This window comes from Streptomyces sp. NPDC093085 (genome assembly GCF_040683935.1).
Classification (GTDB): domain Bacteria; phylum Actinomycetota; class Actinomycetes; order Streptomycetales; family Streptomycetaceae; genus Streptomyces.
Genome location: NZ_JBFBFB010000015.1, coordinates 170,775 through 213,158, shown reverse-complemented (window position 1 = coordinate 213,158; position 42,384 = coordinate 170,775). Strand labels below are relative to the sequence as shown.

The following is a 42,384-nucleotide window of genomic DNA, read 5'->3' as shown; positions in this document are numbered from 1 at the left end:
ACCTCCTTAGCCCCGGCGCTCGCCCCGGGGTCCCCTCCGCCCGCCCCCCCCGCCCTGGTGCCGGGGCCGCACCCTCCAGGTGGAGGGTGCGCCCCGCTCCCGTCGCCGCACCTGACCGATCAGCCGACGGTACCGATCAGTCGACGGTGCCGATCAGTCGACGGTGCCGTACATCCGGTCGCCCGCGTCGCCGAGCCCCGGGACGATATAGCCGTTCTCGTTGAGGCGTTCGTCGACCGCCGCCGTCACGACCGTCACCGGCGTCCCCGCCAGCTCGCGCTCCATCACCTCGACGCCCTCGGGCGCGGCGAGCAGCACCACGGCGGTGACATCGTCGGCGCCGCGCTTGATCAGCTCCTGGATCGCCGCGACGAGCGTGCCGCCGGTCGCGAGCATCGGGTCCAGGACGTACACCTGCCGCCCGGAGAGGTCCTCGGGCATCCGGGTGGCGTACGTGGAGGCCTGGAGCGTCTCCTCGTTCCGGATCATGCCCAGGAAGCCCACCTCGGCGGTGGGCAGCAGCCGCACCATGCCGTCCAGCATGCCGAGACCGGCCCGGAGGATCGGGACGACCAGCGGACGCGGGTGCGAGAGCTTCACCCCCGTGGTGCCGGTCACCGGGGTCTCGATGTCGACCTGTTCGGTCCGTACGTCCCGGGTGGCCTCGTACGCGAGCAGGGTCACCAGCTCGTCGGCGAGGCGCCGGAAGGTGGGGGAGTCGGTGCGCCGATCGCGCAGCGTGGTGAGTTTGTGCGCGACCAGGGGGTGGTCGACGACATGAATCCGCATGGCGTCCACAGTAACCGGGGGCCAAAGCACTACGCGCCGTCGGGAAAGTACGGAATGCCGGACAGGGCCGGGGGCTGGCATCAACCCTGCGGAGCGAGGGAAGGTAGAAGAACCTGAAAGAACCCGGAGGACCCCGGGAGAGCCCGGCCCACGGCTTGAGGTGGTGAGGCGCCGATGAGTCCCGAGTCCCCCTCGGACCCGGCATCCGAGAACGCGGCGGTCGGCAACGGCACCGGCAAGGGCGTCGGCGACGGTGAAGGCGACGGCGAGGAGGAGGCCGCCCGGCGCCGGCGGCGCGCGCAGTTCCTGCGCGAACTGTACGAGGCGAAGGCGCTCCGCGAGCGCGTGAAGCCCCGGCAGGCGCGGGCGGCGCGAATGCGGCAGCAGATGCGGATGCGTACGTTCCGCTGGTAGCCGTACGACTCCGCCGGCGGCCAGGACCGGCCGCCGGGACCGGCTGCCGGGGCGGCGCCCAGGACCGGCGCCCCGGCGTGTCACGCCCCGTACAGGAAAGGCGCACCCGGAGTCCCCGCCGCGCGTCCCGCGCCCGCTCCGGCACCGATTCCGGAGGTCCTGACCCCTCCCCGGGCCGATTGGGCCACAGGGGCCCAATAAAATGACGGCACGACGCAACGGCGGAAGACCTCTCGCCAAGCGCCGGTTTCTGCCACGATTCCGAGTAGGCGGCGCCGAGCAGCGCACCGCCGGACCGTCACACCTCTGACCAGTGGGAGAGTCACGGTGTACTTCGCCGCACTGCTCGCGCGCACCGAAGACGGGTGGGAAGCGAGCGATACAGAGCTCGACGATGTGGAGACCTTGTCGGACCTCACCGACCTGGCCCGCGAAGCCTCGGTGGACGAGGACACGGTGCTCGTCTTCATCGAGCAGGAGGACGCCTGGTTCGGCATCCTCCGCGTGGAGGGCGAGGAAGATCCTCGTATCTACGTCTCCGACGCGGCCGCGGCCGCACGCTCCTCGTACGGGGAGATCCTCATTGATGAACTGCTCGGCGGGGACGCGGACGATCCGGCCGACGACCTCGACGCGCTGAACCTCGACGGTACGGAGGACGGCGAACCGGACGACGAGCCCGAAGGGACCGATACGGATGGCGACCTCCATTCCGGCCTCCCCGCCCCGGCCGCCGAGGCGGCGCCCACGGGTGCCGTGGGCGACCGCGAGATCCTGAGCGACCTGGGCCTCTCCGAGGCCGATCTGCTGGCGCTGGAGTCCGACGCGATGGCCGAGATCGCGGAGGCGCTGGGCGCGTCGGACGTTCTGGAGACCGTCCGCTGATGCCGGGCCAGGACCCGGCCCCCGACCCGGTACGCGCACCGTGGCCGCCGCTCATGCGCCTCGCCCTGGACGAGGCCGCGCGGGCGGCCGGCTCCGGCGACGTACCGGTCGGCGCCGTCGTCCTGGCCCCGGACGGCACGACGCTGGCGACGGCCCACAACGAACGCGAGGCGACGGGCGACCCGACGGCCCATGCGGAGATCCTGGCGATCCGCAGGGCGGCCGGGAAGCTCGGCGCCTGGCGTCTGACGGGGTGCACGCTGGTGGTGACGCTGGAACCGTGCACCATGTGCGCGGGCGCCATCGTCCAGTCCCGCCTGGACCGGGTGGTCTTCGGCGCCCTGGACGAGAAGGCCGGCGCGGCGGGCTCCCTCTGGGACGTCGTACGCGACCGCCGCCTCAACCACCGCCCCGAAGTGATCCACGGAGTCCTGGCCCAGGAGTGCGCCACGCTCCTGACCGACTTCTTCCGCCCCCTCTGACCCCCTCCGCCACCCTCCTCCATCCCCCTCGGCCCCTCCCCTCCGCCCTCCTCTGCACCCCTCCCCGCCAACCGATTTCAAACCACGGCCTTCTGTGGGCTAAGCTCTCTCTCGGTAGCGTGTCCGAGCGGCCGAAGGAGCTCGCCTCGAAAGCGAGTGTGGGGAAACTCACCGAGGGTTCAAATCCCTCCGCTACCGCCACAGAGAACCGCCTCCGACCTGAATTGACAGGTCGGAGGCGGTTCTTTTCTGCCGCAGCCGCTTCGGAGATCGCGGCGCGGTTGCTCGCGGCGTCCGCACGGCGGGCACGGCTGCCAGGCGGTACGCGGACGGACTGGTGCGCTGACCGCCCCTATGCTGGGAGACGACGAGAAGGAGCGGCTGATGAGCGTTGACGCGATCATGCACACCGAGTTCCCCAAGGGTTACACGGTCTTCTTCGGCGCCGACGGGAAGGTGATCATGACCCCGCAGAGCGAGGAGCACTCCAGCACGATCCGCTCGCTACAGATCGACACGCTCGCTCTGGGGCGCCACGCGAAGGTGACCTCCGACGTATATCTGGACTTCCCGGCCGACGAGAACTCCGCTCCCGATCTCGCGATCCTGCGCGAGGACGCGGAGAAGCAGGGCAAGCGCTACAGCTTCGAGGATGTCCTGCTGATCACGGAGGTGGTATCCGTCTCCTCCGCGCGCAAGGACTACGACGACTGCACGGCCAAATACGGCCGCTACGGCATCCCGGTCTATCTGATCGTGGACCCGTACGCCCAGGAGGTCGTCATCCACACCGAGCCCACCGGGTCCGGTTACATCGCGGCACACACCTACAAGTACGGCACGGGCAAGCTGCCCATCGAGCTGGCCGACGGCCGGATCTTCAACCTCGACCTCGACGAGCTGCCCCGGCCCGAACCGGGAGCCCGTACTCGCTGACCATCCCGCCCTCGCCTCTGGCGATCGAGCTCACCCGGTAATTGAGGTGCCCTCGCCCCGCGCACGGGCTAGGGCCTGTCTGACAATTCCCGTCGTCGCCCGGAGGGCGGCCTCGCGGCGTCAGGTGCGTGCTCTCGGCGTGCCGGGCCCTGACCCACGTACTGGACGTACTTGGGTCAGGGCCCGGTGCGGCGAGAGTGCGTGCATGGCGTCGCGAGGCAGGCGGGAATTGTCAGACAGGCCCTAGGGTCGCGGGCATGTACTTCATGCATCAGATCTACGGCTGACACCACACCCCTTCTGCGCGCCCGCCCCGGGATCCCTCCCGGGCAGCTCCGGGATCCGGAGAGAGCGTCGGCGCGCGGGTTCGTCGTGTCCTCTTGCCGTTGAACTGATCCGAAGTGAGTGATCCGAGTGGTCTCCGTGTCCCGTCGCCGTGCCCATATCGCGATGGTCGGCATTCCCGCCGTCAGTCATGTCCTGCCGAGTCTTGAGGTCATCCGTGAGCTGGTCGCCCGCGGTCATCGGGTGACGTATGCCAATGACCCCGCGGTGGCGCGTCTCATCGCGCCCACCGGGGCCGAACTGGTCGAGTTCTCCTCCCTGTTGCCGGTCGGCGACAACAACTGGCCCGACGATCCCATCGCCGCGGCCGGGCTCTTTCTCGACGACGCCATGCGGGTGCTGCCCCGGCTGCGGGCCGTCTACGACCGCGATCCCGCCGACCTGTATCTGTACGACATCGGCGCGTACGCCGCGCGGGCGCTCGCCGAGGCGCAGGGCCGGCCGCTGCTGCAACTGTCGCCCACGTTCGTGGGGTGGGACGGGTACGCGGAGGAGGTCGGGGTCCATCTGCGGCGGCTCCCGGGGGCCGACGCCTACCGGGAGAGGTTCGCCCGGTGGCTCGGCGAGTGCGGGGCGACGACCACGGACGTGGACGCGTTCTCGGGGCATCCGGCGCGGGCGCTGGCCCTCATCACCCGGGCGATGCAGCCGCACGCCGACCGGGTCGACGGCGATGCGGTGACGTTCGTCGGGCCCTGCTTCGAGCTGAGTGGGGCGGGGGAAGGGTGGGTGCGGCCCTCGTACGCGGAGAAGGTGCTGCTGGTCTCGCTGGGGTCGGCGTACACCCGGCAGCCCGAGTTCTACCGGCAGTGCGTCGCCGCTTTCGGGGCGCTGCCCGGCTGGCATGTCGTCCTCCAGATCGGCAAGTACACCGATCCGGGGGAACTGGGCGCCGTACCGCCCAACGTCGAAGTCCGCTCCTGGGTCCCGCAGCGCGCGATCCTGGAGCAGGCGGACGCCTTCGTCACCCACGCGGGGATGGGCGGCTCCGGCGAAGGGCTGCTCGCGGGGGTCCCGATGATCGCCGTACCGCAGGGCGCCGAGCAGTTCATGAACGCCGACCGGCTGGTGGAGCTGGGCGTGGCCCGCCGTATCGACACCGCGGACGCCACGGCCGAGCGGCTGCGGGCCGCCCTGGAGGAGTTGACGGGCGACGCCGAAGTCGCCCGCCGCTCCGCCCTGTTGCGCGCCGCAGCGCGCGCCGAGGGCGGCACCCGGCGCGCCGCCGATCTGGTGGAGGAGATGGTGGGGGAGGGGGTGCTCGGCTGACCCGTGGGGGGGTGGGTGCGCGGTGCCGGGCGCCGGGTGCTGGGGGCCAGGTGCTGGGTGCTGGGCGCCGGGTGCTGGGAGCCAGGTGCTGGGGGCGGGTCCACCCTGACGGGGTTTCCCCTGACAGGGAGTCCCCGGAGAGCAGGGGTACGGAGCGGACCGACCGGCCCTCCGCTCATCCGGGACCAGCGGCGGCTGACGGTCGCCGGGTCCACGCCCGGCACGGGCGCCAGGTCGCGCCGGCTCACCCGGGGCGGGGCGCCGAGCGCACGGCGTCCACGATGGCGATGCCAGTTCGTCGAAGGACGCACCCCGCACGCCCACGTGACCTCCGTCCCGCCCCACGCGGAACGGAGGTCACCCCCGGCCCGGTGCCGGCCCCGGTTCCGGTCCGGCCGGCCGGCCGGACCGGAGCTTTCAGGTCCGCGCCCGCATCGCCTCCAGCGGATGCGCCCGCAGCACGCGCCCGGCCGGCAGCCGGATCGCCAGCAGGGCCGTCACCACCACCGTCGTCACGATCCCCGCGAAGACCCACGGCGGGCCCGCCGGGAACGGGGCCCCGGTGAGGCGGAAGGAGAGGACCGCCAGCGGGATGGCCGCCGTCGCTGCCCCCAGGACCACCGCCATCGCCGCGAGGAACGCGGTCTCCGCCGTCAGCATGCGGGCGATCTGGGCGCGGGTGCCGCCCGAGAGGCGGAGCAGGGCGAGTTCGCGGGTCCGGGCCGTCGTGGTGGTGACCAGCGTCGTCGCCGACGAGAGCGCCACATAGCCGAGGATCACCGCGAGCAGCATCCGGTTGAGCCAGTCCTGCGAGCGGGTCCCCGCGTCCTGGGCGGCCCGGAGGTCCTCGCGGTCGCCGACCCGGAGCCCCGGATGGTCCTTCGCCAGCGCGCGCAGGGCCGTGGCCACCGCCACCGCGCCGGAGTCCGGGGCCGCCGGGGCGGTGGCGACGAGCACCGTGTCCGCGAGCCGGTCCGTGGTGTGCGGGACGACGGTGGCCGCCGGGAGGAGCACATCGCCGAAGCCCAGGTTGGGGCGGAAGACGGCGACCACCCGGGGGCTCACCCTCGTACCGTCGCCGAGCGCGACGGCGACCCGGTCGCCGACCGACTTGCCCAGGTAGAACGCCTCCGTCTCGCTCAGCGCGACGGTGTCGCCGCGCAGCTCCGCCAGGGTGCCATCGGCGGTCGGCAGGTCCAGCGTGCCCTTCAGGCCCGCCGCGTCGATCCCGTACGCCCGCGACCGCGACAGCGGCTCGTCGAGCCGGGTCCGTTCGACCGCGACCACCTCGGTGGCGACCAGCGGGGTCGCCGCCGTCACCCCGGGGATCCGCCGGGCCCGCTCCGCGACCTCCGGGGAGACGCCGCCCGCGCCCGTCAGCACGTACGGGGCGACGGTCGCCGCCCGTGCCTGCCGCTGGGTCGCGTCCGACAGGGTGGTCTGGCTGTAGAACTGGCTGCTCGCGAACCCGATGGTCAGCGCGAGCGGGGTGACCGCCGCCGCCAGCCGGCGCGAGCCCGCCGCGCTGTTCGCCGCCGCGAGATGGCCGGCCACCCGGAAGCGGCCCAGCACCGCCGTCCCGGCGCCCCGGGCGAGCGCCGCCATCAGCCGGGGGCCGAGGAGCGCGAGGGCGATCAGGGCGAGCAGCGAGCAGAGCACGGTGGGCACGGCGGCCAGGCTCTGCGGTACGAAGGCCACCGCGACCAGCGTCGCCGCCGCCAGGCCGAGCACGGCGTACCCGCCGACGACCCGGGCCGTCCCGGTCTCCGGGCGCTCCACGACGGAGTCGCGCAGGGCGGCCACCGGGGCGACCCGTACCTGCTTGCGCGCCGCCGACCAGACCGCGAGGCGCGCCGTGCCGAGGCAGAGCAGAAGGGCGGCGAGGGCCGGTACCGGGCCGGCCGAGAGCGCGAAGCCGTCCTCGATCACGCCGATACGGGCGAAGCCGTCGCGGAGCGCCTGCGCGGCGAGGTAGCCGGGGCCGACGCCGAGCAGGGCCGCCGCGCCCGCCACGATGCCCGCCTCGGTCGCGAGCATGCGGTGGATCTGCCGGGGCGTCGCCGCCACCGCGCGGAGCAGGGCGACCTCGCGCCGCCGCTGGTGGACGACGAGGGAGAGGGTGTTCGCGACGACGAGGAGCACGATGACCAGGACGAAGCCGCCGAACGAGCCGGAGACGAGGGCGAGTACGGAGCGGGACCGCGCCGCCCCCAGGAACTCGACCTCGCCGCGCGCCGTGCCCGAGCGGACGACGGTACGGTCGGCGCCGTACCCCGCCTCGCCGTATCCCTGCTCCGTGAGGGCGTCCTCGATGCGGTGCGTGAGGGTGTCCTCGCCGCCGAGGAGGCCGGCCACGCCGGGGATGCGGGTGAGCCAGGAGAGCGGGGCGGACGGGGCGATCCGTACGCCGTCCATCGCGAAGACGCCGATCGCGGCGACCTCGCGGGGGTGGCCGGAGAGGGCGCGCGCGGTGTCGTCGGTGAAGAAGAGGGCGGTCTGGCGCAGCCCCCCGTCCCCGCCGGCTTCCTCGGCGGGGGCCGCGATCCCGGCGACCCGGTACCGTACGGCGCCGTCCGCCGTCGCGATCCGTACCGTCGAGCCGACCCGGGCGCCCGCGCGCCGGGCGGTCTCCGCGTCGAGCACGACCTCGTCGGGGTGACGGGGCGCCGCGCCCTCGCGCATCCCGTAGGGGGTGAGCACGGCCGAGCCCCAGCCGTGGCCGAGCGACTCGCCGCCGGCGGGGGCGGGAACGGGGCGGCCCCGGTCCGTCAGCAAGGTGGCCGGGAAGCTGATCTCGCCGACGGCCGCCCGGACGCCGGGGACCGCGGCCACCGTCTCCACCAGTCCGGCCGGCAGCAGCGCGCGCTCGGGCAGCGCCTCCTCCGGATCCGGTCCGCCCTCCTGCGGACCCCGTACGGACTGCGCGGCGCCGACGACGACGGGGGCGGCCGTGTACCGCTGCGGCGCGATCCCGGCGAAGAGCCCGGACTGGAGCAGCACACCGCAGGCCGTGACGAGAACGGAGCCGCCGAGCACGGCGAGGAACGCGGCGAGGTACCCGGCGCGCCGGGCCCGGATCGACTGCCAGGCGAAGGCGGCATCGGCGGTGCCCTTACGGGTACGGGCCATCGCGCCCTTACGGGTACGTTTCACCGCTCCCCCAGGTGGGTCATGCGGGCCGCCACCGTCTCCGCCGTGGGCGCGTCGAGCTCGCCGACGATCCGGCCGTCCGCGAGGAAGAGCACATGGTGCGCGTACGAGGCGGCGACCGGGTCGTGGGTGACCATCACCACCGTCTGGCCGAGGGTGTCGACCAGCCCGCGCAGCAGCCGGAGCACCTGTGCTCCGGTGGTGGTGTCGAGGGCGCCGGTCGGCTCGTCGGCGAAGACGACATCGGGGCCGGTCACCAGCGCGCGGGCGATGGCGACGCGCTGCTGCTGGCCGCCGGAGAGTTCGTGCGGCCGGCGCTCCAGGAGCGCGTCGATCCCGACGGCGGAGGCGATCCGGTCCAGCCGGCCGGGGTCGGCGGTCCGGCCGGCGAAGCGCAGCGGCAGGGTGATGTTGTCGAGGACGTCGAGCGCGGGGATCAGGTTGTACGCCTGGAAGACGAAGCCGATCCGGTCGCGCCGCAGCTCGGTGAGGGCGGTCTCGGTCAGCCCGCTCAGATCGGTGTCACCCAGCAGGACCCGCCCCGCCGCCGGCCGTTCCAGGCCGGCCGCCAGGTGCAGGAAGGTCGACTTGCCGGAGCCCGAGGGGCCCATGACGGCGGTGAACCCGCCGCGCGGGATCCCGGCCGACACCTCGCGGAGCGCGACGACGCCGTCCGCCCCGCCCCGGCCGCCGGGGCCGCCCGCCGGGCCCCCGGTGCCGCTCGGGCCGTACACCGCGGTGACGGTCTCCAGCCGTACGGCGAAGTCGGAGGGCGTACGCGGTGCACGCGTCGCTCCCGGCTCCTTGAGCCACCCCTTCATCGCCATGAACCGGCCCTTCGTCCGCGTGATCGACAGTGAGTCGACCGTAGGGCGGGCCCGGGGCCGGAAAACATCCCGTACATGCCACGACCGGAGGTACAGCAGGCTGCACCATACGCGCCTGACCAGCGGAAACGGCAGGGGATCCGGGGCAGCGCCAGGGGGCGGGGAGCGGGGTGGAGAGGAGGGGAGGTGGAGGGGAGCGGCCTCCGGGGGCCGGGCCGCTCCCCCCGGGGAGCCGGCCCCTGAGCCCGCGGCGCGTCAGGGGGGAGTGCGCGGCGCGGGCTCCGCAGAGGGGGGCCGGTCCGGTGCCCGCGGACTCTTGCCGGATCCGCGGGGCTCCTTCCATCGTGCGGCCCAGGGTGACGTGCGCTACCCGGCAAAAGGCCCGGACTTCCGGGTCCTTGGTCCATAAAAGCCGCATCAAGCGAAAACCGGCCTCGGGTCCGGCCCGTTCGTACGGTTAGACTCTCGCGACGCACGTGGGGAGAGCCGGGCACGTGGGGAACCGGGGAGGAAGCGGGCGATGGGTCAAGCGAAGAAAGTCGTGCTGTACGGGCTCGCCGTCTTCGTCCTGTACACGATCATCACTTCCCCCGACCGGGCCGCGGATCTCGTCCAGGTAGGGTTCGAGGGCATTTCGAGCGCCGCGCAGGGCGTCGGCGCGTTCATGTCCGCGCTGGTGAACTAGTGCCGAGGGGCACTGGGGCGCCACGCCGCCCACCCGTCCCAAGGAGCGTCCCGTGATCCGCCACCTGGTCCTCTTCAAGCTCAACGACGGCGTCTCGCGCGACGAGCCGCGGGTGGCCGCCGGGGCGGCGGCGCTGACGAAGCTGGGCGCCGAGGTGCCGGAGGTGGAGTTCTGGGAGTGCGCCTGGAACATCACCGACCGCCCGATCGCGTACGACTTCGGCGTCAACTCGGCCGTCGCCGACCGCGACGCCCTCCAGCGGTACCTCGACCACCCGGCGCACCAGGCCGTCGTCGCGCAGTGGCGCGAATTCGCCACCTGGGTGATCGCCGACTACGAGTTCTGAGCCGCCCTCACCTTCCCTCTCACACCCCGCCCCACATCGCATGATGTGGGGTTTTCTCCGTCAACACGGTTTTTTCGGGTGCTTGCACACAGTGGACATGTCTTGTGATGCTATGACCGCTTTTGACGGATGAGTTGACGTAGTCGACCACGAAGGGGTGGCGTGACCGTGCCGGCCAGTACTACGCCCCAGGTGCCACCCCAGACCGAAACCGAACCCCGGCCCGACGCCGACCGCGGACCCGAACCCGACCGCCGCGTCAGCCGTGGCGCCGACACCCGGGCCCTCACCCAGGTCCTCTTCGGCGAACTGAAGAACCTGGAGCCGGGCACCCGGGAGCACACCCGCGTGCGCGGGGCGCTCATCGAGGCGAACCTGCCGCTCGTCCGGTACGCGGCGGCCCGCTTCCGGAGCCGTAACGAGCCCATGGAGGACGTCGTCCAGGTCGGCACGATCGGCCTGATCAACGCCATCGACCGGTTCGATCCGGAGCGCGGCGTCCAGTTCCCCACCTTCGCGATGCCGACCGTCGTCGGCGAGATCAAACGTTACTTTCGGGACAATGTGCGGACGGTCCACGTACCGCGCCGGCTCCACGAGCTCTGGGTCCAGGTCACCGGCGCCACCGAGGACCTGACGACCGCTCACGGCCGCTCCCCCACGACCGCCGAGATCGCCGAGCGGCTGAAGATCTCCGAGGAGGAGGTGCTCGCCTGCATCGAGGCCGGACGCTCGTATCACGCCACCTCCCTGGAGGCGGCACAGGAGGGCGACGGGCTCCCCGGGCTGCTCGACCGGCTGGGGTACGAGGACCCCGCGCTGGCCGGTGTGGAGCACCGCGACCTCGTCCGGCATCTGCTCGTGCAACTGCCGGAACGCGAGCAGCGGATCCTGATGCTCCGGTACTACAACAACCTGACGCAGTCGCAGATCAGCCAGGAGCTGGGCGTCTCCCAAATGCATGTGTCAAGGCTTCTCGCGCGCAGCTTCGCCCGGTTGCGATCCGCAAATCGAATCGAGGCTTAACCCTCAGGGGTAGAACCGCCCACCTTCCTGCCCCAGGTCGAATTACCCCATAGCGCATCATTCACGGACATACCCAACAACTAGATGTCGACATGTCACTACAGCGTGTTGCCGACATGTGACATTCTGCTGGAACCGCGTTTGCCGCGGCCTCCGCACCGGTATTCAGGTGGAGGCTGCGTTCCTCCGACGGGAGCGGCCGACGCGACCGTCCGCGACCTCAAGGGGGTGGCATGTCCGCAGAACAGGGCAGCTCGAAGGTGCTCACGCTCACGAAGAGCGCTCCCGTGCCCGAGGCTTCCGTGCCCGGCGCTCTCGACCATGTGAGCGACCACGCGAGCCACGTGACCATGAACGTGGACGGGTTGGACACGGTGGCCACGGTGAACCCGGTGGACACGGTGGACCCGGCGGCGGGCCACCAGGCCCGGGCGGTCCCGCCCCGCGCCCCCCAGCCGGAGGCCATCGACACCCGCACGCTGTCCCGCTCCCTCTTCCTGCGGCTCGCCGTGCTCGAACAGGACAGCCCGGAGCGCGTCTACGTACGCGACACCCTCATCGAGCTCAACCTCCCCCTGGTCCGGTACGCGGCGGCCCGCTTCCGCAGCCGCAACGAGCCGATGGAGGACATCGTCCAGGTCGGCACGATCGGCCTGATCAAGGCGATCGACCGGTTCGACTGCGAACGCGGGGTCGAGTTCCCGACGTTCGCGATGCCGACGGTCGTCGGTGAGATCAAACGGTTCTTCCGGGACACCTCCTGGTCGGTCCGGGTCCCCCGGCGCCTCCAGGAGCTGCGCCTCGCGCTCACCAAGGCCAGCGACGAACTGGCGCAGAAGCTGGACCGTTCCCCGACCGTCCCCGAACTCGCCGCCGTCCTGGGCGTCTCCGAGGAGGACGTGGTCGACGGGCTCGCGGTCGGCAACGCGTACACGGCGTCCTCGCTGGACTCGCCGTCGCCGGAGGACGACGGCGGGGAGGGCTCGCTCGCGGACCGGCTCGGCTACGAGGACATGGCGCTGGAGGGCGTCGAGTACCGGGAGTCGCTCAAGCCGCTGCTGGCCAAACTCCCGCCCCGGGAGCGGCAGATCATCATGCTGCGCTTCTTCGCCAACATGACCCAGTCGCAGATCGGCGAGGAGGTCGGCATCTCGCAGATGCACGTCTCGCGGCTGCTCACCCGCACGCTGGCGCAGTTGCGGGAAGGGCTGATCTCGGACTGAGGCACGCGGACCCCGCCCACCGCCCGGCCCGCCCCCGGAGAACCGGGGACGCCACCGGACGACGACGCGGGCGGGGTTCCGGCAGGACGGCGCGCATCGGGTCGTACCCGCAGGACGGTACGTATCGGGTCGTACCGCAGGACGGCGCGTATCGGGTCATACCGCAGGACGGTACGTGTCCGGCCGTACCGCTGGTGACGGTACGGCGTGCGGGGAACCCGCGACGGTCAGGCGAAGGCCAGCCAGGCGACGACGGCCAGGACCACGACGGCCCCGATCACACCGACGATCACCCCGGCCTTCGGCCCGCTCTGCTGCGGGGCCGCCTGCCGGCGCTGCGGCTCTCCCTCGTCGACGAACGCGCGGAACATCTGGGTGCTGCCCGCCGGGTCAGGAGATCCCTCGGGTCCTTGCGGGGCATGGGGGTTGTGTGCCATACGGCAGGACCCTAGCGAACCCGGCAGCGCCGCCCAACCCCGGACCCCTGGCGGATGGCCTGAGGACGCCGGTCCGCCCCCGGTGATGTCGCTCACACCCCTCCCGCGACACCCGCATGACCCGCCCCGGGCGAAGCCTTTTGGCTTCCTTTACCACGAACGGCCCGTTTTCGTTTGCCTTCAGCAACCAATTGATCCTATGGTCTTATGGTTGCCCTAAGCAACAACATCTCGGGAGGGGCCATGCCGGCCGCACGGAGTCAGTACGCGGAACTTTCCCGGCAGCTCAGCGCGGTGGGGGCGGTCAAACGCAGCCTCGCCCGCGTCCTGCCCGCCGACTGCCCGGGGGGCACCGCCGCCGTACTGACCCTGCTGGAGCGGCACGGCGAGATACGGATGAGCGGACTCTCCGAGCTGCTCGCCGTCAACGCCTCCGTGACCAGCAGACATGTCGCGCACGCGGCGGAGCGTGGCTGGATCGAGCGGTTGCCCGACCCGGGCGACAAGCGCTCGCGGATCCTGCGGCTCACTCCCCCGGGGCGGGAACTCCTCGGGGAGCTGGACCGGCGGGTGACCGAGATGTTCGCACGGACGCTCGACGACTGGACCGACGAGGAGGTCGGCCAGCTCAGCGCCCTGCTCGGACGGTTGCGCAGCAGCTTCGGCGACTGCCGCGACCCGCACAACCCGTACAACCCGTATGCCGCGCAGTACCGGCAGGACACGCACCACACGAACGACGCGCACCACACGCACGACGCGCAGGAACCGTACGCCCGTACACCCGTGCGGCAAGAGAAGTAGGACAAGGAATCCCATGGCTACGACCACACCAGCGGGTGTGCGGGGCGGCCACGCCAGGCACGGCGGCGCCCCCGCCCCCGCGACCGGCGGCGCGCCGATGACACACCGCCAGATCATGGAGGCGCTCTCCGGGCTGCTGCTGGGCATGTTCGTCGCGATCCTCTCGTCGACGATCGTCTCCAACGCCCTCCCGGAGATCATCTCCGACCTCGGAGGCGGCCAGAGCGCGTACACCTGGGTGGTGACGGCCTCGCTGCTGGCGATGACCGCCTCCACCCCGCTGTGGGGCAAGCTCGCCGACATCTTCAGCAAGAAGCTGCTCGTCCAGATATCCCTGGTCATCTATGTCGCGGGCTCGGTGGTCGCCGGGCTCTCGCAGAACGCCGGGATGCTGATCGCCTGCCGGGTCGTCCAGGGGATCGGGGTCGGCGGGCTCTCCGCGCTCGCCCAGATCGTGATGGCCGCGATGATCGCGCCGCGCGAGCGCGGCCGGTACAGCGGCTACCTCGGCGCGACCTTCGCCGTGGCGACCGTCGGCGGCCCGCTGCTCGGCGGGGTCATCACGGACACCTCCTGGCTCGGGTGGCGCTGGTGCTTCTACGTCGGCGTGCCGTTCGCGGTCATCGCGCTGGTCGTGCTCCAGAAGACCCTGAAGCTCCCCGTCGTCAAGCGCGAGGTCAAGGTCGACTGGGGCGGCGCCTTCCTGATCAGCGCGGCCGTCTCGCTGCTCCTCGTGTGGGTGACCTTCGCGGGCGACAAGTACGACTGGGTCTCGTGGCAGACGTACGCCATGGTCGGCGGCTCGCTCGTGCTGGGCGCGCTCTTCGTCCTCGTCGAGACGAGGGCCAAGGAGCCGATCATCCCGCTGCGGCTCTTCCGCAACCGCACCATCACCCTCGCCTCGCTGGCCTCGCTCTTCGTCGGTATCGCGATGTTCGCGGGGACGATCTTCTTCAGCCAGTACTTCCAGCTCGCCCGGGGCAAGTCGCCGACGATGTCCGGGGTCATGACCATCCCGATGATCGGCGGCCTCTTCCTCTCCTCCACGATCTCCGGCCAGGTCATCACCAAGACGGGGCGGTGGAAGGCGTGGCTGGTCACCGGCGGCGCCCTCACCACGGCGGGGCTCGCGCTGCTCGGCACGATCCGGTACGACACCCCGTACTGGCATGTGGCCGGCTACATGGCCGTCATGGGGCTCGGCGTCGGCATGATGATGCAGAACCTGGTGCTCGCCACCCAGAACCAGGTCGCCCCGCAGGACCTCGGCTCGGCCAGCTCCACCGTCACCTTCTTCCGCTCGCTGGGCGGCGCGGTCGGCGTCTCGGCGCTGGGCGCGATCCTCGGCAACCGCATCACGCACTACGTGAAGGAGGGGCTCGCCGACCTCGGGCCGCAGGGCGCGGCGCTGGGCCACGCCGGTACGGGCGGCGGCGGGATCCCGAACCTCGCGCAACTGCCCGCGCCGCTGCGGCCGGTCATCGAGGCGGCGTACGGGCACGGGGTCGCGGACGTCTTCCTGTACGCGGCGCCGATGGCGCTGATCGCCTTCCTGCTGACGCTCTTCATCAAGGAGGTCCCGCTGCGGACCAAGTCGGTGGAGGGGCCCGAGGCCTCCTCGGAGCCGGAGGGGGCTCCGGTGCCGGAGGGTACGGAGGCCGTGGCCGCGGTGACCGCCGTGACCTCCGTGGGCGCGGTGACCGCCGCCGTCCCCGTCGAGGCGGCGGCGCACGCTCCGGTGCTGGAGCCGGTCGCTGTGGGCGCCTCGGCGACGCCGGGTGTCCCGGGGGCCGGCTCGGCCGAGCCGCTGGTGTCCCTGGCCACGGAGCCCGGTCCCCTAGGGGCCGTCGGGGTCTCCGGGGCCGCCGCGACCCCTGAGCCCGCCCCCTACGGGACCACCGTCCACGGCACGGTCCTCGGCACCGAGTCCGCCCCCGTGCCGCGCGCCGCCGTCACCCTGATCTCGCTGGCCGGCCGGCAGCTCGCCCGCGCGGTCGCCCAGCCCGACGGGCGGTACCGGCTCGACGCGCCGGGCCCCGGCTCGTATGTGCTGATCGCCTCCGCCGACGGCTTCCAGCCCCAGGCGTCCACCGTGGTCGTCCGGGACGAGCCGCTGGCGTACGACATCCTCCTCGCCGGTACGAGCGGCCTCGCCGGTACGGTGCGGGCGGCGGACGGCGGCGAGCCCGTCCGGGGCGCGATGGTCATCGTGACCGATGTCCGGGGCGATGTGCTGGCCACCGGGAACTCCGGCGAGCGGGGCGAGTTCGCGTTCGGCGAGCTGATCCCTGGCGCGGTGACCGTCGCGGTGAACGCCGCCGGGTTCCGGCCGCAGGCGCTGCCGGTGGAGATCGGCGGCCAGCGTGTCAGCCGGATCGACATCGCGCTCCGCGCCGGTGCGGTGCTCCAGGGCACGGTACGGGCGGGCGCCGACCGGCGGCCGGCCCAGGACGCCCGGGTGACGCTGGTGGACGCGGCCGGGAACGTGGTCGCCACGGCCACCACCGGGGACGACGGGGCGTACGCCTTCGCCGACCTCGACTCGGGCGAGTACACGGTGATCGCGACCGGATATCCGCCGGTGGCCGGGGCGTTGCGGGTGGACGGGCGCGGGGTCGACGGCCACGACATCGAACTCGCGCACCCCGGGGTGTAGTTGTTTCCTCCCGTGGGGGCGTTGGGCCGTACTCTGCCCAACGCCCCCGCTTCGGGGCCCTGTTGACGGGGAGACGGCAGGAGCGTCCGGAGCGCGGGGGTGACTGGGTGGCAGCGGGATCAGCACGCGGGATCGAGGAGAGTGCGGGGATGGGACTTCGCGGACAGGTACGCACGCGCGACGGCTGGGCGGTCCAGCACGCGATCGTGACCATGACCGATATGACCGGGGCGCAGGTGCTCCGTACCGAGGCGGACGAGGAAGGGGCCGTACGGGACGACTCGCCGCTCGTGCCGGGCCCGTACACCGTGGTCGTCACGGCGGTCGGCTACGCGCCGGTCGCCTCCACCGCGCTGGTGACCCGTACGGGGCGGGCGGATCTGGGGGCGGTGACCCTGACCCGGCAGGGCGGGGTCGAGCTGCCGCCGCCGGGGGTGTGGTCGATCGACCCGGCGCACACCTCGGTGAGCGCGGTGGCGCAGCACCTCGGGATCTCCAGCGTGCGCGGGCGGTTCACCGAGTTCGGCGGCCGGATCGAGATCCTGGACACCGGGGGCGGCCCCGAGCGGGCGCGGGTCGAGGCGGTGATCGCGGCGGCCAGCATCGACACGGGCAACGGGCTGCGCGACAAGCACCTCAGGTCGCCGGACTTCCTGGATGTCGAACGCTTCCCGGAGATCACGTACACGGGTACGGAGGTGACCCCCGCGGGCCCGGACCGGTGGAAGGTGCACGGCCGGCTCACGCTGCACGGGGTCGTCCGCGAGGTCGACCTGGACCTGAGCTACCTGGGGACGGGGCCCGACCCGTGGGGCGGTGTACGGGCGGCGTTCCACGCGACGACGGAGCTGCGGCGGTCGGACTTCGCGATGAACTACAACCAGGTGGTGCAGAAGGGGATCGCGGCGATCGGGACGACGCTGCGGGTGGAGCTGGAGGTCCAGGCGGTGCAGGGGGAGAGCGTGCCGGGGATGTAGGGCCTGTCGGGGACGTGGGGCCTGTCGGGGATGCAGGGGCCTGTCGGGGATGTGCCGGGGCCGGCCGTCGGGCCGGCCGTCGTAGGGTGCGGGGCATGGCACCGAACATCGCAACGAACACGACCGTGGATCTGGCCGGGCTGCTGGAGTTCGTCCGGCCCCGGCACCGCGCGATCCTGCTCACCACCCGCGCCGACGGCCGCCCGCAGGGCTCCCCGCTCTCCTGCGGGGTGGACGACTCGGGGCGGATCGTCGTCTCCACGTATCCCGAACGCGCCAAGACGCGGAACGCCAAGCGGGACGAGCGGGTGAGCGTGATCGTCCTCTCGGACGACTGGAACGGCCCGTGGGTGCAGGTCGACGGCGCGGCCGAGGTCATCGACTCGCCCGACTCCGTCGAGCCGCTGGTGGAGTACTACCGGAACATCGCGGGGGAACACCCGGACTGGGACGAGTACCGCTCCGCGATGGTGCGGCAGGGCAAGTCGATCATCAGGATCACCCCGGTCCGCTGGTCCCCGGTCGCGACCGGCGGCTTCCCGGCGCATCTGGCCCCGTAGGGGACGTGAGGGCCGTGGGGACCGTAGGGGCCCTAGGGGTACGGAGGGGTCGTACGGGCCCTAGGGGTCCTTAGGGGCCGTAGGGGTACGTACGGGCCCTAGGGGTACGGAGGGGATGCGCGGCCCCTGGGGGCCCTATGGCCCGTAGGGCCCGTACGGGAGAGCCGGGGCCGGGAAGGCGGCGCCGGCCTCCGGCCGGGGGCTCAGGCCCCGCCCCCGCTCCCTCCCCCGGGGCGGTCCCGCATGGTTTCGATGCCCGCGACGAGCAGGTCCAGCGCGAAGTCGAAGTCGCGCTGGCGCATCTCCTCGACCGTGTCACCGCCGCGCGCCGCCATGATGCGGCCCGCGTTGTCGAACGTCCCCTCGTACCCGGGCTGTTGCCCGATCGCGCCCATCGCCTGCCGGAAGTACGCGTCCTGGCTCAGCCCCGCGTCGGCGCACCGCTGGACGTAGTGGCCCTCGACGGTGCCGAAGCCGTACACGAACTGGAAGACCGCGCCGATCCCGCCCATCTGGTCCTGCTGGGCCAGTCCGGTACGGCCCAGGACCGCCTGGACGGCGGCGGAGAACTCCATCGAACGCGGGCCGATGTTCAGGTACTTGCCGACCAGCGGCGAGACCCAGTGGTGGCGGACGAGCACCGCCCGGTAGCTGGCGGCGAGTGCGCGGAGCTGGTCGCGCCAGTCGGCGTCCTCGTCCGTCAGGTCGGGGACGGTGACCTCGCCGAAGACGGCGTCCAGGGCGAGTTCGAGGAGGTCGTCCTTGGTGTCCACGTACCAGTAGAGGGACATCGCGGTCACCCCCAGCTCGGCGGCGAGGCGGCGCATGGAGAACTTCGCCGGGCCCTCGGCGTCGAGCAGCGCCACGGAGGCGGCGGTGATCCGGTCCCGGTCGAGCCCGGAGGGGTGCCCGGAAGGGGTTCCGGAAGCGGTCCCGGAAGGGGACCCGGCGGGGGTCCCGGAAGGGGACCCCGAGGAGGACCCTGAAGGGTTCCCCGAGGGGGACTCCGCAGGGGGTGTGGCGCCGCCTCTGCGGGTGCGGGCGGACGGCTTTCCCTTGCCCGCCCCCGCCAGCCATACGCTGGTACGGACGGGGCGCTCGGCGCTCTCGGTCTCCGGTCCCATGGGTGACCCTCCTCCTGGCCTCTTCATGCTATGCCGCCCCCGTAGGGGCCCCTGACGGCGCCTCGGGGACGGACTCCGTACGTTCGGCGCGGCGCAGCAGCAGCGCCGCCAGCAGCCCGCCGGCGAGGACCGCCGCCGCGCCGACGAGCTGGCTGGTCTCCAGCCCCCGGGCGAACGCCTCCGCGATGCGCAGCCGCTCCGCCGCCCCCTCCGCCGCGGCGAGCGCGGCCGGCAGCGAAGCGGCGCCGATCGCCGCCGGTACGAGCGCCGCGAAGCGGGCGTTGAGCACGGCGCCCAGGACGGCGACGCCGAGGCCGTTGCCGAACTCGGCCAGCGTGCCGTTGATCCCGGCCCCGACCCCCGCCTTCTCCGGCGGTATGGCGCTCATGATGGCGTTGGCCATCACCGGATGGGCGATCGCCACCCCCGCGCCCATCACGACCAGGCCGAGCAGCATCCCGCCGTACCCCCGCGCGCCGAGCAGCGCGATCGAGGTGAGCCCGGCGGCCACCAGCGCCATGCCGAGGGCGATCAGCGCCGGGGTGCCGAAGCGCGGCAGCAGCCGGGCGGTCACGCCGAACAGGTTGAGCGCGATGACGGTGAGCGCGAGCGGCGCCGTACGGAGCCCGGCGTCGAGCGGCCCGTACCCCAGGACGAACTGGAGGTGCTGGGTCAGCAGGAAGAGCGACCCGGTCATCCCGAAGGCGACCAGGACGGCGCCGCCGACCGCGCCGACGAAGCGCCTGTCGCGGAAGAAGCGCATGTCGAGCATGGGGTGAGGGATGCGCAGCTCCCAGGCGATGAACGCGCCGAGGACCACGGCCCCGACGGCGGCGGCGAGCAGCACCCGGCCGGAGGCCCAGCCGTGATCGGGGCCGGAGATGATCGCGTACACCACGGCGGTCATACCGACGGTGGAGAGCAGCGCGCCGAGCAGGTCGGGGCGTTCGCCCTCCCCGGACTTCGACTCGGGGACGAGCAGGGCGACCGCGACCAGGCCGAGCACGACGACGGGGATGTTGATCAGGAAGATCGCGCCCCACCAGAAGTGTTCGAGCATGACGCCGCCGAGGAGCGGACCGGCCGCGAAGCCGAGGGAGTTGACGATGGCCCAGAGGCCGATCGCCTTGACCCGCTCGGTGGAGTCGAAGACCTGGACGACGACGGCGAGCGTGGTCGTGATCAGCAGCGCGCCGCCGACGCCCATCCCGGCGCGAGCGGTGATCAACTGCGCGCTGGTCTGGGCGAGTCCGGCGGCGAGGGAGCCGAGGCCGAAGAGGGCGAGCCCGGCGATGAGGAGCTTCTTGCGGCCGTAGCGGTCGGCGGCGTTGCCGGCGGTGAGCAGCAGGCCGGACTGGACCAGGGAGTAGGCGTTGATCATCCACTGGATGTCGGCGGTGGAGGCGTGCAGTTCGCGGGTGAGGGAGGGGATGGCGACGCTGAGGATGGTGTTGTCCAGCAGCACGGTGAGCTGGGCGAGGCAGATGACACCGAGGATGAGCCAGCGCTGGGGGTGCGGGGCCGGGGGCTTCGCCGCGGGAGCGGGGGCGGGATCGGGATCGGGAGCGGGCGCGGCGGAAGGGGGCTGCTCGGCGGGCGGCGTCGGCATGAGGGCTCCTTGAAACGCCTTGTACGGTGCACGGGACTCACGTCGCCATACACCGTACAGGGGTTTTCGGTTTTCCCTTACACCGTATGGCCAGCTATTCGGCCATACGGGTGACACGGCGTCTCAGGACGCCTTCTGCGTGAGGTCGTAGAGGGTCGTGCCGTCCACGGTGACCTTCTTGAAGGTGGCCTCCACCCAGGTGGTGATGGCGGAGCTGCCGCTGCCGCCGGGGCCGCCGCCGCGCCCCTCGCCGCCGCCCATGCCGCCGCCCATGCCGCCGCCCTCGCCGCCGCTGGAGAGGAAGTAGTGGATCTTCCCGTCGGCCACGTACTGCTTGAACTGGGCGAGGGTGGGGGACGGGTCGCTGCCGTTGAAGCCGCCGATGGCCATGACGGGCTTCTCGGTGGCGAGCTGGTAGCTGGCGGCGTTCTGGGAGCCGATGGCGGCGGCGACCCAGGTGTAGTCGGAGGCGTCCTTCTTGAGGGCGGCCTCGACCTTGCTGCTGACGTTCTGGCCGTTGAGGAGGCCGCCCATGCCGCCGCCTCCCATGCCGCCTTCGCCCATGCCGCCGGGCATGCCGCCGCCCATGGCGCCGCCGGGCATACCGCCCTGCTGCTGGCCGTTCTGGCCGGTCTGGCCGTTGCCGGTCTGGCCGTTCTGACTGTTCTGGCCGGTCTGCGTGGGGGGCTGGCCCATGCCCTGGCCGCCCTGGCCGCCCTGGCCGCCGCCGGGGAAGCCGCCGCCGGTCGGGGGCTGCCCCATCCCGTTGCCGTTGCCCTGACCCGTGCCCTGGCCCTGCTGGCCCTGACCCTGGCCCGGCATCCCCGTACCACCGCGACCGCCGCCGCCACCGGGGCCGCCGCCGAAGCCGCCGCGCCCGCCGGGGCCGCCCATCGAGGCCGGGCCCGCCGTGACGATGGAGCCGGTGTGCGCGGAGTTGACGGTGGTGAGGGTGTACGCGAACGGGCCCGCCAGCGAGGCCGCGAGGCCGAGGCCCGCGGCGCCGAGCGCCAGCCGCCGTCCCAGCCGCGCCGCGCAGAGCAGCCCGACCGCCGCCACCAGACCGCCGACCAGCACCGCCCAGCGGAGCCAGGGCAGGTAATCCGAAGTCCGGCCGAGCAGCACGTACGCCCAGACCGCGGTCGCCGCGGCGGTCACCGCGAGCGTCGCCGACGCCAGGATCCGCGCCCGCTCCTCCCACAGCACCGCGACGCCCATGCCGATCAGGGCGGCGAGGTACGGGGCGAGGGCGACCGTGTAGTACTGGTGGAAGATGCCGGCCATGAAGCTGAAGACGCCCATGGTCATCAGCAGCGCGCTGCCCCAGACGAGGAACGCCGAGCGCGCCGTGTCCGTACGAGCCGCCTTACGGGTGACGACCAGCCCGGCGACGAGCAGGATCAGGGCGGCGGGCAGCAGCCAGGAGATCTGGCCGCCGACCTCGGAGTTGAACATCCGGCCGATGCCGGTCTCGCCCCACATGCCACCGCCGCCGTTGCCGCCGGGGCCGCCCGCGCCGCCCCCGCCGACGCTGCCGGTCTCATCGCCGTTGATGCGGCCGAGGCCGTTGTAACCGAAGGTCAGCTCAAGGAAGGAGTTGTTCTGCGAACCGCCGATGTACGGGCGGGAGGAGGCGGGCCAGAGCTCCACGATCGCGACCCACCAGCCGCCTGCCACCACCGCGGCGCCGGCGGAGAGGGCGAGCTGACCGAGCCTGCGCCGGAGCGTGGTCGGCGCGCAGACCGCGTACACCAGCGCCAGCGGCGGCAGGATCAGGAACGCCTGGAGCGTCTTGGTGAGGAAGGCGAAGCCGACCGCGACGCCCGCCCACACCAGCCACTTCGTCCGGCCCCCCTCCAGCGCGCGGAGCACGCAGTAGACGGTGACCGTCATCAGGAGCGCGAGCAGCGCGTCCGGGTTGTTGAAGCGGAACATGAGGGCGGCGACCGGCGTCAATGCCAGGACGACGCCGGCGGTGAGCCCGGCGACCGGGCTGAAGCGGCGCCGTACGGCGGCGTACAGCACGGCGATCGTGCCGACCCCCATCAGCACCTCGGGCACCAGGATCTGCCAGGAGCCGAGGCCGAAGAGGCGTACGGAGAGGGCCATCGGCCAGAGGGCGGCCGGGGGCTTGTCGACGGTGATGGAGTTCGCGGCGTCGGAGGAGCCGAAGAAGAAGGCCTTCCAGCTCTCGCTGCCCGCCTGGACGGCGGCGGAGTAGAAGGAGTTGGCGTATCCGGAGGCGCTCAGGTTCCAGAGCTGGAGGAGCCCGGTGGCGAGCAGGAGGGCGAGCAGGGCGGGGCGCACCCAGGCCGGGTCCTCCGGCCTGCCCCGCCAGAAGCGGGCGACGCGTCCGGCGCCGGTGGCGGAGCCGCTGCCGCTGCCGGTCGCGGTGGCGGTGGCTGTGCCGGTGGCGGCGGTGCCGCTGCCGGAGCCGGGACCGTCGGCCGCCGGCGCGGGCCCGTCGGGCTGAAGGGTCGTGGTCATCGGGCGTCGTTCCTTGAGTAGAGGGCGGCGGGGCCGGTGGGGGCTCCGTAGTGACCGGGGGCGCCGGAACCGGGGTACTCGGAGGCGGGGTACTCGGAGGTGGGGTACTCGGAGGTGGGGTACTCGGAGGCGGGGACTCCGGAACCGGGGTACTCCACGGGGTAGCTCGCGGCGGCGTCGGCGGCGCGCCGCTCCGGGAAGACCCAGGCGCGCAGGAGCAGGAAGCGCAGCACGGTCGCGGCGAGGTTGGCGGCGATCAGGACGGCCAGTTCGGTGGAGTGCGCGGGGTTGCCGGTGGCCGCGTCGAGCGCCGCGAGGGAACCGCTGGTCAGCGCGAGGCCGATGGCGAAGACGACCAGGCCCTGGGCCTGGTGGCGGACCGCGCCGCTCCGGCCGCGTACCCCGAAGGTGAGCCTCCGGTTCGCCGCCGTGTTGCCGATGGCGGAGACCAAGAGCGCGGCGGCGTTGGCGATTTGCGGGCCGGCGAGGGTTCGGAAGAGGGAATACAGGACAAGATAGAAGAGCGTGGACAGAGCGCCCACCACGCAGAAGCCGACCAGTTGCCTGGCGAGACCGCCGGGAACCCCATGGAGCCGGCGGTCCCTCGGGTCGTCCCCGAAGGGCCTCGCGAGCCGGTCCAGAGGCAGCGCCCCCACGGCGAGCGCGCGACCCACGCGCCAGACGCCCTTGAGGTCCTCGGTCGCGGTGCTGATGATGTGCACCGTGCTGTTCGGGTCGTCGACCCAGTCGACCGGCACCTCATGGATACGCAGTCCGGCCCGCTCCGCGAGCACGAGCATCTCCGTGTCGAAGAACCAGCCGGTGTCCTCGACCATCGGAAGCAGCCGCTGAGCCACATCGCGCCGTATCGCCTTGAACCCGCACTGGGCATCACTGAACCGGGCCGACAGAGAGGACTTGAGGATGAGGTTGTAGGCCCGCGAGATGAACTCGCGCTTGGGACCACGCACGACCCGCGACGACCGGGAGAGCCGGGACCCGATCGCCAGATCGGAGTGCCCGGAGATCAGGGGGGCGACCAGCGGCAGCAGCGCGTTCAGATCGGTGGAGAGGTCCACGTCCATATAGGCGAGGACGGGCGAGTCCGAGTCCGACCAGACCGTACGGAGCGCCCTCCCGCGCCCCTTCTGCTCCAGGCGGTACGCCCGTACCTCCGGCAGCTCCGCGTCCAGCCGGGCGGAGACCTCGGGGGTGCGGTCCGTGCTGGCGTTGTCCGCGATGGTGATGCGGAAGCTGTACGGGAACGTACGGGCCAGATGGCCATGGAGGCGCCGCACACATGGTTCGAGGTCCTGCTCCTCGTTGTAGACGGGAATGGTCACGTCGAGTACGGGGGCCTCGGTCACCTCGACCGGGAGATGCTCCCGGGCCGGGAGGGTGCCCCATGAAGTGTCGGTTCGCATGATCAGAGGCTCGCGAAGCGCGCTGTCATGGCCGTGTGGTGAGCCTGTGTCCTGTCTGTGAGTCGCGCCCTGTGCCGGGCGTCTCCTCGGGCAGCGGCTGGGAGAACCGGTGCGCGAGGGCTCCGTACGTCTGCGGGTACGGCGACGCGGGCGGGGCTTGGGGCGCGGGCGGGGCGGCCTGGGGCCGTACCGGGGCCTGGGGCTGGACCGGGGCCTGGGGCTGGACAGGGGCCTGGGGCTGGACCGGGGCCTGGTACGGGGCCTGGGCTTGGTACGGGGCCTGGGTGGGCCATGCCTCGTACGGCTCACCCGGTTCCGGCACCCGCTCCGGCTCCGTACCGTTACCTGTCCCCGTCCCTGCCCCTGCCCCTGCCCCCGTCCCGATCCCCGTCCCCGCCGCCGCGTAGGGCAGCCGTACGGAGAAGACGGTGCGGCCCGGGACACTCTCGACCGTCACGGTCCCGCCGTGCGCGGTGACGACGGCCTGGACGATCGCCAGCCCGAGCCCGGTGGAGCCGGCCGCGCGGGAGCGCGAGGCGTCGCCGCGCGCGAACCGTTCGAAGACATGGGGGAGGAGCGCCGGAGGGATACCGGGACCGTCGTCCCGCACCTCCAGGACGACCGAGGAGAGCCGCCCCGCCTGCCCCGGCAGGACCGGCCGGCCGGGCAGCGCGCCGGCGCTGTGGCGGACGCGGGCGACGACGGTGGTGCCGGGCGGGGTGTGCGTACGGGCGTTGGCGAGCAGGTTGACCAGGACCTGGTGGAGCCGGGAGGCGTCGCCGTGCACGGTGGCGGGCGGCTCCTCGGGCCCCGGCAGCTCCAGCCGCCAGTGGTGGTCCTGCCCGGCGGCGTGCGCGTCGCTGAGCGCGTCCACGACCAGCGGGGAGAGGTCGGTGTTCTCGTACGAGAGCGGCCGGCCGGCGTCGAGGCGGGCCAGCAGCAGCAGGTCCTCGACCAGCCCGGTCATCCGCTCCGCCTCGGCCTCGATCCGGCCGAGCGCGTACCGGGTGTCGGGTCCGGTCTCCTCGCGGCCGCGCCGGGTGAGTTCGGCGTATCCGCGGATGGAGGCGAGCGGGGTGCGCAGCTCATGGCCGGCGTCGGCGACGAACTGCCGTACGCGGGTCTCGCTCTCCTGCCGGGCGGCGAGCGCGGAACCGACATGGCCCAGCATGCGGTTGAGCGCGGCGCCGACCTGCCCGACCTCGGTACGGGGATCGGCCTCGGCGGCGGGCACCCGGACGAGCGGGGCCACCTCCCCGCTGTGCAGGGGGAGTTCGGAGACCTGGGTGGCCGTGGTGGCGACGCGGCGCAGCGGGCGCAGGGCGACCCCGACGAGGGCGCCGCCCGCGATGCTCGCGGCGACGAGGGCGGCGAGGGTGACGCAGACCTCGACGAGGACGAGGATGCCGAGGGTGTCCTGGACGTCCTTGAGGGGGACGCCGACGAGGAAGTCGCCCTTGATGCCCCCGATGTACATGACCCGGTAGTCGCCGAGCCCCGGGAGCGTCACCGTATGCGGCGAGCCGTCCCGCCCGACGGCGGCGAGGGCGCCGGTCTGCGCCGAGGTCAGCGACTTGTTCGAGAACTGCGGCCCCGAGCTGTCGCTCTTCTGCTCACTGACGAGGGCGCGCCCCACGGCGCCGTCGGCCGACACCACGGCCCCGACCGTCCCCAGCGGCGCGCCCCCGCCGGTGGCGACCTCCAACGGGTCCTTCTCCATCGCGTCCTGGGGCGGGGGCACCGACCCGTATCCGCCCAGGTCCTTGGCGGGGGGCCCGGCGGCGCGCATGGCGATGGCCGCGACCTGGCTGTCCAGTTGGTTGTAGAGGTACGAGCGGAAGGCGATGGTGGTGACCGCGCCGATGACCGCGGCGACGACGGCGATCAGCGCGACCGCCGACACGACGAGCCGGGTCCGCAAGGACCACCGCCGCCCCCTGACCCCAGAGCCCCCCGGGCCCGCCGAGGCACCCGAGGGACCCGAGGCACCCGAGGGACCCGAGGCACCCGAGGGACCCGAGGAACCCCCCTCAGCCACTCCTCCCACTTCCCTCACCGCGAAGACCCACCGGACCCACTGGCCGTACCAGACCCACTAGTACTACCGACCCCACCGGACCCACCGGACCCGTTGGCCTCACGGGGCTCCCCGGGCTTGATCAGATACCCGGCGCCGCGCCGGGTGTGGATCATCGGCGGCCGGCCCGCGTCGATCTTCCGTCGCAGGTAGGAGATGTAGAGCTCGACGACATTGGCCTGGCCGCCGAAGTCGTACGACCAGACCCGGTCCAGGATCTGCGCCTTGCTCAGCACGCGGCGCGGGTTGCGCATGAGGTAGCGCAGCAGTTCGAACTCGGTGGCGGTGAGGTGGATGGAGTGCCCGTCGCGGGTCACGTCATGGCTGTCCTCGTCCAGCGTCAGATCCCCGACGACCAGCAGCGATTCGCTCCGTACCGCCGCCGCGCCGGACCGCCGGATCAGCCCCCGCAGCCGCGCGACGACCTCCTCCAGGCTGAACGGCTTGGTGACGTAGTCGTCGCCACCTGCGGTGAGCCCGGCGATCCGGTCCTCGACGGAGTCCTTGGCGGTGAGGAAGAGCACCGGCACCTGCGGCAGCTCGCGGCGGAGCCGCCCCAGGACGGCGAGCCCGTCCATGTCCGGCAGCATGATGTCCAGCACGACGGCATCGGGCCGGAACTCCCGCGCACTCCGCACGGCACCCGCCCCGTCCCCGGCACTGCGCACCTCCCACCCCTCGTACCGCAGGGCCATGGAGAGCAGCTCGGTGAGCGACGCCTCGTCGTCGACGACGAGCACACGGACGGGGCTCCCGTCCGGCCTGAGCATTTCGGTGCGCCCGCGGGGCGAGGTGATGGTCATACTGGACACCCTGAGGAGCCGCTCTGAGAGCGACCTTTCGGCTCCCTGTGAATTCCCTGAGAATCCACAGCAGAAATCTCAGCGACTTAAAGACTCGGCACAGCTCTTCCGCACCTCGGCCGAAGACTCGGCACAGGCTCAAGCTCAGAAGAGCCCACCCTGCCCCTCACCACCACGACCATCGCCACCACCGGCAGCCACCTCCACCAGGGGCAAGGTGACTCCGTACCGGGCATCAGGAACGGCGGCCAACCCCCACCCGCCGAGGAGCCGAGTATCCAGCACAACCACTCCCCCCTCCTCACGACGACCGCCACCGGCACCGGCACCGGCACCGGCACCGGCGTCGACATCGACATAGAGATCAGGCCCGGCGGCAGCGACAACGCGCCCCACCAGACACCCCCCGTCGACCAGCTCAACCACCGCCTGAACGGCCCCCGCCTCCGGCGCGAGGTTCTCCACCCCGAAAACCCGGCCATGGTCAACGGCCTCAAACGCGACCGCCTCCAGCGTCTGAGGCCACCCCTCCAACGCGAGGGCCCGCGCATGCAACGCCTCGACCTCGGCAGCCCGTTCGCCGGCCCCCGGCAAGGAGAGCCGCACCCTCCGCTTCTCCGCGTACGAAACCCGGTCCGGCACCCCGAGCCCCCGGCGCACCACCTCCTCCGTCCGCCGCGCGGCCATCAGCGGCCCCCGCCCGAGCCAGGAGAAGACCACGGCCCCCTGCTCCAGCAACCGCGCGGACCCGCGCCGCTCCCCGGTGATCCCGACCTTGACCATCCCCGGCCCGAACCACGCCAGATACACCCGATAGGTACGCGGATCGTCGGCCAGGGTGTCGGCAGCGACAGAATGCGCCCGCTCAAGCCGCGCACACTCAGCACACCGCCCCCCGGTACTCCGCCCAGGAACCACCGCCCCCACCGGACAGACATTCCCCCGAGCCCCCACACACCCCCGCCCCCCAACAGCCCGAAACCCCAGCTCACCCCCGTACTCCAACCCCCGATCCCGAACCTCCCGCCCCCGCCGCCACCGCACCAGAGGCACACCCCCACCCCACCGGACCCCCTCACACCACCAGGTCACCACCACACCTCCGCCCTCCCCACCAAGCCTGCCAGGATGAGCCCCCCGCAGCCCCGTCCCCCAGAAGCAGCCCCCCCCCTGATCGCCCGCCTCCCCGCCTACCTGGCCCTCCTCACGGCCCACGGCATCCCCTGGCAAGAAATCCGCTCAACGGCCCCAGGCAAAGTGATCTACGAAGACCCCTACCAAATCATCGCCGTCCCCCACACACCCCGCCGCTGACATCGATATCGCCCCTGGAGAAGCACGTGACCATTCCCGCAACGAGGAATCGTGCCCATCGCGCGATCCGTAAGATCTACTCGTTCGCGAAAGAACTCCTGGGGGAACTGACCGGCGAGCTGGTGCTGACCGCAGCCGCCTGTTGCACCGTCGCCGGCCTGGCCCTGGCATTCCTCTGGGGCTGGTCACACAACCCCCTCTTCACCGGCGGCACAGCCGCAGGCCTGCTGCTCTTCCTCGCCTACGGCGCCTGGGAACTCCTCCGCCCCGCCAAGCCAGGCCGCCGCGGGCGACTGGCCGGCGCGGCGGCAGCCACCTGTGCCGTGGCAGTCACCTTCCTCGTCTACTCCATATCCTGCAATTGCTCCTGAGCCACCAGCCCACACACGATCAGGGTCGCCGTCACCGCAACCCGGAAAGATCAACCAAGGTAGGGCCGCTCACGGTGCTCCAGGAAGTGGCGGATCCGGAGCCGCTGCGTGTGGTGCATCGGCAGCCGGACCTCGCGGACAGCCGTTCCCGGGAGTGAGTCGGTCATCTCCATGCCGCCACCAGGGAGCGCCCAAAGATCGTTGTCCCGGCGACGCTGAAGGAGAACGTGCCCCTCGTCGTCGGTAACCACAGCAGACGCGGCGACCACCTAGCTGTTCGGCTCCGGTGCCGCCGGGTCGTCGTAGTACTCGGTCCGTGCCATGGTCAGTCTCCTCCTACTGGCGCCGCCATGCCGTGAGCGAGATTCATCCATCCCACCTCACACCAGCGTGGCCCTGGGACGCGTCGAGGCGCTGGCCGAACTGCACGCCACGGGCGGCGAACAGTCGGCGCCGGCCCGTGAAGGCGCCTGGCGAGTTGGGCAAGTTGATCGACGCCATGCTCAGCCTCACGCCAGAGGACCGACCCCCGGTAGCCGTCTGATCGGCCCCATGAATCCGGTTGCCTTCAACACTGCCGTCAGGCAAAAGACAGAGGCCCTGTGGATTGCTCCACAGGGCCTCTGGTCTGCTGTGCACTCGGCAGGATTCGAACCTGCAACCTTCTGATCCGTAGCTCTATGCAGAGCGGTCAGCGAAAGGCAAACAGGTCAGACGGAGGTCTTACGGGGGCCCGACTAGACGCCAAGGGCTGCTGCGGTTGCGGTACTTCGCTGCTGTACCGCAACCACCCGAGTGATCAGCAAGGTGTCGAGCGTGCGGACGTCAGCCGAGCCACATCCGCATGCTGAACGCGCCCAAGGCGCTGCAGGCACCGGTCAAGAAGCCTGCGACTGCATGACGACCTAGGAACTTGCCGAGTTGCTTCCGGCGCTCCCTGAGCCTCTGCCAGGCGGTCGCTGGGCTGGGCGCTGCGGGAATGGGTCGCCTACTCTTACGGGTCATTCGGGTCTCCCAAGTCGAGCGATGGACGGTGACTCGTACGAGGGCTCCCAGACCGTCTGCTGTAGGAGGCGCCGGTCCAGGGAGCCCTCGGTGTTTCTGCTGCGAGTCTAGGCATCCCGAAAAGCCGCAAATCACCCTCCCACACGTTGAGTTGGCGCCTACTTGAGCTCCTGGTCGCGCCCGGGCGCGCACGCGCGCGTACCACACTTCCCAATCATTAAATTGTGTCCTACATCACATGTTGCAGTCGCCCAGCCATTGATCATCAGGGGGCAGCGTTCGCCTGCGCCATACGTCGCGAGCACGCCAGCGAATGAGGCGCTGTCGCCGGGCCTCTCGACGGGCTTCCTTTCGACTGCGCCCCTCCTCGGCTCTGCCCCACCGGGCATCGTGCGTTGCAGAGGGGAGCTCAGGAGGCGGCAGCTTTTGCCAGCGGGAAACCGCCTTAACGCCGTACCCAAGTCGCGCAGCAACCAGCTCGGGAGACATGCCGAGAGCGAAAGCCTGCGAGGCAGCGGAACGTGCTCGTTCCGTTAACGCATACTCAGCTTCCCGGAGTTGCCTGCGCTGAGTCTTGATGTAGGCCAGTTCTGATGTCAGTTCATCCACTGAGACACAGTAGGTTCATCTGGCTCCTCAGCCAGAGAGCCATCTCACGCATCCGCAACCCTCGACGAGGGCCCGCTCAGTGGCGCGAGCTGACGGTGCAGCCGTCCGGTCTGCGAGTTCGATAGCGCGCTGTGTCGCCCGCCACGAGGTCCGCCCGGTGGCCCCGAAGATCCGCCGAGTCTGGGGCACGTCGCCCGGGCTTCAGGTCACGCTCCACCTGCCCGCCGGCCTAGCCGCCGTCCCCGAGCAACTGAGCCACGCCTGGGGCGTCCACACAGTCCACGTGTGTCCGACCAAGCCCGGCTTCGCGGAACTGCGGATGACCGGCTACGACCTACTGCGCCGGGTGCAGATGACGATGAAGTGACGGGCCGGGTTTCTTACCTGCGGTCACACTACCGATCAACGCTGTGACCTGCTGTTGAGCCGTCGATACTGGTCAGCGTTGGTCACCCGTTGAATACCCTTCCACGACCCCGAGACGGCCCCCATCGCGGCCAGCTCCTACACGAAACCGCTCGCGGTGACAGCACGTCGTCGGCATAGTCCTCGTATGCAACGAACCCGTAGCGAAGAACAGTGGGTGCGCGCGTGTTTGCAGCAGGCACTGCCGGACGTGGAGGTACTGGTTCACGACGATGGTAGCCGTCCGGGCATGCACGACTTCGATCTTGTGCGTGAAGGCCTGAGGTTCGCGGCCCTGGAGGTAACGGCAGCTGCGGATGCGGCATCGCTAGAGCTGTGGAAGCTCATAAACGGTGGTGCCACGTGGATCCGAGAGGAGCTTGCCGGCGGATGGATGGTGTCCCTTGCGCCGACCGCACGGGCGAAGCGCATTCGCTCCGAACTCCCTCGGCTCCTCGCCAGCCTGGAGGCGATGGGCGTTCCTCAAATTAGTGAGGTTCATAGCCCTACCGAGGACCTGGTGGAGAGGGTCGAGCGATTGGGAATCATCTCCGCATACCAGTCTCCGACTGATTTCCCCGGCAGTGTCTATTTCACGATCAGCCTGCCACCCGAACGATCTGGCGGCTGGGTCCCTGACACTGGTGACGCCTTCTCTCAATGGGTAAGCAATTGGCTCAGCGAGCCTAGCCAATCTGACAACCTTGGCAAGCTGCGCCGGTCGGGAGCAGTTGAGCGGCATTTGTTTCTCCTGCTCCCAGGTTTCACTACGGCACCGTTTGAAGCCCTTGACCCGTTGATGAGACCTGATGGCCCTCTACCAACACTTCCCCCGCAGCTACCAAAGGAAATAACTCACCTATGGGCTATGAGTTCATGGAATACAGGTGACGGATTCCGCTGGTCGCCGAGCGCGGGCTGGACGCGCTTTCGGAAGATCTACTAACCTGAGCGTCATAGGCTGGAACCGCTCAACCTAGGACCGAGGGAGGGGACAAGGCGTGCAGATGGCATCATGGATAGCTCCCGTGATAGCTCTTTCTGGCGTGCTGGTGGGCGCTCTCTTTGCACCACTGGCCGCCACGCGCTTCGGGTGGCAAACATCGCGACGCGAGGCTTTCGACCGCGCTATTGCCGCTGTACGTGTAGCCCAATTGGCCGCCAGGTACCCAAGGACCGTGAGCTTGTCGGAAATCGGGGATACGGACGAGGCTCGCACCTATCTTCGCGAACTCCCCGTGAAGGGATTCGAATACTACCGCCAGGCCGTACAAGAGATGCGGAGCGCCTTGGCCGCCCTCGAACCATATTTGATTCCCGAGTGGGAAGATGATCAGTGGCAGACGCCGGACGCGGAATACGCTGCCCTTCTGGCGCAACTAAAGAATTCTCGTAGAAAAACGCTCTATTTCTACTGGGGAAGCGATAGGCGACTAATGCGCTGAAGCCGATTGTTGCGCCACCCATCAGCCCACCACTTACCCCGGCTCCCATCCCGTCTGCCTTCGACCCACACTCCGTGGAGCGGGCGTGGTTCAGGGCGTCAAGGTGGAGCGCGCCACTGTACGAACGACCTTGACGCCCTGGGCCGCGACTGCTCGGCTCTGCCTGGGTCGAAGGTGGTCGGGATGGGAGCCTCACGACGCTCACCCCGCTCCGGCCGGCACTCGCGAACGGTGCCCCTCCCATCCCTGAGTCTGAGCGCCCCCGCCGGAGGCATCCTCTTGAAGCCGCGGGCTTGGTTCTCGTCTCATGCCCCCGGGCCTATCCAGTTGTGGGCGCGCGTCGGCGTCGGCAGCGCCGAGCGGGCCGAAGGCAGGAGCGCGGGCGCAGCCAGAGCCGGGAAGCGCGCCCGGCGGAGCGAAGCGCAGCCGGGTGCCTTGAAACCGTAGAGAAAGTTGTTACTCACGCTGCTGTTGGGGCTGCATGTACTGCTCTGCGCAGGCTGGGAGGTTGAGGCCCTGGCGGGTGGCGAGTTTGAGGTAGGTCGTGGGGTGGGCGGTCCATTGGATGGTGGTGCCGCTGTCGTGGAGGGTGAGGGTGCACGGCTGGCCGCTGGTGAGGGCGTGGAGGGCGTTGCGGTAGTCGGCTGACAGCCAGTCCCAGGCTTGCTCGCGGGCGTCGGGTTCGAGGGCTGAGGTGATGGTGCGGACGGCGACTCTGATCCATCGGATGGCTTGCGTGGCGGTCTCGATGTCGATGGAGTCGATGAGGGTCGGGGCCTGGGTGGTTGTGGGGCGGTGTATCCAGCATGCGCACTGGAAGGCGCGGGTGAGTATCGGTGCCGGTTCGGTCATCGGGCACTTCCCGTGGGGCGGGCGGAGAGTACGTAGCGGGTGGTGTCGTCGTGGAAGGTGAGTACGTAGGTCTCGCCGTGGGCCAGGGCGGTGCGGGCTCGTTCGTGTTCGGCTTCGTCGGTGAGCCAGTGGTGGCCCGGTTGCGCGTATGGCTGGTCGAGTTGGTCGGTGACGTCCTGGACGCGGCTGCAGAGCCAGCGCAGGGCGGTGCGGGGGCTGTTGGCCGGGTGGGAGTTGAGCCAGATGGTGCGGGCTCCGGGTGTGTGGGCGCTGGCCTCGCACCAGTAGCCGGCCCTCGGTGCCCATGCCGGTAAGGGGCTCATCTCTGTGGGCGTCACCACGGGTGGGCTCCGGGGTGGCCCGTGAGGAGTTCCGCGGTGACGGTGTGGCCTTGGTCGTTGCCGTGGATGGAGACGCTGTGGGCGAGGGTGCTGACCATGTCCAGTCCTCGGCCGCGTAGGGCGTCGTCGTCGGCATAGGTGTCCTTGGGGGTGGTGTCGCTTCCTCCGGCGTCGGTGACGGAGACGGCGATCACGTGATCGGAGAGGGCGAGTGCGATGTGGAAGACGCCGGTCTCGGTGCCGCTGGCCGTGTAGAGGAGCGCGTTCGTGCCCAGCTCGCTGACGATGAGAGCGATGTCGCCGGCATGGGGTGGCCGCTGAGGATGTCGCGGGTCCATCGCCGCGCTCTGCTGACCTCTTCCCGGAAACCTGGGCAAGTCAGCCCCCAGACCCGCACCCTGCTCGTATACTCGTGCATACAAGTTCCTTTACGCTGGTGGGCGGCTATGGACCGTTGGTTAGTGCTAGACGAGTTTCACGCCGTCGTGGGCACGGACGGCAGGCGGGGACACCTCGTCAAGGGCGTCCTGCACGCGAATCGCGTACGCCTCGTCGGCCAGCTCCGCCACCTCGTCACGGGCGACCCAGCGCAGGGCTTTGGTCTCGTCGCCGGTGGTGGGCTGCCCCTCGATCGCCTGGCAGCGGAAGACGAGCGAGACGATCAGGCCCGTCATGTTCTTGTAGACGCCGGTCAGGGTCGCCGGGAGGGCGATCTTGATTCCGGTCTCCTCCAGGACTTCCCGTTGCAACGCGTCGGGCAGGGTCTCGCCGGCCTCGACCACACCGCCCGGCGGCTCCCAGTGCCCGTTGTCGCGCCGCTTGATCAGCAGGGCGCGACCGTGGTCGTCCACGATCACTCCCGCGACGCTCACGGAATGGGGACGTTCGGCTGTGGTCACTCTCGGCGTTCCTCGTCCACGGGGCTGGCTAGGCTCTTCACCGTAGCAACAGGACTCAGCCTCTTGTCTAGATATCCAAAGGAGTACACATGGCCGCACTAGCTTCCGGTCTGCTCGGCTCGCTGGACCCGACCAGTGACCGGGCCGTCTTCCGGCAGATCGCCGATCACCTGAGGGAAGCCATCGACAAGGGGCGCTTCGCCGAGGGGGCCAAGCTGCCCTCGGAATCCGAACTGGTGGAGCACTTCGGCGTCTCCCGGATGACCGTCCGCAACGCGCTCTCCATGCTCCAGAGCGAAGGGCTCGTGTCGTCCGAGCACGGCAAGGGCGTCTTCATCCGGCCACGTCCGCCGGTGCGGCGACTGGCTTCCGACCGGTTCGCTCGGCGTCACCGCGAGCAGGGGAAGTCGGCGTTCATCGTGGAGGCCGACGCGGCTGGCAGTCGCCCGGAGGTGGACAACCTGGAGGTCAAGGAGGAGCGGCCCTCGGCTGACGTGTCCGCCCGGCTGGGTGCTCCCCGGCGGGTGCTGGCGCGGCGGCGCCGGTATCTGCTCGACGGCCGGCCGGTCGAGTTCGCCGTGTCGTACCTCCCGCTCGACCTGGCCCGTGACACCCCGATCGCCCAGCCCAACCCCGGCCCCGGCGGCATCTACGCCCGGCTCGAAGAACTCGGCCACCACCTCGACCACTTCGACGAGGAGATCAGGGCCCGGATGCCCTCGCCGCAGGAGGTCAAGACGCTGCGGCTCGCCTCGGGTGTGCCGGTGATCCATCTGATCCGCACCGCCTTCGACACCAAGGGCCGCGCCGTGGAGGTGTGCGACACCGTCATGGCCGCCGACGCATACGTCCTCAACTACCACCTGCCCGCGACGTAACGACCGGGAGTGCACGGGATGCTGACGAAGCATCGGGAGGGCACGCGCCGCCGGACTCGTACACACCGAGAGGCCAACTCGTATAGACGAGTGGGCAAGATATGTGGCACAGTAGGTCGCGTTCCCGTACATCGCCGATTCAGAGCGCATCTTGTATAGACGAGTAGATGCTATGGGTCGGGTCTGATCCTGAGGAGAGACATCCCGTGCGTTCCATCCGAGTGGAGACCCTCCACCGCGACGATTCTGCTGACCGAGACTCCTGAGCCGAAGGTCCGCGACCGGCAGACCGGTGAGATCGCCAAGGACGCGGTGAGCGGTGAGGCACTGATGAAGGTCGGCGTCGTCTACATCGACGAGGGCGAGTCGGCGCTCATCCACGTCACCGTCCCCGAGAGCGGAGTGACGAACGGCCTGGCCCTGGGGAAGCCGGTGTCGCTGCCGGGGCTGATCGCCCGGCCGTGGGAGTCGGTGTTCAACGGGCAGCAGCGTCACGGCATCGCCTACCGCGCCGCCGCCCTCACCGCCGGGGCTGTGCCCGCTACGGCCGGTGCGGGGGCCTGACGTGTCCGACCTGCTGACCGCGCTGATGCCGGGCGGTTCCGTCGTCGTACTCGGCGCCGGGGCCGTCTGGGCCCGGCAACGGCACCCGGCCGTGTACTGGGCCGTCCTCGGCCTTCCGCTCTCCGTCGTTCGTGTGCTGACCTCGTACGGGTCCGTGATGGACGCCTGCGGTCTCACCGTCGCGCCGTCCCGCCTCCGGGCACTGGCCGTACGAGCCGCCACCCGGCGGGAGATACGACCCGTACCGCCCCGGCGCGGGGTCATCCGGCCCACCTCGACCGGACTGCGGTTCCGGCTCCGCCTCGCCCCCGGCCAGGAACCGGCAGACGTGGCCGCGTCCGCCGAACGGCTGCGCCACGCCTGGGGCGTCCACGCCGTGTACGTCGCCCCGGTCAAGCCGGGCGTCGTCGAACTGCGCCTGGTCGGCTTCGACGTACTGACCCGCGTCCGGATGCCCAGGACGGGCACCCCGGATGAGCTGCGCATACCCGTCGCCCTGCGCGAAGACGCGTTGCCCTTCGTACGGGACTACCTGACGATCCCGCACCAACTCACCCTCGGCGCAACCCTGTCGGGCAAGTCCATGTACCTGCGCAATCTCCTCACCGGCCTCGCCCGGCAGCCCGTCGCCCTCGTCGGGATCGACTGCAAACGCGGCGTCGAACTCGCACCCTTCGCCCCGCGCCTGTCCGCCCTCGCCACCGACCCACACGAAGCGGGGGAGCTGCTGCCCGTGCTCATCAAGGAAATGGAGGACCGGTACGACCTGATCCAGGCCCGGCAGGGCATCGCCCCCGGCACCCGGGCCGAGGACATCACCTCGGACATCTGGGGACTCCCGGAGGACGAGCGGCCGGTACCGGTCGTGCTGTTCGTGGACGAGGTGGCCGAACTCTTCCTCGTCGCCACCAGGAAGGACGAGGAACGGCGGGACGAGATGGTCACCCAGCTCATCCGTCTCGCCCAGCTCGGCCGCGCCGCAGGGATCTACCTGGAGGTCAGCGGACAGCGCTTCGGGGCGGAACTCGGCAAGGGCGCCACCATGCTCCGCGCCCAGCTCTCCGGCCGCGTCTGCCACCGCGTCAACGACGAAGCCTCGGCCAAGATGGCGCTCGGCGACATCGCCCCCGAAGCCGTCGGCGCCGCCTGCTCCATCGCACCTGAACGCCCCGGCCTGGCCGTAGCCGGGGACACATCCGGCGGCTGGACCCGCATCCGCACGCCGTACCTCTCACTGAGCGAAGCCGCCGCCGTCTGCCGGGAAACCGCCTCGCTCGTGCCCGAACTGCCCGCCCTGGCACGCTTCCGGCCCGCCGTGACCGCGTACGAGATGGCCTCGCCCGTGCCGGCCTCGCCACGAACCGCCCTCGGCTGACCGCCACCCCGCTCCACCACGCCACTGATCGGCACGGCGTCACCGCGCCGATTCCCTACCCCCGCCATGCCCGAAATCGAAAGGAGGTCCTGTCATGCGCCGCTCCCTGGCCCGGGTCGATGCCGTACTCGTCCAAGCCGTGATCGCCGGTGCGCTGTCCTTCGCCCATCTGCACGACCTGGCCGAAGCAGCCGGACAGCACGGGTGGAAAGCCTGGGCCTACCCGGTCTCCGTCGACCTGCTGCTTGTCGCGGCCTGGCGGCGGCTGCGCTCCGGGCACGCGACCGCGTCCGGCTGGTGCTGGTTCCTCACCGCCCTCATCGCGTCGCTCGGCGCGAACATCGCCACCGCCGGGCTCCTCGACCTCAACGCCGTACCGGCCTGGCTCCGCATCCTCGTCGCCGGATGGCCCGCCATCGCCTTCCTCGGCGGAACCCTCCTCGCGCACACCACCACCACCGCGACCGTCGAGACACCTGAGACCGCCGAGACACCCGAGCCTGCCGAAGAACCTGCGCCCGAACCGCCCCCGCGCCCGGCGCCGAGTCCCGCCGTACCAACTGTCGCACCGAGCGTCGTCCCGACCGCCCTGGTGGAGCACGCCCGCAAGGTTGCCACCGCACACCAGGACCGCACCGGCAAACCCATCGACACCGACACCCTGCGGGCCCGGCTCGGCGTCCCGCCCGCCCTCGCCCAGCAGATCGCCGCCCAACTCGCCTGAGAGGACAGCCCAGCCATGCGTCCCAAGCGTTTTCGCAACCTCACCCGGATCGGCCCGGTGCAGGTCGGCACCGCCTACGACAACCGGGGCCGTGAGAAGCACACCGCAGCCTGCACCGCGCCCCGCTGCGGCTTCTCCGCCGACTACGACTCCCGCGCCGCCGCCGAACTCGCCGCCCGCACCCACCGCTGCCCCGCCCGCTGACAGGAGATACCGACCGTGACCGTGTCCCTGCCGCTCGTCCTGGTCCTCGGCGTCATCGCGTGGACCGCGATCAAGTTCCTCGGCGTCCGCCTCTGGGTCGTCGCCGTCATCGCGCTCTTCGGCTTCTACCTCAACCAGACCTTCCTCGCCCCCGCCATCGACTCCGGCACCCGCACCGGTGTCGACATCGTCAACGGCACCGACCAGCGCTGAAAGGACCCGCCGCCATGCTCCTGCGCCCCCAGCTCCCCACCACGCCGCCCCTGCCGACCCCGGCCGTCCATCAGCCGGCCGCGCCGTGCGCCTGCCAGCACCAGGCCCCCGCGCCCCGGAGCCGATCCGCTTTGCCGATACCCGGCACCGGCGCCATCGCCGCCGTACTCGTGGGCGGGGTCGTCGCCACCGCGCTCCTGGCCGCCGTCGCCGTCACGGCCGTCTCCGTGGCGGTCGCCGCCGTTGTCCTGCGCTCTCTGCTCACCTCCCAGCGTCACCGCTGAGCGGCCCACCGGGGCGGCCTCGATACCGCCAAGCATCCACCGCCCCGGTGGGCCCATCCCCTCCGCCCGACACCCACGCCGGACCAAGGAGCAGCACCATCGTCTCCCGCGACACCTCACCGCCGCACACCGAACTGCGCCGCCTCGCCACCTACGGCCAACTGCCCGGACTCCTGCGCCAGCTCACCACCCTCGGCGGCTGCACCCGGCCCATCCGCCTCACCGGGCACCGCACGGAACACCACCTCGACACCACCACCGGCGAGATCGGCCCCGTACTCCACCACCTCGAATCCACCGCGCTGCCCGCCGGACAGCTCCTCGTCCGGTGCAACAACCGCCGCACCACCCGCTGCCCCACCTGCGCCGAGACCTACCGCCGCGACACCTACCGCCTGATCACCGCCGGACTACGCGGCGGCAAAGGCACCCCCGAACAGGTCGCGCATCACCCGCGCGCCTTCGCCACCTTCACCGCCCCCAGCTTCGGCCCCGTCCACAACCGCCCCACCGGCCGCCCCACCTGCCGCTGCGGCACCACCCACCCCGCCGACGATCCCGCCCTCGGCACCCCGCTCCGCCCCGACGCGTACGACTACGAAGCCGCAGTGCTCTGGAACGCCCACGCCGGGGCCCTGTGGCGGCGCTTCTCCATCTACCTCCGCCGCGAGATCGCCAAGCGCGCCGGACTCACCCAACGCGCCTTCCGCCAGTACGCCCGCGTCTCCTTCGCCAAGGTCGCCGAATACCAGCGACGCGGCGCCGTCCACTTCCACGCCGTCATCCGCCTCGACGGCCCCGACGGCGGCACCACCCCGCCCCCAGCCTGGGCCACCGCCGAACTCCTCACCGACGCCATCGCAGCCGCCACCCGCGCCGCCCGCGTCACCGGACCCGTCCTCGACGGCCGCGAGCGCTCGTTCGCCTTCGGCCGCCAACTCGACGTACGCACCATCCGGGGCGCCGACTTCGCGGGCGGCACCGAACTCACCGACCGCGCCGTGGCCGGCTACATCGCCAAGTACGCCACCAAAGGCGCCGAGACCGCCACCGGCACTCTCGACCACCGCATCCGCCTCCTGGCCGAACTCGCCCACACCGACCTCACCGAACACGCCCGCCGCCTCGTCCGCACCTGCTGGGACCTGGGCGCCCGCCCCGACCTCGAACACCTCCGCCTCCGCGCCTGGGCCCACATGCTCGGCTTCCGCGGCCACTTCTCCACCAAAACCCGCCGCTACTCGACCACCCTCTCCACCCTTCGCGAAGCCCGCGCCGCATGGCAGCGCCTCCAAGCCGCTCTCGCACGCGGTGAGGACCCCCACGCCCCGGCGCCCTCCACGCTCGTCCTCTCCCGCTGGGAGTACGCCGGAAACGGCCTCACCCGAGACGAAGCCTGGCTCACCGACCAACTCCACGCCGACCGCACCGAAGGAGAACCGTCCCGATGACCACGGTCGCCATCACCCCCAAGTGGCACACCACCGCCGAGGTCGCCCTGATGCTCGGCTTCGGCCTCTCCAAGACCAAGATGCTCGTCCTCACCGGCGAGATCCGCTCGGTCAAGGTCGGCCGCAACCGCCGCATCCTCCCGGCCTGGGTCGACGAATACATACAGCGCGTCGCCACGCAAACGGAGGAGAACGCCGCATGAGCGGGAAGCGCGGTAACGGCGAAGGGTCCATCTACCCCTACAGGAACGGCTTCGCCGCGTACGTCTGGGTCGACACCCCCGACGGCAAACGCAAGCGGAAGTACGTCTACGGGCCGAGCCGCGACATCGTGCACGACAAGTGGATCCGGCTGCACGGTGAGGCCAAGAAGGGGCCTGTGGCGACCCGTCACCGTACCCTCGACGCCTTTCTCACGTACTGGCTCGACTCCATCGTGAGGCCGAATCTCGCCCCGCTCTCGTACGTCTCGTACGAAGGCTCCGTACGGCTCTACATCGCGCCGCACCTCGGCACGAAGCGCCTCGACAAGCTCACCGTGCGGGACGTCCGCGAGTGGCTGACCAAACTGGCCGGCATCTGCCAGTGCTGCGCGCAGGGCAAGGACGCCAAGCGCTCACCGGCTCGGCAACGCTGCTGCGCCGCCGGTGAGTGCTGCGAGGCGTTCCCCTCCCGGCGGGTGATCCAGGCCGCGCGCGACGCTCTGCGGGCCGCCCTGTCGCACGCCGTGGTCGAAGAGGAGATCGGTAAGAACGTCGCCTCCCTGGTCAAGGTCCCCAAGCCGCGACGCCGCCGGATCAAGCCGTGGTCCGTGGCCGAGGCAGGCCACTTCCTCGCCGACGGAGTGGCCCGTGACGATCACCTGTTCGCGGCCTGGGTGTTGGTCCTCTGCCTGGGGCTGCGCCGGGGTGAAGTACTCGGTCTGACCTGGAAGTCCATCGATTTCGAGACCGGTGAGCTGTACGTGGACCACCAGATCCAGCGGGCCGGACGGCAGATCCTCCACCGCGAGACCAAGACGGAGGAGTCGGACGACTTCCTGCCGCTGCCCGAGCTCTGCCTCAAGGCCCTGCGCATGCGCCGTGCCCAGCAGACCGGGGACCGGAAAGCGGCGGGTGATCTCTGGCAGGACCGACACGATCTGGTCTTCACCACGAAGTACGGGACGCCGATCGAACCGGGGAACCTCACCCGCATGTTCGCGCTGCGCGCCCGCCGGGCCGGTCTCCGGGTGATCCCGCTGCGGAACACCCGGCACACATGCAGCTCGCTCCTGGTCGCCCTCAAGGTGCATCCGAAGATCGCTCAGCGCATCCTCCGGCACTCCCAGATCGCCATGACGATGGAGGTCTACGCGGAAGCGAGCGAGGAAGAGGTACGCGCGGCGATCGGCAGGCTATCGGCCGCCATGAGTGGGAGCGCCACCGACTAGGCGAAGCCTGTTGCTGTACTTCGCTGCTGTACGGCCCAACGCGAGAGGCCTCCGGATTTCTCCGGGGGCCTCTCACCTGTGTGCACTCGGCAGGATTCGAACCTGCAACCTTCTGATCCGTAGGATCGGGCAGGTTGCCGTGAGGGCTGCCGACGGCCTCCTACTCCGATTGCTCAAGCCAGCGATCATGTGCGTCCGTGTGCCGTCGTTGCCGTCAGCGCTGCCGTCAATTCCGGCCGCCAGTAAGACATGGTCGCGGAACCTGACGCAGATCAGCTGTCTGATGAGACTGCGGGCGTCAAGCGGGGCCGGATGACGGCCAGTGTTGCAGATTACGGACACGATAGGGATGGGGCAGAACCTCTCCCGGGTCCAAATCTGCAGCTCTGAGCTGCTCGTACATCTGCTGGAGCTTCCTCGGCTCCAACCGACCATCTTTGAACTCGGCGATCAGCACATCAAGCGTGCAGTGGGCCGCAACACACATTCCAGGTGCTACACGGCGAGCGGCGTTCTCATTGATGAGAGCGAAGGCATTTTCTTGCTGCGCCAGAAGGAGAGTTTCAGACTCACCCAGGTCAGACCCACCCGATGAGGCCCGCGTCGAAGCTGCTTGGACCAAGGCGCGCACAGCTTCGACAGGCGGTCGCTCCTTGAATTCGTGTGGCTCACCGAGACCGGCC

The 42,384-nt window shown here is 71.0% G+C and carries 39 protein-coding genes, 1 tRNA gene and 5 pseudogenes; 29 read left to right on the top strand and 16 right to left on the bottom strand.

Annotated elements, in window-relative coordinates:
• Positions 1 to 153 precede the first annotated feature (153 nt).
• Positions 154 to 789 (bottom strand): uracil phosphoribosyltransferase, encoded by a 636-nt coding sequence (gene upp / locus AB0O07_RS31210; RefSeq protein WP_365639620.1) that lies wholly within the window; start codon positions 787 to 789, stop codon positions 154 to 156.
• A gap of 174 nt (positions 790 to 963) precedes the next feature.
• On the opposite strand from upp, the gene AB0O07_RS31205 reads away from it, so the two are divergent.
• From AB0O07_RS31205 to AB0O07_RS31180, 6 genes are all read left to right on the top strand, one after another.
• Positions 964 to 1,203: a hypothetical protein gene (locus tag AB0O07_RS31205; RefSeq protein ID WP_365639618.1), complete on the top strand. Its 240-nt coding sequence runs from the start codon at positions 964 to 966 to the stop codon at positions 1,201 to 1,203.
• A 327-nt stretch (positions 1,204 to 1,530) separates the two neighbouring features.
• A complete protein-coding gene (locus AB0O07_RS31200) occupies positions 1,531 to 2,088 on the top strand; it encodes a hypothetical protein (RefSeq protein WP_365639616.1) in 558 nt (185 codons plus the stop codon).
• A complete protein-coding gene (gene tadA, locus AB0O07_RS31195; protein ID WP_365639613.1) occupies positions 2,088 to 2,570 on the top strand; it encodes a tRNA adenosine(34) deaminase TadA in 483 nt (160 codons plus the stop codon). Before AB0O07_RS31200 ends, tadA begins: the two co-directional genes overlap by 1 nt.
• Before the next feature lie 113 nt (positions 2,571 to 2,683).
• Positions 2,684 to 2,771 (top strand) — tRNA-Ser (locus AB0O07_RS31190).
• A gap of 183 nt (positions 2,772 to 2,954) precedes the next feature.
• Positions 2,955 to 3,506 carry a Uma2 family endonuclease gene (locus tag AB0O07_RS31185; RefSeq protein WP_365639611.1) on the top strand — a complete coding sequence of 184 codons (552 nt, stop codon included), beginning with the start codon at positions 2,955 to 2,957 and terminating at the stop codon, positions 3,504 to 3,506.
• Positions 3,507 to 3,929: 423 nt separating this feature from the next.
• A complete protein-coding gene (locus AB0O07_RS31180) occupies positions 3,930 to 5,120 on the top strand; it encodes a macrolide family glycosyltransferase (protein ID WP_365639609.1) in 1,191 nt (396 codons plus the stop codon).
• A 417-nt stretch (positions 5,121 to 5,537) separates the two neighbouring features.
• Here AB0O07_RS31180 and AB0O07_RS31175 read toward each other — a convergent pair whose 3' ends face one another.
• Positions 5,538 to 8,273, bottom strand: coding sequence for an ABC transporter permease (locus tag AB0O07_RS31175; RefSeq protein WP_365639607.1), 2,736 nt, complete (start codon positions 8,271 to 8,273; stop codon positions 5,538 to 5,540).
• Positions 8,270 to 9,091 carry an ABC transporter ATP-binding protein gene (locus AB0O07_RS31170; protein WP_365639657.1) on the bottom strand — a complete coding sequence of 274 codons (822 nt, stop codon included), beginning with the start codon at positions 9,089 to 9,091 and terminating at the stop codon, positions 8,270 to 8,272. Before AB0O07_RS31170 ends, AB0O07_RS31175 begins: the two co-directional genes overlap by 4 nt.
• Before the next feature lie 526 nt (positions 9,092 to 9,617).
• Between AB0O07_RS31170 and AB0O07_RS31165 the strand changes: the two genes are divergently transcribed.
• The 4 genes from AB0O07_RS31165 (at position 9,618) to AB0O07_RS31150 (ending at position 12,377) form a co-directional block, all read left to right on the top strand.
• Positions 9,618 to 9,782 carry a hypothetical protein gene (locus AB0O07_RS31165; RefSeq protein WP_365639605.1) on the top strand — a complete coding sequence of 55 codons (165 nt, stop codon included), beginning with the start codon at positions 9,618 to 9,620 and terminating at the stop codon, positions 9,780 to 9,782.
• A gap of 52 nt (positions 9,783 to 9,834) precedes the next feature.
• Positions 9,835 to 10,128 carry a Dabb family protein gene (locus tag AB0O07_RS31160; protein WP_365639603.1) on the top strand — a complete coding sequence of 98 codons (294 nt, stop codon included), beginning with the start codon at positions 9,835 to 9,837 and terminating at the stop codon, positions 10,126 to 10,128.
• Between the two features lie 168 nt (positions 10,129 to 10,296).
• Entirely contained in the window at positions 10,297 to 11,154 is an 858-nt protein-coding gene (locus AB0O07_RS31155) for an RNA polymerase sigma factor SigF (protein WP_365639601.1), read from the top strand.
• Positions 11,155 to 11,387: 233 nt separating this feature from the next.
• A complete protein-coding gene (locus AB0O07_RS31150; RefSeq protein WP_365639599.1) occupies positions 11,388 to 12,377 on the top strand; it encodes an RNA polymerase sigma factor SigF in 990 nt (329 codons plus the stop codon).
• Between the two features lie 227 nt (positions 12,378 to 12,604).
• Here the strand turns inward: AB0O07_RS31150 and AB0O07_RS31145 are convergent, their stop codons facing one another.
• On the bottom strand, positions 12,605 to 12,814 hold the full coding sequence (locus tag AB0O07_RS31145; protein ID WP_365639597.1) for a hypothetical protein: 210 nt from the start codon (positions 12,812 to 12,814) through the stop codon (positions 12,605 to 12,607).
• Between the two features lie 243 nt (positions 12,815 to 13,057).
• Here AB0O07_RS31145 and AB0O07_RS31140 point away from each other — a divergent pair, with 243 nt between their 5' ends.
• The 4 genes from AB0O07_RS31140 (at position 13,058) to AB0O07_RS31125 (ending at position 17,811) form a co-directional block, all read left to right on the top strand.
• On the top strand, positions 13,058 to 13,618 hold the full coding sequence (locus tag AB0O07_RS31140) for a MarR family transcriptional regulator (RefSeq protein WP_365639595.1): 561 nt from the start codon (positions 13,058 to 13,060) through the stop codon (positions 13,616 to 13,618).
• Positions 13,619 to 13,631: 13 nt separating this feature from the next.
• Positions 13,632 to 16,274: an MFS transporter gene (locus tag AB0O07_RS31135; protein WP_365639593.1), complete on the top strand. Its 2,643-nt coding sequence runs from the start codon at positions 13,632 to 13,634 to the stop codon at positions 16,272 to 16,274.
• Between the two features lie 149 nt (positions 16,275 to 16,423).
• On the top strand, positions 16,424 to 17,251 hold the full coding sequence (locus tag AB0O07_RS31130; protein ID WP_365639591.1) for a YceI family protein: 828 nt from the start codon (positions 16,424 to 16,426) through the stop codon (positions 17,249 to 17,251).
• A 95-nt stretch (positions 17,252 to 17,346) separates the two neighbouring features.
• Entirely contained in the window at positions 17,347 to 17,811 is a 465-nt protein-coding gene (locus AB0O07_RS31125) for a PPOX class F420-dependent oxidoreductase (protein WP_365639588.1), read from the top strand.
• Positions 17,812 to 18,014: 203 nt separating this feature from the next.
• Here AB0O07_RS31125 and AB0O07_RS31120 read toward each other — a convergent pair whose 3' ends face one another.
• The 7 genes and pseudogenes from AB0O07_RS31120 to AB0O07_RS31090 form a co-directional block, all read right to left on the bottom strand.
• Positions 18,015 to 18,935, bottom strand: a complete 921-nt coding sequence (locus AB0O07_RS31120; RefSeq protein WP_365639586.1) for a TetR/AcrR family transcriptional regulator — start codon at positions 18,933 to 18,935, stop codon at positions 18,015 to 18,017.
• Between the two features lie 28 nt (positions 18,936 to 18,963).
• A complete protein-coding gene (locus tag AB0O07_RS31115; RefSeq protein WP_365639585.1) occupies positions 18,964 to 20,544 on the bottom strand; it encodes an MFS transporter in 1,581 nt (526 codons plus the stop codon).
• Positions 20,545 to 20,667: 123 nt separating this feature from the next.
• Positions 20,668 to 23,031 carry a glycosyltransferase family 39 protein gene (locus AB0O07_RS31110; protein WP_365639583.1) on the bottom strand — a complete coding sequence of 788 codons (2,364 nt, stop codon included), beginning with the start codon at positions 23,029 to 23,031 and terminating at the stop codon, positions 20,668 to 20,670.
• Positions 23,028 to 24,455, bottom strand: a complete 1,428-nt coding sequence (locus tag AB0O07_RS31105; protein WP_365639581.1) for a bifunctional glycosyltransferase family 2/GtrA family protein — start codon at positions 24,453 to 24,455, stop codon at positions 23,028 to 23,030. The genes AB0O07_RS31110 and AB0O07_RS31105 overlap by 4 nt, the downstream gene beginning before the upstream one ends.
• Positions 24,456 to 24,861: 406 nt before the next feature.
• Positions 24,862 to 26,376, bottom strand: a pseudogene (locus AB0O07_RS31100) (HAMP domain-containing sensor histidine kinase); the annotation flags it as partial.
• Between the two features lie 131 nt (positions 26,377 to 26,507).
• A complete protein-coding gene (locus AB0O07_RS31095) occupies positions 26,508 to 27,335 on the bottom strand; it encodes a response regulator transcription factor (protein WP_365639579.1) in 828 nt (275 codons plus the stop codon).
• Positions 27,336 to 27,479: 144 nt separating this feature from the next.
• Positions 27,480 to 28,427, bottom strand: a complete 948-nt coding sequence (locus AB0O07_RS31090) for a DUF2797 domain-containing protein (protein WP_365639654.1) — start codon at positions 28,425 to 28,427, stop codon at positions 27,480 to 27,482.
• 248 nt (positions 28,428 to 28,675) lie between these two features.
• Here AB0O07_RS31090 and AB0O07_RS31085 point away from each other — a divergent pair, with 248 nt between their 5' ends.
• Complete coding sequence (locus AB0O07_RS31085) at positions 28,676 to 29,020, top strand: hypothetical protein (protein WP_365639577.1); 345 nt, start codon at positions 28,676 to 28,678, stop codon at positions 29,018 to 29,020.
• 50 nt (positions 29,021 to 29,070) lie between these two features.
• Here AB0O07_RS31085 and AB0O07_RS31080 read toward each other — a convergent pair whose 3' ends face one another.
• Positions 29,071 to 29,289 (bottom strand): NUDIX domain-containing protein, encoded by a 219-nt coding sequence (locus AB0O07_RS31080; protein ID WP_365639576.1) that lies wholly within the window; start codon positions 29,287 to 29,289, stop codon positions 29,071 to 29,073.
• A gap of 170 nt (positions 29,290 to 29,459) precedes the next feature.
• Between AB0O07_RS31080 and AB0O07_RS31075 the strand changes: the two are divergent.
• From AB0O07_RS31075 to AB0O07_RS31060, 4 genes and pseudogenes are all read left to right on the top strand, one after another.
• A pseudogene (locus tag AB0O07_RS31075) lies at positions 29,460 to 29,564 on the top strand (protein kinase); the annotation flags it as partial.
• A 1,159-nt stretch (positions 29,565 to 30,723) separates the two neighbouring features.
• Positions 30,724 to 30,989, top strand: a pseudogene (locus AB0O07_RS31070) (plasmid transfer protein); the annotation flags it as partial.
• Positions 30,990 to 31,187: 198 nt separating this feature from the next.
• Entirely contained in the window at positions 31,188 to 31,985 is a 798-nt protein-coding gene (locus AB0O07_RS31065) for a hypothetical protein (RefSeq protein ID WP_365639574.1), read from the top strand.
• Between the two features lie 232 nt (positions 31,986 to 32,217).
• Positions 32,218 to 32,484 (top strand): hypothetical protein, encoded by a 267-nt coding sequence (locus AB0O07_RS31060; protein ID WP_365639571.1) that lies wholly within the window; start codon positions 32,218 to 32,220, stop codon positions 32,482 to 32,484.
• A gap of 456 nt (positions 32,485 to 32,940) precedes the next feature.
• On the opposite strand, the gene AB0O07_RS31055 is transcribed toward AB0O07_RS31060, so the two are convergent.
• The 4 genes and pseudogenes from AB0O07_RS31055 to AB0O07_RS31040 form a co-directional block, all read right to left on the bottom strand.
• Positions 32,941 to 33,336, bottom strand: a complete 396-nt coding sequence (locus AB0O07_RS31055) for a hypothetical protein (protein ID WP_365639569.1) — start codon at positions 33,334 to 33,336, stop codon at positions 32,941 to 32,943.
• Positions 33,333 to 33,659 (bottom strand): hypothetical protein, encoded by a 327-nt coding sequence (locus tag AB0O07_RS31050; RefSeq protein WP_365639566.1) that lies wholly within the window; start codon positions 33,657 to 33,659, stop codon positions 33,333 to 33,335. The genes AB0O07_RS31055 and AB0O07_RS31050 overlap by 4 nt, the downstream gene beginning before the upstream one ends.
• 11 nt (positions 33,660 to 33,670) lie before the next feature.
• A pseudogene (locus tag AB0O07_RS31045) lies at positions 33,671 to 34,095 on the bottom strand (ATP-binding protein).
• Positions 34,096 to 34,141: 46 nt separating this feature from the next.
• The gene (locus tag AB0O07_RS31040; protein ID WP_365639564.1) at positions 34,142 to 34,576 is read right to left on the bottom strand and encodes an NUDIX domain-containing protein; all 435 of its coding nucleotides are present in this window, start codon (positions 34,574 to 34,576) and stop codon (positions 34,142 to 34,144) included.
• Between the two features lie 89 nt (positions 34,577 to 34,665).
• Between AB0O07_RS31040 and AB0O07_RS31035 the strand changes: the two genes are divergently transcribed.
• The 10 genes and pseudogenes from AB0O07_RS31035 (at position 34,666) to AB0O07_RS30990 (ending at position 41,701) form a co-directional block, all read left to right on the top strand.
• Complete coding sequence (locus AB0O07_RS31035) at positions 34,666 to 35,454, top strand: GntR family transcriptional regulator (RefSeq protein ID WP_365639562.1); 789 nt, start codon at positions 34,666 to 34,668, stop codon at positions 35,452 to 35,454.
• Positions 35,455 to 35,660: 206 nt separating this feature from the next.
• Positions 35,661 to 36,018 (top strand): annotated as a pseudogene (locus tag AB0O07_RS31030) (hypothetical protein).
• Between the two features lies 1 nt (position 36,019).
• Positions 36,020 to 37,393, top strand: a complete 1,374-nt coding sequence (locus AB0O07_RS31025) for an FtsK/SpoIIIE domain-containing protein (protein WP_365639560.1) — start codon at positions 36,020 to 36,022, stop codon at positions 37,391 to 37,393.
• A 94-nt stretch (positions 37,394 to 37,487) separates the two neighbouring features.
• A complete protein-coding gene (locus tag AB0O07_RS31020; protein ID WP_365639557.1) occupies positions 37,488 to 38,117 on the top strand; it encodes a DUF2637 domain-containing protein in 630 nt (209 codons plus the stop codon).
• 15 nt (positions 38,118 to 38,132) lie between these two features.
• Positions 38,133 to 38,321, top strand: a complete 189-nt coding sequence (locus AB0O07_RS31015; protein ID WP_365639555.1) for a mobile element transfer protein — start codon at positions 38,133 to 38,135, stop codon at positions 38,319 to 38,321.
• Between the two features lie 15 nt (positions 38,322 to 38,336).
• Positions 38,337 to 38,534 (top strand): hypothetical protein, encoded by a 198-nt coding sequence (locus AB0O07_RS31010; RefSeq protein ID WP_365639552.1) that lies wholly within the window; start codon positions 38,337 to 38,339, stop codon positions 38,532 to 38,534.
• A 14-nt stretch (positions 38,535 to 38,548) separates the two neighbouring features.
• Entirely contained in the window at positions 38,549 to 38,818 is a 270-nt protein-coding gene (locus AB0O07_RS31005; RefSeq protein ID WP_365639549.1) for a SpdD protein, read from the top strand.
• 161 nt (positions 38,819 to 38,979) lie between these two features.
• Positions 38,980 to 40,269 (top strand): replication initiator, encoded by a 1,290-nt coding sequence (locus AB0O07_RS31000; protein WP_365639652.1) that lies wholly within the window; start codon positions 38,980 to 38,982, stop codon positions 40,267 to 40,269.
• Complete coding sequence (locus AB0O07_RS30995; protein ID WP_365639547.1) at positions 40,266 to 40,472, top strand: helix-turn-helix domain-containing protein; 207 nt, start codon at positions 40,266 to 40,268, stop codon at positions 40,470 to 40,472. The genes AB0O07_RS31000 and AB0O07_RS30995 overlap by 4 nt, the downstream gene beginning before the upstream one ends.
• The gene (locus tag AB0O07_RS30990; RefSeq protein WP_365639545.1) at positions 40,469 to 41,701 is read left to right on the top strand and encodes a site-specific integrase; all 1,233 of its coding nucleotides are present in this window, start codon (positions 40,469 to 40,471) and stop codon (positions 41,699 to 41,701) included. Before AB0O07_RS30995 ends, AB0O07_RS30990 begins: the two co-directional genes overlap by 4 nt.
• Positions 41,702 to 42,384 lie beyond the last annotated feature (683 nt).

Coding starts and splice junctions, on each gene's coding strand:
- AB0O07_RS31145 (WP_365639597.1), bottom strand. CDS start 12,814: ATGGCACACAACCCCCATGCCCCGCAAGGACCCGAGGGATCTCCTGAC.
- AB0O07_RS31165 (WP_365639605.1), top strand. CDS start 9,618: ATGGGTCAAGCGAAGAAAGTCGTGCTGTACGGGCTCGCCGTCTTCGTC.
- AB0O07_RS31170 (WP_365639657.1), bottom strand. CDS start 9,091: ATGAAGGGGTGGCTCAAGGAGCCGGGAGCGACGCGTGCACCGCGTACG.
- AB0O07_RS31020 (WP_365639557.1), top strand. CDS start 37,488: ATGCGCCGCTCCCTGGCCCGGGTCGATGCCGTACTCGTCCAAGCCGTG.
- AB0O07_RS31130 (WP_365639591.1), top strand. CDS start 16,424: ATGGGACTTCGCGGACAGGTACGCACGCGCGACGGCTGGGCGGTCCAG.
- AB0O07_RS31125 (WP_365639588.1), top strand. CDS start 17,347: ATGGCACCGAACATCGCAACGAACACGACCGTGGATCTGGCCGGGCTG.
- AB0O07_RS31005 (WP_365639549.1), top strand. CDS start 38,549: ATGCTCCTGCGCCCCCAGCTCCCCACCACGCCGCCCCTGCCGACCCCG.
- AB0O07_RS30990 (WP_365639545.1), top strand. CDS start 40,469: ATGAGCGGGAAGCGCGGTAACGGCGAAGGGTCCATCTACCCCTACAGG.
- tadA (WP_365639613.1), top strand. CDS start 2,088: ATGCCGGGCCAGGACCCGGCCCCCGACCCGGTACGCGCACCGTGGCCG.
- AB0O07_RS31105 (WP_365639581.1), bottom strand. CDS start 24,455: ATGCGAACCGACACTTCATGGGGCACCCTCCCGGCCCGGGAGCATCTC.
- AB0O07_RS31120 (WP_365639586.1), bottom strand. CDS start 18,935: ATGGGACCGGAGACCGAGAGCGCCGAGCGCCCCGTCCGTACCAGCGTA.
- AB0O07_RS31115 (WP_365639585.1), bottom strand. CDS start 20,544: ATGCCGACGCCGCCCGCCGAGCAGCCCCCTTCCGCCGCGCCCGCTCCC.
- AB0O07_RS31150 (WP_365639599.1), top strand. CDS start 11,388: ATGTCCGCAGAACAGGGCAGCTCGAAGGTGCTCACGCTCACGAAGAGC.
- AB0O07_RS30995 (WP_365639547.1), top strand. CDS start 40,266: ATGACCACGGTCGCCATCACCCCCAAGTGGCACACCACCGCCGAGGTC.
- upp (WP_365639620.1), bottom strand. CDS start 789: ATGCGGATTCATGTCGTCGACCACCCCCTGGTCGCGCACAAACTCACC.
- AB0O07_RS31035 (WP_365639562.1), top strand. CDS start 34,666: ATGGCCGCACTAGCTTCCGGTCTGCTCGGCTCGCTGGACCCGACCAGT.
- AB0O07_RS31065 (WP_365639574.1), top strand. CDS start 31,188: ATGCAACGAACCCGTAGCGAAGAACAGTGGGTGCGCGCGTGTTTGCAG.
- AB0O07_RS31135 (WP_365639593.1), top strand. CDS start 13,632: ATGGCTACGACCACACCAGCGGGTGTGCGGGGCGGCCACGCCAGGCAC.
- AB0O07_RS31140 (WP_365639595.1), top strand. CDS start 13,058: ATGCCGGCCGCACGGAGTCAGTACGCGGAACTTTCCCGGCAGCTCAGC.
- AB0O07_RS31055 (WP_365639569.1), bottom strand. CDS start 33,336: ATGACCGAACCGGCACCGATACTCACCCGCGCCTTCCAGTGCGCATGC.
- AB0O07_RS31095 (WP_365639579.1), bottom strand. CDS start 27,335: ATGACCATCACCTCGCCCCGCGGGCGCACCGAAATGCTCAGGCCGGAC.
- AB0O07_RS31205 (WP_365639618.1), top strand. CDS start 964: ATGAGTCCCGAGTCCCCCTCGGACCCGGCATCCGAGAACGCGGCGGTC.
- AB0O07_RS31050 (WP_365639566.1), bottom strand. CDS start 33,659: ATGAGCCCCTTACCGGCATGGGCACCGAGGGCCGGCTACTGGTGCGAG.
- AB0O07_RS31185 (WP_365639611.1), top strand. CDS start 2,955: ATGAGCGTTGACGCGATCATGCACACCGAGTTCCCCAAGGGTTACACG.
- AB0O07_RS31015 (WP_365639555.1), top strand. CDS start 38,133: ATGCGTCCCAAGCGTTTTCGCAACCTCACCCGGATCGGCCCGGTGCAG.
- AB0O07_RS31110 (WP_365639583.1), bottom strand. CDS start 23,031: ATGACCACGACCCTTCAGCCCGACGGGCCCGCGCCGGCGGCCGACGGT.